This window comes from Streptomyces sp. NPDC001732 (assembly GCF_053596315.1).
On sequence record NZ_JBSFFY010000004.1, the window covers coordinates 56,478 to 112,295 of the forward strand.

54 protein-coding genes, 2 tRNA genes and 2 pseudogenes (2 of these 58 running past the window's edge) are annotated in these 55,818 nt (G+C 70.4%); 23 read left to right on the top strand and 35 right to left on the bottom strand.

The features are described from left to right. From ehuC to ACWCXX_RS06745, 6 genes are all read left to right on the top strand, one after another. Positions 1 to 313, top strand: the 3' end of a protein-coding gene (ehuC, locus tag ACWCXX_RS06720) for an ectoine/hydroxyectoine ABC transporter permease subunit EhuC (protein WP_451125024.1). The gene continues 428 nt to the left of window position 1, outside the view; the window shows 313 of its 741 coding nt (coding positions 429-741); its start codon lies off the left edge, out of view; the stop codon is at positions 311 to 313. Further along, a complete protein-coding gene (ehuD, locus tag ACWCXX_RS06725) occupies positions 310 to 951 on the top strand; it encodes an ectoine/hydroxyectoine ABC transporter permease subunit EhuD (protein ID WP_451125026.1) in 642 nt (213 codons plus the stop codon). Before ehuC ends, ehuD begins: the two co-directional genes overlap by 4 nt. Next, on the top strand, positions 941 to 1,795 hold the full coding sequence (gene ehuA / locus ACWCXX_RS06730) for an ectoine/hydroxyectoine ABC transporter ATP-binding protein EhuA (protein ID WP_451125028.1): 855 nt from the start codon (positions 941 to 943) through the stop codon (positions 1,793 to 1,795). The genes ehuD and ehuA overlap by 11 nt, the downstream gene beginning before the upstream one ends. A 166-nt stretch (positions 1,796 to 1,961) precedes the next feature. Continuing rightward, a complete protein-coding gene (locus tag ACWCXX_RS06735) occupies positions 1,962 to 2,720 on the top strand; it encodes an IclR family transcriptional regulator (RefSeq protein ID WP_451125030.1) in 759 nt (252 codons plus the stop codon). A gap of 87 nt (positions 2,721 to 2,807) precedes the next feature. Beyond that, positions 2,808 to 2,881, top strand: a tRNA-Lys gene (locus ACWCXX_RS06740). 129 nt (positions 2,882 to 3,010) lie between these two features. Then, complete coding sequence (locus ACWCXX_RS06745) at positions 3,011 to 4,531, top strand: MFS transporter (protein WP_451125032.1); 1,521 nt, start codon at positions 3,011 to 3,013, stop codon at positions 4,529 to 4,531. Positions 4,532 to 4,564: 33 nt separating this feature from the next. Here the strand turns inward: ACWCXX_RS06745 and ACWCXX_RS06750 are convergent, their stop codons facing one another. The 5 genes from ACWCXX_RS06750 to ACWCXX_RS06770 all read right to left on the bottom strand — a co-directional run bounded on the left by ACWCXX_RS06750 (position 4,565) and on the right by ACWCXX_RS06770 (position 12,588). Next, positions 4,565 to 5,506, bottom strand: coding sequence for a helix-turn-helix domain-containing protein (locus ACWCXX_RS06750; protein WP_451125034.1), 942 nt, complete (start codon positions 5,504 to 5,506; stop codon positions 4,565 to 4,567). A 61-nt stretch (positions 5,507 to 5,567) separates the two neighbouring features. Further along, entirely contained in the window at positions 5,568 to 8,186 is a 2,619-nt protein-coding gene (locus ACWCXX_RS06755; protein ID WP_451125036.1) for a S8 family serine peptidase, read from the bottom strand. A 275-nt stretch (positions 8,187 to 8,461) separates the two neighbouring features. After that, positions 8,462 to 9,052 (bottom strand): lytic polysaccharide monooxygenase auxiliary activity family 9 protein, encoded by a 591-nt coding sequence (locus tag ACWCXX_RS06760; RefSeq protein ID WP_451125038.1) that lies wholly within the window; start codon positions 9,050 to 9,052, stop codon positions 8,462 to 8,464. A 160-nt stretch (positions 9,053 to 9,212) separates the two neighbouring features. Further along, positions 9,213 to 10,826 (bottom strand): SPFH domain-containing protein, encoded by a 1,614-nt coding sequence (locus ACWCXX_RS06765; RefSeq protein WP_451125356.1) that lies wholly within the window; start codon positions 10,824 to 10,826, stop codon positions 9,213 to 9,215. Between the two features lie 376 nt (positions 10,827 to 11,202). Then, positions 11,203 to 12,588 carry a peptidoglycan-binding protein gene (locus ACWCXX_RS06770; RefSeq protein ID WP_451125040.1) on the bottom strand — a complete coding sequence of 462 codons (1,386 nt, stop codon included), beginning with the start codon at positions 12,586 to 12,588 and terminating at the stop codon, positions 11,203 to 11,205. Between the two features lie 184 nt (positions 12,589 to 12,772). Here ACWCXX_RS06770 and ACWCXX_RS06775 point away from each other — a divergent pair. Next, positions 12,773 to 12,846 (top strand) — tRNA-Lys (locus ACWCXX_RS06775). A 346-nt stretch (positions 12,847 to 13,192) separates the two neighbouring features. Here ACWCXX_RS06775 and ACWCXX_RS06780 read toward each other — a convergent pair. From ACWCXX_RS06780 to ACWCXX_RS06835, 12 genes are all read right to left on the bottom strand, one after another. Then, positions 13,193 to 14,053 carry a class F sortase gene (locus ACWCXX_RS06780; RefSeq protein ID WP_451125042.1) on the bottom strand — a complete coding sequence of 287 codons (861 nt, stop codon included), beginning with the start codon at positions 14,051 to 14,053 and terminating at the stop codon, positions 13,193 to 13,195. A gap of 2 nt (positions 14,054 to 14,055) precedes the next feature. Continuing rightward, on the bottom strand, positions 14,056 to 14,628 hold the full coding sequence (locus tag ACWCXX_RS06785) for a hypothetical protein (protein ID WP_451125044.1): 573 nt from the start codon (positions 14,626 to 14,628) through the stop codon (positions 14,056 to 14,058). A 103-nt stretch (positions 14,629 to 14,731) separates the two neighbouring features. Beyond that, a complete protein-coding gene (locus ACWCXX_RS06790; protein WP_451125046.1) occupies positions 14,732 to 15,520 on the bottom strand; it encodes an HAD-IIA family hydrolase in 789 nt (262 codons plus the stop codon). Between the two features lie 276 nt (positions 15,521 to 15,796). Continuing rightward, positions 15,797 to 16,858 (bottom strand): 2-aminoethylphosphonate ABC transporter substrate-binding protein, encoded by a 1,062-nt coding sequence (locus ACWCXX_RS06795; RefSeq protein ID WP_451125048.1) that lies wholly within the window; start codon positions 16,856 to 16,858, stop codon positions 15,797 to 15,799. Between the two features lie 120 nt (positions 16,859 to 16,978). Then, positions 16,979 to 17,776, bottom strand: coding sequence for an ABC transporter permease (locus ACWCXX_RS06800; protein ID WP_451125050.1), 798 nt, complete (start codon positions 17,774 to 17,776; stop codon positions 16,979 to 16,981). Further along, entirely contained in the window at positions 17,763 to 18,725 is a 963-nt protein-coding gene (locus ACWCXX_RS06805) for a 2-aminoethylphosphonate ABC transporter permease subunit (protein WP_451125052.1), read from the bottom strand. The genes ACWCXX_RS06800 and ACWCXX_RS06805 overlap by 14 nt, the downstream gene beginning before the upstream one ends. Continuing rightward, positions 18,718 to 19,818 (bottom strand): ABC transporter ATP-binding protein, encoded by a 1,101-nt coding sequence (locus ACWCXX_RS06810; RefSeq protein ID WP_451125054.1) that lies wholly within the window; start codon positions 19,816 to 19,818, stop codon positions 18,718 to 18,720. Before ACWCXX_RS06810 ends, ACWCXX_RS06805 begins: the two co-directional genes overlap by 8 nt. Continuing rightward, a complete protein-coding gene (locus ACWCXX_RS06815) occupies positions 19,815 to 20,543 on the bottom strand; it encodes a phosphonatase-like hydrolase (protein ID WP_451125056.1) in 729 nt (242 codons plus the stop codon). Before ACWCXX_RS06815 ends, ACWCXX_RS06810 begins: the two co-directional genes overlap by 4 nt. 5 nt (positions 20,544 to 20,548) lie before the next feature. Further along, positions 20,549 to 21,673, bottom strand: coding sequence for a TIGR03364 family FAD-dependent oxidoreductase (locus tag ACWCXX_RS06820; protein WP_451125058.1), 1,125 nt, complete (start codon positions 21,671 to 21,673; stop codon positions 20,549 to 20,551). A gap of 168 nt (positions 21,674 to 21,841) precedes the next feature. Further along, a complete protein-coding gene (locus ACWCXX_RS06825; protein WP_451125060.1) occupies positions 21,842 to 22,612 on the bottom strand; it encodes a GntR family transcriptional regulator in 771 nt (256 codons plus the stop codon). A gap of 186 nt (positions 22,613 to 22,798) precedes the next feature. Further along, positions 22,799 to 23,911 carry a hypothetical protein gene (locus ACWCXX_RS06830; protein WP_451125062.1) on the bottom strand — a complete coding sequence of 371 codons (1,113 nt, stop codon included), beginning with the start codon at positions 23,909 to 23,911 and terminating at the stop codon, positions 22,799 to 22,801. A 490-nt stretch (positions 23,912 to 24,401) separates the two neighbouring features. Further along, complete coding sequence (locus ACWCXX_RS06835) at positions 24,402 to 25,634, bottom strand: ROK family transcriptional regulator (RefSeq protein ID WP_451125064.1); 1,233 nt, start codon at positions 25,632 to 25,634, stop codon at positions 24,402 to 24,404. 72 nt (positions 25,635 to 25,706) lie between these two features. Here ACWCXX_RS06835 and ACWCXX_RS06840 point away from each other — a divergent pair, with 72 nt between their 5' ends. Further along, entirely contained in the window at positions 25,707 to 26,819 is a 1,113-nt protein-coding gene (locus tag ACWCXX_RS06840) for a Gfo/Idh/MocA family oxidoreductase (protein WP_451125066.1), read from the top strand. A gap of 60 nt (positions 26,820 to 26,879) precedes the next feature. Then, the gene (locus ACWCXX_RS06845) at positions 26,880 to 27,359 is read left to right on the top strand and encodes a heme-degrading domain-containing protein (protein WP_451125068.1); all 480 of its coding nucleotides are present in this window, start codon (positions 26,880 to 26,882) and stop codon (positions 27,357 to 27,359) included. A 237-nt stretch (positions 27,360 to 27,596) separates the two neighbouring features. On the opposite strand, the gene ACWCXX_RS06850 is transcribed toward ACWCXX_RS06845, so the two are convergent. The 6 genes from ACWCXX_RS06850 to ACWCXX_RS06875 all read right to left on the bottom strand — a co-directional run bounded on the left by ACWCXX_RS06850 (position 27,597) and on the right by ACWCXX_RS06875 (position 32,732). After that, on the bottom strand, positions 27,597 to 28,457 hold the full coding sequence (locus ACWCXX_RS06850) for a fumarylacetoacetate hydrolase family protein (RefSeq protein ID WP_451125070.1): 861 nt from the start codon (positions 28,455 to 28,457) through the stop codon (positions 27,597 to 27,599). Between the two features lie 203 nt (positions 28,458 to 28,660). Continuing rightward, on the bottom strand, positions 28,661 to 29,431 hold the full coding sequence (locus ACWCXX_RS06855; protein ID WP_451125072.1) for a YidC/Oxa1 family membrane protein insertase: 771 nt from the start codon (positions 29,429 to 29,431) through the stop codon (positions 28,661 to 28,663). 123 nt (positions 29,432 to 29,554) lie between these two features. Further along, positions 29,555 to 29,887, bottom strand: coding sequence for a DUF6412 domain-containing protein (locus ACWCXX_RS06860; protein ID WP_451125074.1), 333 nt, complete (start codon positions 29,885 to 29,887; stop codon positions 29,555 to 29,557). A gap of 215 nt (positions 29,888 to 30,102) precedes the next feature. Beyond that, entirely contained in the window at positions 30,103 to 31,713 is a 1,611-nt protein-coding gene (locus tag ACWCXX_RS06865) for a sodium:solute symporter family protein (protein ID WP_451125076.1), read from the bottom strand. Further along, the gene (locus ACWCXX_RS06870; protein ID WP_389102928.1) at positions 31,710 to 31,868 is read right to left on the bottom strand and encodes a DUF3311 domain-containing protein; all 159 of its coding nucleotides are present in this window, start codon (positions 31,866 to 31,868) and stop codon (positions 31,710 to 31,712) included. Before ACWCXX_RS06870 ends, ACWCXX_RS06865 begins: the two co-directional genes overlap by 4 nt. Before the next feature lie 87 nt (positions 31,869 to 31,955). After that, the gene (locus ACWCXX_RS06875) at positions 31,956 to 32,732 is read right to left on the bottom strand and encodes a class E sortase (RefSeq protein WP_451125078.1); all 777 of its coding nucleotides are present in this window, start codon (positions 32,730 to 32,732) and stop codon (positions 31,956 to 31,958) included. An 87-nt stretch (positions 32,733 to 32,819) separates the two neighbouring features. On the opposite strand from ACWCXX_RS06875, the gene ACWCXX_RS06880 reads away from it, so the two are divergent. From ACWCXX_RS06880 to ACWCXX_RS06895, 4 genes are all read left to right on the top strand, one after another. After that, the gene (locus ACWCXX_RS06880) at positions 32,820 to 33,821 is read left to right on the top strand and encodes an SEC-C metal-binding domain-containing protein (protein ID WP_451125080.1); all 1,002 of its coding nucleotides are present in this window, start codon (positions 32,820 to 32,822) and stop codon (positions 33,819 to 33,821) included. Between the two features lie 110 nt (positions 33,822 to 33,931). Then, positions 33,932 to 34,426, top strand: a complete 495-nt coding sequence (locus ACWCXX_RS06885; protein ID WP_451125082.1) for a GNAT family N-acetyltransferase — start codon at positions 33,932 to 33,934, stop codon at positions 34,424 to 34,426. 57 nt (positions 34,427 to 34,483) lie between these two features. Beyond that, the gene (locus ACWCXX_RS06890) at positions 34,484 to 35,503 is read left to right on the top strand and encodes a NaeI family type II restriction endonuclease (RefSeq protein ID WP_451125084.1); all 1,020 of its coding nucleotides are present in this window, start codon (positions 34,484 to 34,486) and stop codon (positions 35,501 to 35,503) included. Between the two features lie 22 nt (positions 35,504 to 35,525). Further along, the gene (locus tag ACWCXX_RS06895; protein ID WP_451125086.1) at positions 35,526 to 35,987 is read left to right on the top strand and encodes a very short patch repair endonuclease; all 462 of its coding nucleotides are present in this window, start codon (positions 35,526 to 35,528) and stop codon (positions 35,985 to 35,987) included. Here ACWCXX_RS06895 and ACWCXX_RS06900 read toward each other — a convergent pair. Continuing rightward, positions 35,919 to 37,055 carry a DNA cytosine methyltransferase gene (locus tag ACWCXX_RS06900; protein WP_451125088.1) on the bottom strand — a complete coding sequence of 379 codons (1,137 nt, stop codon included), beginning with the start codon at positions 37,053 to 37,055 and terminating at the stop codon, positions 35,919 to 35,921. The two genes, ACWCXX_RS06895 and ACWCXX_RS06900, sit on opposite strands and share 69 nt — an antisense overlap. Positions 37,056 to 37,215: 160 nt before the next feature. Here ACWCXX_RS06900 and ACWCXX_RS06905 point away from each other — a divergent pair, with 160 nt between their 5' ends. Beyond that, positions 37,216 to 37,968: an HNH endonuclease gene (locus ACWCXX_RS06905; RefSeq protein WP_451125089.1), complete on the top strand. Its 753-nt coding sequence runs from the start codon at positions 37,216 to 37,218 to the stop codon at positions 37,966 to 37,968. A gap of 31 nt (positions 37,969 to 37,999) precedes the next feature. Here ACWCXX_RS06905 and ACWCXX_RS06910 read toward each other — a convergent pair whose 3' ends face one another. Next, entirely contained in the window at positions 38,000 to 38,623 is a 624-nt protein-coding gene (locus ACWCXX_RS06910) for an ATP-binding protein (protein ID WP_451125091.1), read from the bottom strand. 214 nt (positions 38,624 to 38,837) lie between these two features. Here ACWCXX_RS06910 and ACWCXX_RS06915 point away from each other — a divergent pair, with 214 nt between their 5' ends. Continuing rightward, complete coding sequence (locus ACWCXX_RS06915; RefSeq protein ID WP_451125093.1) at positions 38,838 to 39,683, top strand: helix-turn-helix domain-containing protein; 846 nt, start codon at positions 38,838 to 38,840, stop codon at positions 39,681 to 39,683. After that, positions 39,683 to 39,895, top strand: a complete 213-nt coding sequence (locus ACWCXX_RS06920) for a DUF397 domain-containing protein (protein ID WP_451125095.1) — start codon at positions 39,683 to 39,685, stop codon at positions 39,893 to 39,895. The genes ACWCXX_RS06915 and ACWCXX_RS06920 overlap by 1 nt, the downstream gene beginning before the upstream one ends. 55 nt (positions 39,896 to 39,950) lie before the next feature. Here ACWCXX_RS06920 and ACWCXX_RS06925 read toward each other — a convergent pair. The 4 genes and pseudogenes from ACWCXX_RS06925 to ACWCXX_RS06940 all read right to left on the bottom strand — a co-directional run bounded on the left by ACWCXX_RS06925 (position 39,951) and on the right by ACWCXX_RS06940 (position 43,760). Beyond that, positions 39,951 to 40,801 (bottom strand): annotated as a pseudogene (locus ACWCXX_RS06925) (helix-turn-helix domain-containing protein). 17 nt (positions 40,802 to 40,818) lie between these two features. Continuing rightward, a pseudogene (locus tag ACWCXX_RS06930) lies at positions 40,819 to 41,571 on the bottom strand (DUF6879 family protein). A gap of 223 nt (positions 41,572 to 41,794) precedes the next feature. Then, positions 41,795 to 42,781, bottom strand: coding sequence for a hypothetical protein (locus ACWCXX_RS06935; RefSeq protein ID WP_451125097.1), 987 nt, complete (start codon positions 42,779 to 42,781; stop codon positions 41,795 to 41,797). 241 nt (positions 42,782 to 43,022) lie between these two features. Beyond that, entirely contained in the window at positions 43,023 to 43,760 is a 738-nt protein-coding gene (locus ACWCXX_RS06940; RefSeq protein ID WP_451125099.1) for an LPXTG cell wall anchor domain-containing protein, read from the bottom strand. A 298-nt stretch (positions 43,761 to 44,058) separates the two neighbouring features. On the opposite strand from ACWCXX_RS06940, the gene ACWCXX_RS06945 reads away from it, so the two are divergent. From ACWCXX_RS06945 to ACWCXX_RS06970, 6 genes are all read left to right on the top strand, one after another. Continuing rightward, positions 44,059 to 44,370: an ArsR/SmtB family transcription factor gene (locus tag ACWCXX_RS06945; RefSeq protein WP_451125101.1), complete on the top strand. Its 312-nt coding sequence runs from the start codon at positions 44,059 to 44,061 to the stop codon at positions 44,368 to 44,370. Positions 44,371 to 44,452: 82 nt separating this feature from the next. Then, on the top strand, positions 44,453 to 45,685 hold the full coding sequence (locus tag ACWCXX_RS06950) for an MFS transporter (protein WP_451125103.1): 1,233 nt from the start codon (positions 44,453 to 44,455) through the stop codon (positions 45,683 to 45,685). A 452-nt stretch (positions 45,686 to 46,137) separates the two neighbouring features. Beyond that, the gene (locus tag ACWCXX_RS06955) at positions 46,138 to 46,914 is read left to right on the top strand and encodes a 2OG-Fe dioxygenase family protein (RefSeq protein WP_451125105.1); all 777 of its coding nucleotides are present in this window, start codon (positions 46,138 to 46,140) and stop codon (positions 46,912 to 46,914) included. Between the two features lie 188 nt (positions 46,915 to 47,102). Continuing rightward, positions 47,103 to 48,167, top strand: coding sequence for a pyridoxal phosphate-dependent aminotransferase (locus tag ACWCXX_RS06960; protein WP_451125107.1), 1,065 nt, complete (start codon positions 47,103 to 47,105; stop codon positions 48,165 to 48,167). Between the two features lie 236 nt (positions 48,168 to 48,403). Further along, entirely contained in the window at positions 48,404 to 49,336 is a 933-nt protein-coding gene (locus ACWCXX_RS06965; protein ID WP_451125109.1) for a hypothetical protein, read from the top strand. A gap of 108 nt (positions 49,337 to 49,444) precedes the next feature. Further along, positions 49,445 to 49,921: a GNAT family N-acetyltransferase gene (locus tag ACWCXX_RS06970; RefSeq protein WP_451125111.1), complete on the top strand. Its 477-nt coding sequence runs from the start codon at positions 49,445 to 49,447 to the stop codon at positions 49,919 to 49,921. Positions 49,922 to 50,124: 203 nt separating this feature from the next. On the opposite strand, the gene cpt is transcribed toward ACWCXX_RS06970, so the two are convergent. The 5 genes from cpt to ACWCXX_RS06995 all read right to left on the bottom strand — a co-directional run bounded on the left by cpt (position 50,125) and on the right by ACWCXX_RS06995 (position 54,760). Further along, on the bottom strand, positions 50,125 to 50,658 hold the full coding sequence (gene cpt, locus ACWCXX_RS06975; protein WP_451125113.1) for a chloramphenicol phosphotransferase CPT: 534 nt from the start codon (positions 50,656 to 50,658) through the stop codon (positions 50,125 to 50,127). Between the two features lie 94 nt (positions 50,659 to 50,752). Continuing rightward, positions 50,753 to 51,577: an alpha/beta fold hydrolase gene (locus ACWCXX_RS06980; protein ID WP_451125115.1), complete on the bottom strand. Its 825-nt coding sequence runs from the start codon at positions 51,575 to 51,577 to the stop codon at positions 50,753 to 50,755. 128 nt (positions 51,578 to 51,705) lie between these two features. Next, positions 51,706 to 52,293, bottom strand: coding sequence for a hypothetical protein (locus ACWCXX_RS06985; protein WP_451125117.1), 588 nt, complete (start codon positions 52,291 to 52,293; stop codon positions 51,706 to 51,708). A gap of 221 nt (positions 52,294 to 52,514) precedes the next feature. Next, complete coding sequence (locus ACWCXX_RS06990; RefSeq protein WP_451125119.1) at positions 52,515 to 53,246, bottom strand: TetR/AcrR family transcriptional regulator; 732 nt, start codon at positions 53,244 to 53,246, stop codon at positions 52,515 to 52,517. Beyond that, a complete protein-coding gene (locus tag ACWCXX_RS06995; RefSeq protein WP_451125121.1) occupies positions 53,243 to 54,760 on the bottom strand; it encodes an MFS transporter in 1,518 nt (505 codons plus the stop codon). The genes ACWCXX_RS06990 and ACWCXX_RS06995 overlap by 4 nt, the downstream gene beginning before the upstream one ends. Positions 54,761 to 54,926: 166 nt before the next feature. Between ACWCXX_RS06995 and ACWCXX_RS07000 the strand changes: the two genes are divergently transcribed. Then, positions 54,927 to 55,229, top strand: coding sequence for a hypothetical protein (locus ACWCXX_RS07000; RefSeq protein ID WP_451125123.1), 303 nt, complete (start codon positions 54,927 to 54,929; stop codon positions 55,227 to 55,229). Positions 55,230 to 55,532: 303 nt separating this feature from the next. Here ACWCXX_RS07000 and ACWCXX_RS07005 read toward each other — a convergent pair whose 3' ends face one another. Continuing rightward, on the bottom strand, positions 55,533 to 55,818 hold the 3' end of the coding sequence (locus ACWCXX_RS07005) for a DUF445 domain-containing protein (protein WP_451125358.1). 1,151 nt of this gene lie beyond the right edge of the window; the window shows 286 of its 1,437 coding nt (coding positions 1,152-1,437); the start codon falls outside the window, past its right edge; it ends in the stop codon at positions 55,533 to 55,535.

Genomic DNA, 55,818 nt, shown 5'->3' on the forward strand with positions numbered 1-55,818 from the left:
GGTGCAGATGATCCCGTCCTTCACCAATCTGCTGATCCAGCTGCTGAAGTGCACCCCGCTGCTGTGGCTGATCTCCGCGGCCGATCTGATGACCGTGGTCCAGCAGCTGCGCGACCGCACCGGTGAGACGCTCACCGCGTACGTGACCCTGCTGGCCGTCTACTTCGTGCTGGCGTACGCCCTGACCCTGCTGATGAATCTGCTGGAACGCGGCGCCAAGCGGCGGCTCGGGCTGTCCACCGGGGCGGGCTCGCTGCTGCGCAGCCGCAGCGCCACCGAGGCCGTCGCCTCCGCTCCGGGAGGTGCCCGGTGAACGGTTTCGACTGGAACGCGGCCCGGGACGCCCTGCCGCTGCTGCTGGAGGGCTTCCGGGTCACCCTGCTCGCGACGGTGCTCGGCACGCTCGTCGCCGCGGTGCTCGGGCTGGCCGTCGCGGTCGCCGGACGGGCCCCGAGCAGGTTCGTGACGGTGCCGGTGCGGGCCGTGACGGAGTTCGTCAGGTCCACTCCGCTGCTCGTCCAACTGGTCGGCGCGGCGGCCCTGTTCACCTCGGTGGAGCCGCTGACGGTCGGCATCGTGGTGCTGGGCGTCCACTACGCCGCGTACACCTCCGAGGTGTACCGCGCCGGGATCGACAGCGTGCCGAAGGGCCAGTGGGAGGCCTGCCGGGCGCTCTCGATGGGTCCCCGGCGGACCTGGCAGGCCGTGATCCTGCCGCAGGCGGTGCGCAATGTGCTGCCCGCCCTCGGCAACTACGCGATCTCGATGTTCAAGGAGACCCCGTTCCTCGCCGTGATCACGGTGCAGGAAATGGTCTTCGAGGCCCGCAAGTACGGCGCCGACCACTTCGCGTACACCGAGGCGTTCACGCTCGCCGGCCTGGTCTTCCTGGTCGCGAGCTACCCCACCTCGCTGCTGATGAGAAAGCTGGAGAAGCGTCTTGGCCACTGAACCCCTCCCCCTGCGCAAGACAGCGGCCCCCGCGGACGCCGCGCCGGAGACCGTGTCGGCCGCCGCGCCGGAGACCGGCCGTCCGCTGGTCCGTTTCGACGACGTCGTGAAGCGGTACGGCGACCACGTCGTCCTCGACCGGCTGAACTTCTCGGTGCGGCGCGGCGAGCACGTCACCCTGATCGGCCCCAGCGGTTCGGGCAAGACCACCATCCTGCGGCTGCTGATGACGCTGGAGAAGGTCAGCGGCGGCGTGATCTGGGTGGACGGCTCCCCGCTGTCCCACGTCAGGGGGCCCGGCGGCTCGCTGAAACCGGCACCCGAGAAGCATCTGCGCGAGGCCCGGAAGAAGATCGGCATGGTCTTCCAGCAGTTCAACCTCTTCCCCAACATGAAGGTGCTGCAGAACATCACCGAAGCCCCGGTCAACGTGCTGGGCATGGACCGCGACGAGGCGGAGAGCCACGCCCGGGAGCTGCTCGACCTGGTGGGCCTGTCGGGGAAGGTGGACGCGCACCCCTCCCAGCTCTCCGGCGGCCAGCAGCAGCGGGTGGCGATCGCGCGCGCCCTGGCGATGCGGCCGGAGATCCTGCTGCTGGACGAGGTGACGTCGGCGCTCGACCCGGAGCTGGTGGCCGGGGTGCTGGAGCTGCTGAGCGAGATCGCCAGGAACACCGACATCACCATGCTCTGCGTGACCCACGAGATGAATTTCGCCCGGGACGTCTCGAAGACGGTGCTGATGTTCGATTCCGGGCGGGTGATCGAGTCCGGGCCGCCGGAAAAAATCTTCTCCGACCCGGAGCACGAACGCACGCGCGAGTTCCTCGACGCGGTGCTGTGACCTCGCTCTTTGTCGAACGCCAATGACTTCGGCACATGCCCTGCGAATGCGCCCCGGCCCATGGCGCCGGGGCGCCCCGTCGGCTCGTCAACAGCCGCCCCCGGAAGGACCCTTGGCGGTTATCGTGTGGACAGAGCTTGCGGTCACAACCTGGTAGGGGGAAACCGTGACGCCGATGCCCGAACCGACCACGCCGTTCCATTCGGTGCAGTACGCCCTCCGTGTCCTCGAAACGATCTCCGCGCACGACGACGGCGTACCGGCCGCCCGGATCTCGCGCGAGACGGGACTGCCCGCCGAACACCTCACTCCCCTGCTGCTGACCATGCGCCGCGAGGGCCACGTCGAGCAGATCACCGATGGCGCGTACGTCATCGGCTCCTCGCTGCTGCTCCTCGGTTCCGGCGCGGCCCGCAGGCAGGCCCTGGAGGCCAGGCTCCAGCGCACGCTGGCGCAGCTGCGCGACTCGGTCGGCGCGGCGGTCTACCTCAGCCGGTACGTCGACGGCGAGATCCGGGTCATGCAGTACGCCGACGGCCCGCTCACCCCCGCGGTCAACGAGTGGGTGGACTTCCGTTCCGCCGCGCACGCCTCGGCGGCCGGCAAGTGTCTGCTCGCGCAGCTCGACCACGACGGGCGCCGCGACCACATCTCCCGCTACCGGACGCCCAGGCTCACCTCGCGGACGATCACCAACGAGAAGGTCCTGTTCTCCAAGCTGGACAGCCAGCCGGCGACGGTCCCGGTGCTCGACCTCCAGGAGTACGCGATCGGCACGGTGTGCGCGGCGGTGCCACTGACGGCCGGATCGTCGGCGGGCTGCCTGGCACTCTCCCTGCCGATCGAGGACGCGCACCGGCTGCGCGCGGCGGCGGACACGCTGAACCGGCGGGCTGCGCCGGTACTGCTGTCGCTGGCACTCTGATCCGTACCCCTTTGCGGACTCTTGCACCGTTTTGCACACGGTGTCATCAGCACCCCTCCGGAGCAGGTATTATTTTCGAGTCAGCAGGCGCCGCTAGCTCAGTTGGTTAGAGCAGCTGACTCTTAATCAGCGGGTCCGGGGTTCGAGTCCCTGGCGGCGCACAGACAACGCACTGGGCGGTCCACGTACACACGTGGACCGCCCAGTGCGTTTTGCCGCCCATCGATCCATACGATCGTTTTACACAGACGTACTAGACAAGCGTTTTAAACGCTCGTACATTCCTTGGCATGACACACGCCACGCGCACCGCCTCCGAACCCGGTCACCTCGCCGGCCGCCGGGAATGGACCGCCTTCGTGGTCCTCCTGCTGCCCCTCCTCCTCGTCTCGATGGACGTCTCCGTCCTCTTCTTCGCGATTCCGGCCATCGACCGGGACCTCGCCCCCAGCGCCACCCAGCAGCTCTGGATCTTCGACGGGTACGCCTTCGCCCTGGCCGGACTGCTCATCACGATGGGATCGCTCGGCGACCGGATCGGCCGACGTCGGCTGCTGCTGCTCGGCGCGGTCGCGTTCAGCGCCGCGTCGGTGGCCGCGGCGTACGCCACCAGCCCCGGGATGCTGATCGCGGCCCGCGCCCTGCTCGGGGTCGGCGGGGCGACGCTGATGCCGTCGACCATGGGTCTCGTGCGGAACATGTTCCGCGACGAGCGGCAGCGCGGCCGGGCCATCGGGATCTGGTCGGGTGCCATGGCCGGCGGGATCGCGCTCGGCTCGGTGCTCAGCGGGGTCATGCTCCAGCACTTCTGGTGGGGCTCGGTCTTCCTGATCAACGTGCCCGCGATGGTGCTGCTGCTGGTCCTGGTGCCGGTGCTGGTGCCGGAGTACAAGGACCCCGCCCCGGGCCGGTTCGACTTCCTGAGCGTGCCGCTGTCGATGGGGGCCGTACTGCCCGTCGTCTACGGGATCAAGGAGACCGCCGCCCACGGGATCGGCCCGGAGAACACCCTGATCGCCGCCGCCGGGCTGCTCGTCGGGTGGATCTTCGTCCGCCGCCAGCGCACCCGCGGTGACGCGATGATCAGCCGGGACCTCTTCCGCGACGGCCGCTTCGCGGCCGGGATCGGACTCAATGCGCTGGCCGCCTTCGCGATGATGGGTTCCTCGTTCTTCACCACGCAGTACCTGCAGTCGGTGCTCGGCATGGGCACGCTGGAGGCCGCGCTGTGGAGCCTGGCCCCGTCGCTGGCGGTGGGCGCCGCGGCCCCGACGGCCACGGCGATCGCCCAGCGGACCGACCGCGGGCGGGTCGTCTGCGCCGGGTTCGTCATCGCCGCCGCGGGCTTCGCCCTCCTCGCCCTGACCGGTACGGACTCGCTGTGGCTGCTGCTCGTCGGCTGCGCCGTGATGAGCTGCGGCATCGTCACCGTGATGGCACTCGTCTCGGACCTGGCGCTGTCCACCGCCCCGCCCCGCAGGGCGAGTTCGGCGGCCTCGCTGCTGGAGACCGGCCAGGAGTTCGGCGGCGCGACGGGCATGGCCCTGCTGGGCGCGGTGGCCACCGCCGTCTACACCGCCGACATGCCCGCCGCCGCGCCGGAGAACGCCCGCAAGACGCTGGCGGGTGCGGTGGCCACCGGTGACGGCTCGCTGATCTCGATCGGCCGGGACGCCTTCGTGCACAGCATGCAGTACGCCTCGGTGGCGGGAGCCGCGCTGCTGCTGGTGGGCGCGGTGCTGGCCGCGGCCCTGCTGCGGCGGGGTGCCGCGGTGGCGGAGCGGGCCGAGCCGGTCGCGGTGGGCCGGTGACCGTCGCGGGACACGGCCGGGCCCGGTCCTGGATCAGGCCCAGCCGTGGTGCCGGGCGTACCACCCCAGCTGGATCCGGGTGGAGGCCCCGGCCCGTTGCATGAGCGCCTGGATGCGCCGCTGCACGGTGCGGGTCGACAGCTCCAACTGCCCGGCCACGGCCGTGTCGGTGAGTCCGGCGAGCAGCAGCCGGAGGATGCGGGTGTCCAGGCCGTCGATGCCGTGGAGCGGTTCGCCGTAGGGGCGCGCGTGTTCCCACAGGGAGTCGAAGAGCGCCCGTGCCAGGTTCACCGGGCCGCCGCGCAGGACGAGGCTGGGGTCGGCCCCGGCGTCCCCCGGGTACATGGGCAGCATGGCCACCTCGTTGTCGCAGACGATCAGCTTGAGGGGAATCTCCTCGGTCGTCCGCACCCGGATTCCGCGCCCGAGGGATTCGTCGATGTTGTCGGCCGCGCGCGGCTCGCTCAGGAAGCTCCGGTCGATGACGGCGCGGGCCCGCAGGCCGCGCGCCATCGCCGTCGACTCCTCGGTGGTCTCCTCGCCGACGACCCGGGCGTCCCCGGTGACGAGGACGTCTATGCTGCGCCGGGCGGAGAGCTGGAGCTGGACGTAGCGCCGGCTCACCGCGTCCCGCCCCGTCACGATCTCCAGCAGTTCGCGCTGGGCCCGGCCCATGGTGCCGGTCCGGTACGTCTCCACCAGTTCGGCGACGGCGAGTTCGGCGCGGTGCAGGCTCTCGCGGCGGGCGGCCAGTTCCGCGCCGAGCGCGAGGGCGGGCGGCGCGGACACGTAGCAGCCGTCCGGCCGGCGGCTGACCAGACCGCGGCCGGCCAGCGCGTCCAGGACGGGGGCGGTGTCCGTACCGGACACGGACACCGCCCGCGCGATCTCGGCCGCGGTGGCGGACTCCACCGCGACCAGGGCCTGGTAGACGGCCTCCTCCTGGGTCGTGAGCCCCAGCTCCGCCAGTCCCACAGCCGCCCCTTCCGGTCCGCGTTCAGCTGCCCGACGGACCGGATCCTCTCATTCCGCCCGGTCAGCGGACCAGGGTGACCTCCGGAGAGGTCCAGGTCTCCGTGCCCGGAGCCTGCCTCGCGTCGCCGAGGGCCTTGTCGAACACGAACCTCAGCCGGTAGCGGCCGGCGGGAGCGGGCGAGCCGTCGGCGAGGGCGGCCTCCCAGCCGAAGAATGCCTGCCCGGTTCCCGCACCGGAGTTGCGGGCCACCCAGCGTTCGTCGTACGGGGTGGCGACCACCTTGCCCCGGGCGTCCAGGACCTGGAGCCGCATCCGCTCGTGCAGCGGGAAACCGTGCGACAGCATGACCCAGGCCTTGTCGTTGCCCGTGGCGGTGTCCGTGAGGTCGACCGTGATGGGGAGGTTCTTGCCGAAGCTGAAGTAGCCGGGGCGCAGGGCCGGGTTGTCCAGGGTGGTGTTGACCTTGGTGAAGGAGGGGTTGATCGCGGAGACCGCGTCGAAGTCGCCCGCCACGCCGAGGTAGGGCACCCGGATCTCCGGGGTGCGGGCATCGGTCCGGGTGAACTCCACCCAGCCGCCGAACAGGGTGCCCTGCGCGACGCCCCCGGGCTGCCGGACGGCCACGGTGACCTCGCGCTCGCCGTGCGCGGGAACGGTGATCCGGTCCTGTCCCAGGACCTCGACCGACCCCGCGGCGTCCGTGGGCTGCCAGTCCGAGGTGTACGGCGGGGCCGCGGAGACGGCGGCGCTCGCGCCCACCCGGTAGGTCACGGGCCGGTCGGTGGGGTTGTGGACGGTCGCGGTGCGCACCTGCTGACGCCCCTCCAGGTCGCCGAGGGCGAACCGGGACGGGGTGGCGGTCGGCCGGTCGCCGGAGACCGCGGCCAGGGCTGCGACCGCGTCGACGCGTCCGGCGCCCTGCTGGGCGATCGGCTGGCGGCCGCGTTCCGGGTCGCCCGTCATGCCCAGCGGCGTGGCCGTGTTCTGCAGCGCGGCGCGTACGCCGTCGGAGCCGAGGCCGGGCCGCGCTTCGAGCAGCAGCGCGGCGACGCCCGCGACGTGCGGCGCGGCCATCGACGTACCGGACATCACGCCGTACCGGTCGAGGGCGCGCGGCAGGGCCGACAGGATGTGGCCGCCCGGGGCCGCGATGTCGGGCTTGAACTCCAGCTCGTTGCCCGGCCCCCAGGAGGAGCCGTGGTCCATCAGCCTCTGGGTGCCCGGGGCCAGCGGCGTTCCGTCGTACGCGCCCCAGGTGAGCCGGGTGTCGGCCGGGGCGGCGAGGATGCGCTCGGCGTCGCTGCCGCGGATGCCCACCAGCGGGATGCCGGCCGTGCCGCAGCACGTCGTGCCGGGGAAGTCGCCGGGTCGGGCGGGGTCGTAGTAGACGCCCCCGACGGCACCGGCGGCTTCGGCGTTGCGGGCGCGGTCCATCATGCGGCAGTACGGGTCGCCGCTCGGCTCGAAGAGCGCGATCCGCCCGGTGAGGCTGCCCTCGGGCAGCGGCTCGCAGCCGCCGGTCGTCGGTGTGATCGGGTGGTCGCCGGCCGACGGTGTGGCGGCGGCGCGGCCGACGGCCTCGTACGGCACGGGGGCCGGCGATCCGTCGTCGAGGGTGAAGGCCAGGTAGGGGTGGTGGGTGTTGTAGGTGCTGCCCACCGCTATCGCGCCGTCGGCGACCGCCGGGGCGCCCGCGTTGAAGGGGCCCGCGTATCCGTTGCCGTTGGCGACGACGGTGGGCACGCCGGAGTCGGCGAGGTTGGTGACCGCGAGGGACAGCACGCTGCTGCTGCGTTCGCCCTTCGCGCCCAGGCTCATGTTGACGACGTCCACGCCGTCCGCCGCGGCCCGGTCGAGCGCGGCGACGATGATGTCGTCGGTGGCCGGGTTCTTGGTGCCGAAGACCCGGTAGGAACGCAGGGTCGCGTCCGGGGCGACGCCCCGGATGTGCGTGTCGTCACCGGCGACGATCCCGGCGACATGGGTGCCGTGTCCGGCGGCGGGTGCGTCCGTGTCGTCGTACGGGTCGCCGTCCTCGTCCGCGAAGTCGTAGCCGCCCAGCACCTTGGCGTTGGGGAAGCCCCCGCCGCCGAGCGCCGGATGGTCGTACGCGACACCGCTGTCGATGATGCCGACGGTCACGCCCTTGCCGGTGTGCCCCTCGCGGTGCGCCTGCGGTACGCCGGTCAGATCGGTGACGGTGACGGTCTCGCGGCCCGTGGCGTCGGTGCCGGACGCCTTCGCGGCGCCGGACGCCCGCGCCAGGGCCTTCTCGACGACCTCCCGGGGCACGGACGCCGGGCGTTCCGGGGTCTCGTACACCTGCGGCTCGGCCACGGAGGCCACCCCGGGGAGGGTGCGCAGCCGCCCGGCCTGCGAGGCGGGGACCTCGACCGCGAGGCCGTTGACGACGTTGCGGTAGCGGCGGTGGACGGACAGCTCGATGCCCGCCTCCTTCGCGGCGTCGAGCAGGGCCTGCTGGGACCTGTCGACCGCGCCGCGCGCGGCCGTCCGGTCACGGGCCACGGACCGCTGTGCGGCGGGCGCGCTGTCGAGGGTGACGATGCGGGTGACCGCGCGCTCCGGCCCGGCGGCGACGGCCGCGTCGGCCGGGGCGCCCGGTAGGGAGAGCGCGAGCGTCAGAATGCCGGTCGTCGCGGCAAGGGCTGTTTTATACACGTTGGTTGATGAAACGCGGCCCCCCAGAGTGCGTCAACACGGGGCGTACGTCGTGATTCCGCCTTGGCGGTTTCTCGACACTCGCCCTGCCGAACGCGTCGGCCCGCGCTTCGAAGGACGTGCTGCGGCCGGTGCGGGCCCGTGGTCCGGGCCCGCACCGGCCGAGTCGGCGTGACGTCCGTCGTGCGGCGGTCACCGTTCGGAACGGGACGCCGGAACCGGAACGGGACGCCGGATTCAGAACCGGGCGTCGGAGTCGGAACCGGACGCCGGAGTCAGAACTGGACGTCGGAGCACGCGTAGAACGCGTTCGCCGTGTCGGCGATGTTCCAGACGCTCAGGATGATGTGCTTGCCGGTCTTCTGAGTGGGGATGGTGCCCTGCTGGGTCAGGGTCGCGGGCGGCTGCTTGCCGCCGTACGGCACCGTCATGAAGGGCTGCGACTCCAGGTCCGCCCTGGTGAGCGGCTTGGTGGGGTCCCAGCCGTCCTTGGTGATGTAGTAGCGGAAGTCGGTCGTGGCGTGGCGTGCGGTGAACTGCCAGCGGAAGCTGAAGCCCTGACCCGCCGTCACATTGGTGGCAGGCCAGTTGCCGCCGCGCGGGTCGTCGAGCTGGGCGAACTCCCCGTGGCCGCCGGAGCAGATCCGGCCGTCGGCCGGACCCGCCGCCGGGAAGCCCTTGGGCCCCTCGACGCTCTGCGGCTCCCACTGGATGTTGCCGCAGCCGGTCACCGTGCCGTTGGCACAGAGCTTCTGACGGCTGATGGGGTTGTCGGTGTAACCGTGGCTCCCGGCACTGCTCGTCGCGAGCATCGAGACGCCCGCCACCACCAGACCGACCACGGCCGCACTAGCCCTTTTACGCATTGCTGTCGCTCCTCGAGAACGTGGGGGAAAGTTCCATGAGCCCTGCTGCACGCGCGTTCTGCGGTCTAGACCAAGTCTTAGATTATTGACGGGATATGAACATGTCCAGACCAATGAGAGTCCGATTCCGCTTGGCCGCCCCAGAGGCCCCGCGGTCCCCTCAGGCCCCCTCCCCGCCGCTCCGTCCGGTGTAGAAGGCCACCGTCAAGTCCTTGACCAGGGCCTTCCGTTCGTAGTCGTCCAGCTCGACGATTCCCCGCGCGGTCAGTCGGTTGACGGTGTCGTCCACGGCGTCGACGACCGAAGTGAGCACGCTGTCACGGTGCTTGGCGTCGATGGCGGCGATCCGCCGTCGCTGCATGGCCGCGGCGACCTCCGGCGCGTACTCGATCCCGGTCGGCTGCGCCGAGTACACCTCGATGCCGACGGGTTCGCAGTCCGCCTTCAGCATCCGGGTCAGCGCGTCACCGACCGCCTCCGCGTTGCGCAGGGTGGGGGCGTCCTCGTGGAAGGCGTCGGCGGGCAGTTGCGAGAGGACCCGGGCCATCGCCGCCTCGACCTGCTCGCGCAGATACGTTTCATGGTCGGCGACCCCGAGCACCGCCTGGACGGTGTCCTTGATCCGCCACACCACGAGGACGACGACGCGCAGCGCCGTGCCGTTGGCGTCCACCGCGGGCAGCGCTTCGCTGCGCCAGTGCCGCAGGCGCACGTCGACCCGGCGACGCAGCAGCAGCGGGCTGATCCACATCAGTCCGGTGCGCCGCACGCTTCCCCGGTACTTGCCGAAGAGCGTCAGCACCCAGGCGTGGCCGACCCGTCCGCGGCTCAGGCCGCCGAGTGCGAAGAGCACCGCCGAGAGGAGGGCCGCGAGCGCCGCCCAGGCGCCCAGCCCGATCCCGTCGTACGGGCGCGGGTCGAGCCCGAACCGGGCGAGCGCGGCGGCGGGCAGGGCGCCGGCCCACCAGAGGACGGCGCCACTGCCTGCGGTTCCGAGCAGTGCGGCGAGCACCGCCACCCAGCCGGGCAGCGCGGGCCCCGGCCGTTCGGTGAGCCGTGGATCGCCGAGCGGCGCCGGCCGCGTCGAGGGCCGCACCTGCGGCCCCCTCGGCGAGGGCGGTCTGCGCACCCCGGCCGCCGACCGGTCGCCGCCGGTCCTCCGCCGCGCCGCCCCGCCGGGGAGCGCGGCGGCGTCGGCCCGCGCGGCGGCGTCGGCCCGCGCGGCGTCCTCGCGGAAGAGCAGGTGTACGGGGATGGTCGCGGTCCGCTCGGTGGCGATGACCGCGTGATGGCGGCCGGTTCCCCACAGTCCGTTGCCGGACCGCGCGGCCCCGTCGCCGCCGGACACGGGCAGGGAGTCGAAGACGGTGCCGGGCACGGTGCGGCGCCGGGGCGGGGCGGAGGAAGCCGCGGCGCCCTGATCGGGGACGGACACGTCCGGGACGGGACCGGATCCGCCCGCCCGCGCTCCCCCGGACGCCCCCGTCGCTCCGGCCGGGACCGACACCGAGGCCGAGGCCGCGCCGAACGCGGTGCCCACGCTCTCGCCCGGCACCAGGTCCAGCACGAGGTCGAGCACGGAGTCCGCCCCGACACCCGGAGCGGAACCCGGACCCTCGCCCTCGCCCGGGTCCGAGACCGAGACCGAGGCCGAGGCCGATGCAGGGTCCGAGGCCGAGGCAGGAGCCGGTACCGAAGCCGAAGCCGAGGCCGAAGCCGAGGCCGAGGCAGGAGCCGGTACCGAAGCCGAGGCCGGAGCCGAGACCGGAGCCAGGTCCGAGGCCGGGTCCGGGGCTGGAGCCGAAGCCGAGCCCGGTGCCGGAGCGGAAGCGAGGACCGGCGCCCGGTCGGGACCGCGATCCGCACCGCCATCACCCCCACCCGGCCCGGTGTTCCCGTCCCCGCCCGGCCCGGTGTTCCCCTCCCCACCCGGCCCGGTGTTCCCGTCCGCGCCGGACGCCGGGGCCGGCTCCCCGGACGGGCCGCCCGGGGAGTCCGCGCCCTCGTGCGGCACCGTCCGGCCGGAGCCCCACGCGTGGACCGGCCCCCGTCGCCGTTCCCGCTCCCCCTCCCGCCCCGTTCCGTTCTCCGGGTTCCCGGAGCTGTCCGACACCTTGGATCGCATTCCCACCTCCATCATGTCCGTCCTGTCACGCGAAGATTCGCCGCCAGGTCTCCGGGCCGGGATAGCCGTCGGCCTCCTTGCCCCGCCAGCCCTGAGCCCGCTGGAAGGCTTCGACATTGCGCCGGTCCGCCTCGGTCCACCGGGGTCCGGGGCCCGAGGCGTAGTGCTTGCCGTATCCCTTCTTCACCAACTGCTTGCCGAGCCTCTCGACATGGCTGTTGGACTGGCCGGGCCGGAAATAACTCCGCCCGGGGAACTTCGAACCCGGCTTCGAACTGTTCTGTCCGGTCCCCGTCCCGCTTCCGCCCCCGCCGGGGATGTCGTGGCCGGTCCCGGCGACCAGGAGCCGCCAAGTGGCGGGGCCGGGGATGCCGTCCGCCTCCTTGCCCTTCCAGCCCTGGGCCTTCTGGAACGCCTGGGTGGCGCGCCGGTCCGCCTCGCCCCAGCCGGGGCCGGGGCCGACCCCGTAGAAACGTTTGCCCCCGCGGTTCACGAGCATCCGGCCGAGCTCGGTGACGTACTTGTTGCTGGCGCCGGGGCCGAACATCTTGGCGCCGGGGAACCCCTGCGTCGAGGCGCTGCCACCGCTGCTCCCGCCGGCGAGGCCCTTGTAGCGATACGCGACGTAGCCGCCCGAGTGGTTCCAGTACGCCATGGGCGTCGTCCGCTTGCGGGTGTACGGCTTCGTCTGCTCGTACGCCGTGTAATGGGTGTGCGTGTAGTCGGTCCAGCCGCCGAAGATCGTGACGTGCGAGCCCTTGGAGGGGTCGGCCGGGTTGTGGAAGAGCAGGATGTCGCCGGGCTGGAGGTCCTCCCGCGCGATCCGCGTCCCGAACGCGGAGAGACTGCCGGTCCATTCGTTGCCCGGCAGGTTCCAGGCCATCGACACGAAGCCGGAGCAGTCCTGCCGGTAGCCGTCCGGCCAGTACTTCACCATGCTGTACGGGACCTGCGCGGACACCCACTTCTTCGCCCGGTTGATGATGTCGGCCCGGTTGGTGCTGCGCAGCTTGGGCGTGGTGGTCGTGGACGAGGGCGGGCCCGAGGCCCCGGCGCCGCGCAGCGGTCCGGGCCCGCCCTGCGGACTGTCCGGGCCCGGGTCGATCCAGGCGTCCGGGACGCCCTGGTCCGAGGAGACCGAGGGGTCCGTCAGGGCCGCCGGGTCGGGCCGGGCGGCACCGGCCCTCTCCACCGCCCGGTCGGTCTTCGCGTCCGCCGCCTCCGCCGCGCCGCTGCTCAGCACCACGCCGGCCGCGGTGACCAGCACCATCGCGCGACGGGCGCCATGGGCGGCCGGGTGGCCTCCGTCCCGCACGGGCAACGCACCGGCGGCAGCCCGCCGCTGTGCGGCGCATCCCGCACAGATGCAGTCGATGGCGGGCACGTACTCCTCGAAGGCCGGGACAGTCATGTGGTTCCCCTCCGCACTCGTCAAGATCCTTTGGCGCGTTCGCACGGGCGCCAGTGTCTCAACTCTCCTGACATATCGCATTTTGACTGATGGAAGAGAAAAAACGACCATCCGACAGGCCGGAGTGGTCGGGAAATGGTCAGGAGCACCCCTCGACTTCGGGTAGAGTTGTGCAGGTCAGCAGGCGCCGCTAGCTCAGTTGGTTAGAGCAGCTGACTCTTAATCAGCGGGTCCGGGGTTCGAGTCCCTGGCGGCGCACGCAGAGTCGAAACCCCCTCACCACGCGTGAGGGGGTTTCTTCATTTCCGCCGCCTTCCGCAGGTGACTCACAGCCAACTCGCAGGTGTCACACAGTCACCGTTCTGTTACCCAGTGACACGGAGATCATTCCCCCGCGCCTCCACGCACCCCCTCCGCGAGGACTCCCCGAAGCGCGCTCACAACCGGCAACCCGCTCTTCTCGCCCTTGGGATCGGAGCCCCGGCCGACCGCCCCGCTCAGGGGCATCGGCCCCAACCGGGCCGACTCGCCGGGCAGTCGGGGACCGCGGAGGGCGCGGAGCGCACCAGAGACGTGCGGCGCCAGGACATCGTTTGACGATGCGTCAGAAGTGTTCGGGGGAAGGGGAAGTAGATGCCGTACGGCCCCGGGGGCGGTCGCCCCGGCCTGTGTCGCTCCCGCCGGATTTCCCATTGGACTTCCCAGGGGTTTTCCCGCCGGTTTTCCCGTCGGGCTTCCCGGCGGTTTTCCCGTCGGGCTTTCCGGCGGATTTCCCGTCGGGCTTTCCGGCGGATTTCCCGTCGGGCTTCTCGCCGGTGAGATAGGCCGAGACGACCACGTTGGCGTCGTAGGAGCGGGACGCCCGGTCGTAGGTGCCGCCGCAGGTGATCAGCCGGAGTTCCGCCCGGCCGTCCTCGCGCGGGCCGTACGCCTTGGCGGCGTCGAAGCGTGCCCGGGTGAAGACCTGGACGTCGTCGACGGTGAATTCGGCGACGGTGCCGTCCGTGCCGGTGACCTCGACCTTGGCGCCGGGGCGGGTGGCGCTCAGCCCGTAGAAGACGGCCGGGTCGGTCTCGGTGTCGACGTGGCCGACGAGGAGGGCGGGGCCCTTCGCGCCGGGCCGGGCGCCGTCGCCGTACCAGCCGACGGTCTGGGGCGCGTCGAACGGGGGCGGTTCGATCGCACCGTCCTTGTCCAGGCCGCGGGCGATCACGGGTGCGTCGACGCCGATCGACGGGACCTCGACGCGTCGCGGGACCGCGCCCTCGACCGGCTCGTGCGGCGGGGGCAGCGCCACCCCGAGGGGGCGCCCCACCGCGGCGACGTCCCCGGTCGTCGGAGCGGAACCGGCGCCGGAGCCGTCGGTGATCCCGCGCCCCCAGAGCCACAGGCCCAGCAGCAGGACGGCCCAGGTCACTCCGGCGAGCAGTCTGCCGTGTCCGGCGGGGCGGTCCGGGGCGGACACGGTCAGTCCGTGGCCGGGCGGCGACGCCGACGGACGCTGCGCAGCGCGACGGCCACGGCCGTGACGGCGGCCAGGGCCAGGCCGGTCACCGTGTGCACGGTGCCGGGGCCTTCCTGCCGGGCCTCCCGTTCGGCGAGGACGGCGGCGCCGCCACCGCCCGCGCGCACCGGGGCCGCGGGGGTGGCCCGGCCCCGCTCGGTGACGGTTACCGTGCCGGTGGCCTCGGCGCTCTTGCCGTCCCCGCAGACGGCGCGGATGTCGTGGTCGCCCGGGGAGGCGTCCGAGCCGACCCGGGCCTCGGCGAACAGGTCCCCGTCCGCGGCGGGCGAGAAGCCCGCCGCGGAGACGAGGGCGTCGGACGTCCCCTCGGCCTTCCGGCCCTCGCAGCCCTCCAGCCGCAGGTCCACCTCGCCGCCGGGCCCGACGGTGGACGGGGTCACCGTGAGGGTGGCGCGGGAGCCCCGGCCCTTTTCGTGGCCGGGCCCCGGTTCCGAGTCGGCCAGTGCGGCGGGGGCCGGCACCAGGGTCGCCGCGACGATCGCGGCGGCACAGAACGTGAGGGGCGTGGAACGCATTGTGAACCTCCTCAGTGAAGGTTCACGCCTCCGGAGCCTTTTCGCATCCGCAGGGCCTGCTCGTCTCCCCTCCCCCGCGCCGCTCCTTCCCCGGCCCGGTGGCTCAGCCCTCGTCGACGAGGGCGACCAGGTCGGCGATCGAGTCGACGACCGTGGACGGCCGGAAGGGGTACTTGTCGATGTCGGCGACCGTGGTGAGGCCGGTGAGGACCAGGAAGGTCTGCATCCCCGCCTCCAGACCGGCCAGCACGTCGGTGTCCATCCGGTCGCCGATCATGGCGCTGGACTCGGAGTGGGCGCCGATCGCGTTGAGCCCGGTGCGCATCATCAGCGGGTTGGGCTTGCCCGCGAAGTACGGGGCCTTGCCGGTGGCCTTGGTGATGAGGGCGGCGACGGAGCCGGTGGCGGGCAGCGGGCCCTCGGCGGACGGGCCGGTCTCGTCGGGGTTGGTGCAGATGAAGCGGGCACCGCCATTGATCAGCCGGATCGCCTTGGTGAGCGCCTCGAAGCTGTACGTGCGGGTCTCGCCGAGGACCACGTAGTCCGGCTCGTGGTCGGTGAGGACGTAGCCGATGTCGTGCAGGGCGGTGGTGAGCCCGGCCTCGCCGATGACGTACGCCGTGCCGCCGGGCCGCTGGTCGTCCAGGAACTGGGCGGTGGCCAGGGCGGAGGTCCAGATGTTCGCCACGGGCACGTCCAGGCCCATGCGGCTCAGCCGGGCGTGCAGGTCGCGGGCGGTGTAGATGGAGTTGTTGGTGAGGACCAGGAAGGGCAGGCCCGAGTCACGCAACCGCTTGATGAAGGCGTCCGCGCCGGGAATCGGCGTGCCCTCGTGGATCAGGACTCCGTCCATGTCGGTGAGCCAGGACGAGATCGGCTTGCGCTCTGCCATGCGGGGGACTCCTGCCGTACGTCGTGTGCGGGGACGCCGGCGGCACCGCGCTGTGCAGCGCCGACGCCCTCGATTTTAGGCCGCCCCGGATGTGGCGTTTCCGGGCCGTCCGGGAGCGCCGCGGGCTGCCCCTCCGCCCCTGCCCCTGCGCCTCCCCTGCGGCAACGGTGGCCGCCGACGGACCGGACACGTTGCCCGTCCGTGATGATCCGTCGGCGGTCGTCGTCCCGCAGCACCCGCCCCGCGGAACCCGTCCGGCGGGCCCGCCCCGCGGGGTCAGCTGCCGGTGGCCGACTTCCAGGCGCCGACGTACGTGTCCAGGTTGGTGCCGATGTCCGACCAGTCCGGCTCGAAGATCTCCACGCCGTCCATCAGCTTGGCGAGCGCGATGGCGTTGGCGTCGGTGGGCGCGACGTCCTTGCGGGCGGAGAAGCCGCCGCCGACCGCGCTGACCTCCTTCTGGGCCTGCTCGGAGAGCATGAAGTCGAGCAGCTTCTTGCCGTTGGCGCTGTGCGGGGCCTTGTTCACCAGGCCTGCCGCGTACGGCAGCGCGAAGGTGGTGGGCTTGCCGCCCTGCTTCGCGGGGAACCAGATGCCGAGGTTCGGCATGTCCTTGGACTGCGCGAAGTTCATCTGGACATCGCCGTTGGCGGCGAGCAGTTCGCCCTTGTCCACCTTGGGCGCCAGCTTGCCCGTGGAGGCGGACGGGCCGACGTTGTTGGCCTGGAGCTTCTTCAGGTAGGCCATCGCCGGCTCCTTGCCGCCGAAGTCGTGCATGGCCTTGATGAGCACGGCCGTGCCGTCACCGGCGACCCCGGGCGTGGAGTACTGGATCTTGTTCTTGAACTTTCCGTCGAGCAGCTCCTCCCAGGTGGTGGGCGCCGACTTCAGTTCCTTCTTGTTGCAGATGAAGCCGAAGTAGTTGTTGACGACCGAGGTCCACTTGGAGTCGGACGCCTTGTCCGCGGCGTCGACGCCCTCGGAGCCGGCCGGGGTGTACGCCGTCAGCAGGCCCTTGCTGTCGGCCTGCTGGATGAAGGGCGGCAGGGTGACCAGCACGTCGGCCTGGGTGTTGGACTTCTCGCGGACGGCGCGCTGCACCATCTCGCCCGAGCCGCCCTCCACGTACTTGACCTTGATGCCGGTCTTCTTCTCGAAGTCCTTGAACACCTTGTCGTACCAGCCGTCGCCGTTCTCGCCCTTGAGGCCGTCGGCGCTGTAGACGGTGACGACCTTCTCGTCGGACGCGGCCGACGAGCCGCCGCAGGCGGAGAGCGTGGCGGCGAGGGCGAGGCAGCCGGTGACGGCGGCTACGGGCTTGAGGTGGTTCTTGCGCATGGCAGTCGTATCTCCTGGGTGTCGGCCGGAAGCCGGCCGGAGTCGTTACGGGGGTGGCGGCGGATCGACGGGTGGCGTGCCGGCCGGGGTGTGGCTGATCTGCGGGACCGTCAGGGGCCGTCAGCGGTACGAGGCCCTGGTGCGGATGCGGGAGACGCCGAGCAGCACGAGCAGCGTCGTTCCCATCAGGACCACGGCGACGGCCGCACCGGTGAAGAGCGAACCGCGGTCGGTGGCCGCGAAGATCTGCACCGGGAGCGGTGTCCAGTCCGGCGGGTAGAGCATCATCGTGGCGCTCAACTCGCCCATGGACAGCGCGAAGCAGAGTCCCGCCGCCGCCGTGAGGGACGGCAGCAGGAGCGGCAGCTTGACCCGCCACAGCACCCGGCCGGGACCGGCGCCGAGGCCGGCCGCCGCCTGCTCGTACATCGGGTCGAGGCGCAGTGTCGCCGCCGAAACCGACGAATAGGCGAACGCGGTGACAAGAATGGTGTGCGCCAGGATCACGATCCAGCGCGTCCCGTTCAGCAGCATCGGCGGCCTGCTGAACGCGACGAGCACGGCGAGGCCCACCACGACGGACGGCACGGCGACCGGCAGCATGAACAGCGCGTCGAGGAACCGCTTGCCGCGCCTGCGCATCGAGGCGGCGGCGAGCGCGGCCCAGGAGCCGATGGTGAGGGCGAGCAGGCTGGCGGCGACGGCGGTGACCAGGCTGGTGGTCAGGGCCTGGAGGGAGTCGCCGCCGGTCGCCGCCGCGTAGTGCTTCACGGTCGGCCCGGAGGGGAAGGCCCCGGACCAGTTGGTCGCGAACGACGCGGCGAGGACGACCAGCAGCGGCACCGCGAACAGCGGGACGAAGAGCACGAAGAACACGGCCCAGGTGGCCCATTTCCCCGTACGGCTATGCACCAACACGACGACTCACCATCCGGTACAGGCTGTAGAGGCCGACGGAGATCACGATGTTGACGACGGCGACGACGCAGGCCGAGGGGTAGTCGGACTCCAGGATCGCCTTGCTGTAGACGAGCATCGGCAGGGTCGTGACCCCCTTCGCGCCGGTGAACAGCACGATGCCGAACTCGTTGAGACACATCACGAGGACGAGGCTGCCGCCCGCGGCGAGCGCGGGGAGCGCCTCGGGGAGGATCACCTGCCGCACGATCCGGGCGGGCTTCGCGCCCAGCGAGGACGCCACCTCCAGTTGCGCGCTGTCGAGCTGCGAGAACGCGGCGAGCAGCGGGCGCATCACGAACGGGGTGAAGTAGGTGATCTCGGCGAGCAGGACGCCCCACGGGGTGGTGAGGAAGTCGAAGGGGCCGCTCGACGCCCCGGTGAGGTCCGTCCAGACGCCGTTGGCCATGCCGACATTGCCGTAGATGAACAGCAGGGCGAGCGTGATCAGGAACGACGGGAAGGAGAGGAAGACGTCGATGAACCTGGCGACCGCCCGGCAGCCGGGGAACGGCACGAAGGCGATGATCATGGCCAGGACGAAGCCGAGCACGAGGCAGCCGACCGTGGCACCGGCCGCCAGCCGGACGGTGGTCGTCAGGGCCGAGCGGAACGCCTCGGAGGCGAACACCTCGCCGTACGGGGCGAGCGAGGTGCCGCCCTCGTCCGGGGTGACGGACTGCTGGACGACGAGGGCCAGCGGGTGGAGGAAGACGAGGGCGAGCACGGCGACGGGCGGCAGCGCCCAGACGAAGCGGGGGACGCGGCGGGCCTCGCGGGCCGGGGGACGCGGGCCGGCCGCCGCCGGGGGCGTCGCCCCGGACGGGCCGGTCCCGCCCCTGTCGGTGCGCCTGCGCGGCGCCTTCGTCGCCGTGGCACCGGGTACGACGGAGTGGACGGTGCTAACCATTGGCCCCTCCCCCGGCTCCCGGCGCCGTGCCCGCGGGCAGCAGCACCGCGTCCTCGGCCGCGAAGTGCACGGTGACCCGGTCGCCGAGCGCCGGGGTCTCGCGCAGTTCGCGCAGGTCGGCCTTGACCCGGTGGCCGTTCACGTCGACGTACAGCCGGTGGGTGGAGCCGCGCCACTGGACCTCGGCGATGGTGCCGTCCAGGGCGTTGGGCCCGGCGCCGATCCCGACCAGGTGGGGCCGGACGCACAGGGTGGCGGTGGCTCCGCGGGCCGCTTCGCCGGTCGGTACGTCGAGCGCGTGCCCGGCGAAGTCGACGGTGTCGGTGCCGTCGGCGACGGTGACCGGCAGCAGGTTGGCGCTGCCGACGAACGAGGCGGTGAATTCCGTGCGCGGGCGGCGGTACAGGTCCTGCGGGGTGCCGCAGTCCTGGAGGCGCGCCTTGTCCATGACCGCGATCCGGTCGGCGAGGGTGAGCGCCTCCACCTGGTCGTGGGTGACGTACAGGATGGAGACGTCGGGCAACTCGCGGTGCAGCCTTGCCAGTTCGGCGAGCATTCCGGAGCGGAGCTGGGCGTCGAGCGCGGAGAGCGGTTCGTCGAGCAGCAGGACGCCGGGCCGGATGGCGAGTGCGCGGGCGATGGCGACGCGCTGCTGCTGGCCGCCGGAGAGTTCGCGCGGGTAGCGCTCGGCGTAGGCGGCCATGCCGACGAGTTCGAGTGCCTCGGCGACCCGGGCGGGGATCTCCGCCTTCGCGACCTTGTGGGACTTGAGCCCGAAGGCGACGTTGTCCCGGACCCGCATGTGCGGGAAGAGGGCGTACTGCTGGACGACCATGCCGATGCCGCGTCGGTGCGGCGGCAGCGCGGTCACGTCGCGGTCGCCCAGGTACACCCGGCCCGATGCGGGCCGGACGAATCCGGCGACGGCCCGCAGGGCGGTGGTCTTGCCGGACCCGGAGGGACCGAGCAGTGCCATGACTTCGCCGGGTTCGACGGTCAGGTCGAGCCGGTCGAGCACGGTGTTCCCGCCGTACACGACGCTGACCTGGTCGAACCTGATGCCGCTGCGAACGGCCCGGTCCCCGCCCGTCATGCCTCTGCCCGCGCGATCAGGTCAGGGAGTTCGGCGACCGAGCCGAGCACGTGCGTGGCGCCGTGCCGGGCCAGCTGGTCCTTGTCGTGGGCGCCGGTGAGCACCCCGGCCACGATCCCGGCCCCGGAGCGCACGCCGCTGAGCATGTCGTACGAGGTGTCGCCCGCGACCACGATCTGCCGGACGTCGTCGACGGCGCCGGTGCGCAGGAACGCGGCGAGGACCATGTCCGGGCAGGGGCGGCCGCGACCGCCCGCGTCGGCCGGGCAGAGGGTCAGGGCGACCAGGTCCTGCCAGCCGAGCGCGGCCAGGATGGCGTCCTGGGTGGTGCGGGCGAAGCCGGTGGTCAGGACCACGGTCCGGCCCTCGCCCTTGAGCCGCTCGATGGCCTCGCGGGCGCCGGGGACCGGGGCGATGCGGCCGCCGTCGACGAGTTCGCCGTACGCCTCCTCGAAGGCGGTGTTGGCCTGCTGGGCCCGGTCCTCGTCGCCGAAGAGGTGACGGAAGACGGAGATCTTCGACTCGCCCATGGTGGCGCGCACGTAGTCGAGCTTCTCGGCGTGGTCGGCGGAGCCGGGCCGCACGCCGAGGCGTTCGGCCGCGACGGAGAACGCCTGCTCGACGAGGCCCCCGTCGGCGACGGTGGTGCCGGCCATGTCGAGGACGATCAGGTTCAGCTTCCCGGTGTTCGGGTTCTCGGTGTTCGGGTTCTCGGTGTTGCTCAACTTCTTCACCAGCCCAGTTCGTCGGCGGTCGTTTCGGCGATGGCGGGCGAGCAGGTCATGCCCCGGCCGCCCGGCCCGGTGACCAGCCAGACGCCGTCCCGCACCTGCTGGCGGTGGACGACCCGGCTGGTGTCGGCGCACTGGGCGTAGACCCCGGCCCAGCGGCGACGGATCCTCGGCAGCGGGCGGCCGAGGAAGGACTCGACGACTCCGGTGAGGTGCTCGTACGGCTCCTCGACGGTGTCGAAGGAGAAGGGGTGCTCGTACTCGTGGGTGTCGCCGATGGTCAGTCCGCCGTCGCGGCGCTGCACCATCAGCAGCTGCATGCCGTGCGCCGCCGCGGTGGGGGCCTGCGCCTGCTCGGCGTCGAGGGTGTCGAGCGCCTCGCTCCGGTACGCCGGGTAGTAGCGGAAGCTGTCCGCGTCGGCGACGGAGGTGGTGAGCGGCTCGCCGAGCGGGTCGGTCTGCATCATCTGGAGCCGGACGCGGCGCACTGGGAGGTCGGGGCCGGCCAGTTCGCGGACGAGGCCGCTGAGCCAGGCGCCGGTCGCCAGGATCACGGCGTCGCCGGTGTGCGCGTCGCCGTGGTCGTCGCGGACGGAGGCGGTGCCCACCACCTCACGGACCTCGCGCCCACCGAGGAACGTGTACCGGCCGGACTTCAACAGCTCCTTCTTCAGGGCCAGTTGGGCGGTGCGCGGTTCGACCGCCGCGTCCCGCTCGCACCACAGGGCGGCGGTGAACCCACCGCGCAGCGCGGGGTTGATCGCGCGTGCCTCGTCGGCCGTGAGCAGCTTGTAGCCGCGCGCCGCCGCGTCGGGCCGGGCGACGGCCGCCTCGGCGACCGCGATCTCCAGCCCGGTACGGAGCGGGGTGAGCGAACCGCAGGCCCGGAAGCCGAGGTCCGGGACCCGTGCCCCGATGCCCTCCCACAGCTCACGGGCGCGCAGCGCCGTCTCCAGTTCCTCGCCGCCGGCCCGGCCGCTGACCCATATCTGTCCGAAATTGCGGAGCGATGCCCCGCGCGCCTCGCTCTCGCGCTCGATCTGTACGACCTCGTGGCCGCGGTTCACTGCGTGCCAGGCGTGCATGGTTCCCACCACGCCGGCTCCTACGACGATGACTCTCACGACGGCCACGCTCCTCGGGGCCGGTGACCCGGACTGATCCGTACGGCAACGGGATGGTGAACCGGACCCCAAAGTTGGCCTAGACCCGTTACCTTCTCGTTATCAAGGCGGGGCGGCCGGACGGACGGGGCTTTCCACCACCGCCCGCCGGGACGCCCGCGAAAGCGCTCAGTTGCCGTCCTGCGCACCCAGGTGCGCGCTGAAGGAGAACCTGTCGCCCCGGAAGAGGGTCCGCACGCGTTCCAGCGGCTTCCCGTCCGTGTCGCGCGAGATGCGGTGCATCAGCAGCATGGGCAGCGCGGGCGGGGTACCGATGAGCAGCGCCTCGCGCGGCGTGGCGAGCACGGTCTCGATCCGCTCGTCGGCGTCCCCGAAGGGAATCCCGAGCCGGTCGCGGAGATAGGCGTAGAAGGACGAGTCGGGGTCGAAGTCCCGGTCCAGGTCCGGTACGCGGGCGACGGAGACGTACGTGCTCTCCAGCCCGACCCGGTCGTCGTCGGCGAGCAGCACCCGCTCCAGGTGCCAGACCGGCTCCCCGCGCACCACCCCGATGTCGGCGGCGAGCGCCTCGGGGCAGGAAAACCGCTCCAGCCCGATGAGGCGACGGCCCGGCGTACGGCCTTGGCGGCGCACGCCCTCCGTGTAACTCGCCAGCGAGAGCGGCTGTTCGAGCTTGGGCCCCGCGACGACCGTGCCGCGCCCCTGACGGGCGAGCCGTCCCTCCAGCAGGAGTTCGCGCAGCGCCTGGCGCACCGTCTCGCGCGAGACCTCGTAGCGCTCGGCGAGGTCGCGTTCGGTGGGCAGCATGCCGCCCTCGCCCAACTCCCCTATGAGCGTGGATACATGAGCCTTCACGGCGTAGTACTTGGGGATGCGGCCGTGCTCCGGGATGCCGGAACGGATGGGTGCGCCAGGTGTCTGGTCGTGCGGGTAGTCCACGGCGCGATGGTGGCAGACGGACATGAACGGCGGTGAACGTCCAGGGGCGGGACGGTGAGTTTCCGGAGTACGGGAGCGGGTCGGCGGGGGCGGGTTGCCGGGGGTGGGGTGCCGGGGTCGGCAGCGCTCGCGCCCACCCGGCAGGTCACGGAGCGGCCAGGGGTGGTGCGGTCAGGGACAGGGCGGTCAGGGGCGGCGCGGGCGGCGGGTCCGGATCACCACGGCCCCGGCGCCGATCAGCAGCCCGGCGACGGTGAAACCGGACAGCGGGGCGAGGACGGGGCCGGTCTCGGCCAGTTCCGGCAGACCGTTCCCCGTCGGGGGCCGGCCGGGCGCGAAGGGGCGCGGGGCGTCGGCGGTGGCGTCGGGCCACGTCCCGTCCGTCCCGTCCGTTCCGTCCGCCCCTCCGGTGTCGTCGAGGTCGCCGCTGTCGCTGTCGTCGACGACGGTGAAGAAGTAGTCGTCGGACTCGCCGACCCAGGCCCCGTCGTCCCCGTCCGACCCGCTGGCCGCACCGCTCGCCGCGTGCTGCCGCTGGACGATCGCGGCGTTGGCGGTGATCCGCCCGGGGCGGGTGTCGGAGGTGAAGGCCATCCGGACCTGGACGGTGACGGTGTGACCGGCGGGGACGGTGAAGCCGTCGAAGTCGTCGCCGTCGCCCCCGAAGACGCCGATGTGCTCGTCCCGGTCGGTGGTCTCCCAGGTGACGCGGTGCTCCGTGCCGGGCCGGTCCTGCTCGGAGAACTTCAGCTGGATCTGGTCGGAGGTCAGCCTCCGGTCCTCGTCGATGAGGACGAGCACGGGGTGGATGGCCCGGCACGACTCGGTGGTGGTGTTGGTCAGGTCCAGGAACCAGGTTCCGTAACCGCCGCCGGACGCGTAGGTGTCCGGGCCTCCGTGGATACGGGTACGGATCGGGAACTCGTTCGCCGCCGGATCACCGCAGGCGGGCTGCTGATCGGCGGCGGTGGCGTCCGGCGCCGAGACCGGGGTGGCCGAGGAGGCGGCGGACGCGCCGGACGTGCCGCCCAGGACGACGGCCGGAACGACGCTCGCCGCGGCCAGCCCGAGCGCGAGCCCGTGCCGGGTGCGCCCGGGTGCCGGCGGGGAGGTGGGAGGACGTGCCGGGGTGCCGAACACGGAGATGGACGCGGCGGAGGTCAGGGGGACGGACGTGGGGCTCGTCGTGGGGATGGAGGCGGGGACGACGGCGGGGACGGCGGGGTTGGCGGCGGGGACGGGCCCGGGGGTGGAGGTGGCCCGGGAGGGCGCGCCGGAGGGGGTCGGTGCGGGGGGCATGTGGGGATCACCTTCACTGCTCGCTGTGCGGTCGGCCGGGGCGTCCGCGGAGTGCCGCCGTGCGCCCGGGGGCGGGGCCCTGGGCATCCGGCGCACACGGCCGGAAGGCACCGGGACGCCCCGGCGGAAGGCCCCCGCCCCTCAGGGCCTGGCAGGGGAGAGCCGCTCGGGCGTTCCGGCGACACCGCGGGCATGCGGGCCGGGCGCCACGGACCGGGCCCCACGGGCGGGACGGGACATCGCGGACACCCACTGGGCCCGTACGCCGGAGTTCACCGGTTCTGGCATCGCGACGCTGCCACGCACGCGCGAGGCGAGCACCTCCGACATGCCGCGGTGCCGCCCGGTCGGCTGTCCTGATCCGCCCGATCGGCCCAGCCGGCGGCGCGCCGACCCCGTTCCTCTCCCGACTCATGCATCTCTCGCACCTCGACCGCCCCAATCACCCACTCCACCCCATGGGTCACACCCGTCACACCTGTCACACCTGTCACACCCGGTTCGCCGCTCGGGCCCCGCCCGTCGCAACCGCCCCCACGACCCCCTCCGCACCACCCATTCGGCCGAACAGCGGGGCCAGGATCAGTTGGGCGGCCCCCTCCGCGACCGGCCGGTCCCCTCCCCCGGCGGCGGTGACCGGCACCGCCGCGTCGGTGCCGCCCCGCCGGGCGCGCTCGTCGATCACGGCGCGCACGCCCCGTACGTACGTGTCGGGATCGGCCGCGACGGTACGGCCGCCGAGCACCACCCGGTCGATGTCGAGGAGCCCGACGAGGTTGGCGGCGCCGGTCCCCAGCACCCGGGCCGCCTCCGCGACATCGCCGCGGGCGACGGCGGCGAGGCAGAGTGCCTCGATGCAGCCGCGCCCCCCGCAGCCGCACTCCGGCCCGTCCAGCCGGATCGTCTGGTGCCCGAACTCACCGGCCCCGGTGCGGGCCCCGCGGTGCAGCTCCCCGCCGAGGAACAGCCCGGCGCCGAGCCCGGTCCCCAGATGCAGGTACGCGAAGTCGCCACCGCCCACCGCGTCACCGCCCACCGGGTCATCGCCGCCGCCCACCGTCCGCAGGGCGAGCCCGAGGGTGGCGGCGTTGGTGTCCTTGTCCACGACGACGGGCAGCCCGGTCCGTACGGCGAGCGCGTCCCGCAGCGGATACCCGTCCCACTGCGGGAACCCGGTGACGCGGTGCAGCACCCCGCTCCGGTGGTCCAGCGGCCCCGGCACCGCCGCACCGACCCCGAGCACCGGCCGGCTCCCCCGCACCCCTTCCGCACCGCCCCCCGCACCCGCACCCACGCACTCGTCCGCGCCCCGTATCGCCGCGACCGCGTCCGCCGCAGCCGTGAGCACCTCGTCCGCCGGGGCGCCGAGGTCCAGTGGGGCGGTACGGCTCGCGACGACCGTGCCGGACAGGTCGACGAGCACCGCCGTCAGTTCGTCGCGGTCCAGGTGCAGGCCGACCGCGTGCCCGGCGTCCGGCACCAGGCGCAGCACGGTCCGCGGCTTGCCCCCGGTGGAGGCCCGCCGGCCCGCCTCGGCGGCCAGGCCCTCGGCCCGCAGCCGGGCCGTGATCTTGCTGACGGCCTGCGGCGTGAGCCCCGTGCGCTCGGCGAGTTCGAGCCTGCTGATGCCGTCCTCGCCCGCCACCCGCAGCAGGTCCAGCACGAGCGCGGCGTTGTGACCGCGCAGCGTCGGCAGGTTCGCGCCGCTGTTACTCCTGTGCACCGTCCCTCCTGTTCACGGCCCCATTGTCACCGTCGCTTGCACTTCGGCAACAGCGTTGCTTAAGTGACGGGCATGACTGGCACCGCGACTCACCGGACCTCCGAGCCGTCCGGGACCCCTCTGCGCGTCGGACTCGTCGGTTACGGCCTGGCGGGGTCCGTCTTCCACGCCCCGCTGATCGCCGCGACCGACGGGCTCGTCCTCGACACGGTCGTCACCGCGAACGAGGAGCGGCGGGACCGGGCACGCGCCGAGTTCCCCGACGTGGCGTTCGTCGCGTCGCCGCAGGAGCTGTGGGAACGTGCGGACGGCCTCGACCTGGTCGTGATCGCCTCGCCGAACAGGACCCACGTCCCGATCGCGACCACCGCGCTCGAAGCCGGTCTGCCCGTCGTCGTGGACAAGCCGATCGCCGGCACGGCGGCCGAGGCGCGCGAACTCGCGGCCCTGGCCGAGGAGCGCGGGCTGCTGCTCTCGGTCTTCCAGAACCGCCGCTGGGACAACGACTTCCTCACCCTCTCCCGGCTGATCGCGGACGGTGCACTGGGCGACGTGCAGCGCTTCGAATCCCGCTTCGAGCGGTGGCGGCCACGGCCGAAGGGCGGCTGGCGCGAGTCGGGCGACCCGCAGGAGATCGGCGGGCTGCTGTACGACCTGGGGAGCCATGTCGTCGATCAGGCGCTCGTGCTGTTCGGACCGGCGGTGCGGGTGTACGCGGAGTCCGACGTGCGCCGCCCCGGTGCCGCCGCGGACGACGACACGTTCGTCGCGATCACCCATGCGAACGGGGTCCGCTCGCATCTGTACGTCAGTGCCACGGCGGCGCAGCTCGGCCCGCGCTTCCGGGTACTGGGCAGGTCCGCCGGCTATGTGAAGTACGGCCTCGACCCGCAGGAGGCCGCCCTGCGGGCGGGCGCGCGCCCGACAGCGGACCGGCCGTGGGGCGAGGAGCCCGAGGAGCTGTGGGGCCGGCTCGGCGCGGGCGAGTCCCCGCTGACGGGCGGCGGCACCCCGGTCCGTACCCTGCCGGGCGACTATCCGGCGTACTACGCGGCGGTCGCCGACGCACTGCGTGGAAAGGGTGAGAATCCAGTGACCGCCTTCCAGGCCGCGACGGCCCTTGATGTCCTGGAGGCGGCCCGCCGCTCGGCCCGCGAGGGCGTGACCGTGTCCCTGCCCGTCTGACCGCTTCCCCCACCAACCCCACCCCACCCCACCCCGCCTCCGCCCCGAGGAGCAGCCCGTATGAGCCCCACCGCTCCGACCATCTCCGAGCTCATCGCGCAGGAACGCCGACTGACGCTGCCGCACTTCGGCTACGACGACGCGTACGCGCTCGGCGACCTGCTCGTCTCGATGGCCCGGCAACGGCACGCGCCGGTCGCGATCGACATCCGCCGCGGCCCGCAGCAGCTGTTCCATGCCGCGCTGCCGGGTTCGAGCGCGGACAACGACGCCTGGATCGACCGCAAGCGCAGGGTCGTGGAACGGTACGGCGAGAGCTCGTACCTGGTCGGTACCCGGTTCCGGGCGAAGGGGACGACGTTCGACGACTCCTCGCGCCTGGACCCGGACGTCTACGCCGCGCACGGCGGTTCGTTCCCCATCGCCGTCGAGGGCGCGGGCGTCATCGGTTCGGTGACGGTCTCGGGCCTGCCCCAGGCGGAGGACCACGCCCTGGTGGTCGAGGCGCTGGAGCGGTTCGCGGCGACGCTCGGCGGGTGACGCGGAGGAGGGGTGGGGTGCCGCTCGCCCGGCGCCCCACCCCTCCGATCTTTACGCCTCTTCACGCCCTCATGGGCTCCGGGCGAAGGCGGTCACCCACAGTGAGCCGGGGCGGCCGGGGATCCGAGGGTGCCCGGGGATCCGAGGGCGTCCAGGGCGTCCGGACAGAGGGCCCGAGGTCGTCCGAGGCATCCGGGGCGCGTGCGGGGCGTCCGGGAGGCCGCCCCGCGCCGTCGGCTACGCGTCCTTGAGTTCCTGCCGCTGCCGCCCCAGCCCCGCGATCTCCAGCTCCACGACGTCCCCGGCCCGCAGGTACGGCTTGGGCTCGGGCCGGCCCAGGGCGACCCCGGCCGGGGTGCCGGTGTTGATCACGTCGCCCGGGTAGAGCGTCATGAAGTGGCTCAGGTAACGGACCACCTCGCCCACCGGGAAGATCTGGTCGGCCGTCGTGCCGTCCTGCTTCAGCTCGCCGTTCACCCAGAGCCGCAGCGACAGCGCCTGCGGGTCGGCGATCTCGTCCACGGTCACCAGCCACGGCCCCAGCGGGTTGAACGTCTCGCAGTTCTTGCCCTTGTCCCAGGTGCCGCCGCGCTCGATCTGGAACTCGCGCTCGGAGACGTCGTGCGACGTCGCGTACCCGGCGACGTGCGCGAGCCCCTCCTCGGCGGACTCCAGGTAGCGGGCGGTGCGCCCGATGACGACCGCGAGCTCGACCTCCCAGTCGGTCTTGACGCTGCCGCGCGGCACCAGGACCGTGTCGTCGGGCCCGACGACGGTGTCCGGCGCCTTGAAGAACAGGATCGGCTCGGCCGGAATCTCCGCGCCGGTCTCGGTGGCGTGGTCGTGGTAGTTCAGCCCGATGCACACGATCTTGCCGATCCGGGCGAGCGGCGGCCCTACCCGCAGCCCGTCGGCGTCGAGCACGGGCAGTTCGCCGGGCACGGCCGCGGCGGCCCGTACCCGGGCGAGCGCGGACGCGTCGGCGAGCAGCGCGCCGTCGATGTCGGCGACGATTCCCGACAGGTCACGCAGGGTTCCGTCCTCGTCCAGCAGCGCAGGTCGTTCCGCGCCCGCCGTACCCACACGAAGCAGCTTCAACGGTCTTTCTCCCCTTGGTCGAGATCGGGCCCGTCGGATGGGTGGCGGCCATCGCAGGCTTGTCCGATCGTCCAAGACATCCGATCACCCTGCAAGACCCTGTTCACAACCTGGACCAGCACCCCGTCCGAACCGCCTGCCCGGACCACTCGGACCACCCGTCCCGGCCGTGCCGCCTGTGCCGTTCCGACCGTGCCGCCCGCTCACCCGGCGGTGACCGCGGCGGCCCCGGCGGCCGGCATGTCCCGGTACAGGAAGACCCGTTCGACCGCGGTCCAGGTGGTGCTCGTGACGACGTACAGCGCGGCGGCGAGCGGTACGAAGGCCACGGTGAAGAGCGTGAAGAAGGACATCAGCGGCATCAGCTTCGTCATCGCGCCCATGCCCGGGACCGGCTGCCCGTCGGGGCCGGTGGCCGGGGTGACGGGGTTCGCGGCCAGCTGCCGCTTCGTACGCCGGAAGTTGAACGTGGCCACGGCGACGACGACCGCGAACAGGCCGAGGTAGACCAGTCCCTGCTCGCCGAACGGCCCGCCGTGCGCGAGCGCGTCGTGCCAGCGCTCGCCGAGCGGGGCGCCGAAGAGCTGGTGGCCGAGCAGTTCGTTGGGCTCGTCGCCGATCGTCCTGCTGGAGAAGAGGTGGTAGAGGAGGAAGAAGGCGGGCATCTGCAGCAGGCTGGGCAGGCAGCCGGAGAGCGGCGAGACCTTCTCCTCCCGGTGCAGTTCCATGAGTGCCTGCTGCATGCGCTCGGGGTTCTTGCCGTGCTTCTTGCGCAGCTCGGCGATCTGCGGCTGGAGCCTGGTGCGGGCCTTCTGCCCGCGCGCCGCGGCCCGCGACAGGGGGTGGACGGCGAGCCGTACGAGCGCGGTGAACAGCACGATGGCGGCGGCTGCGGACGCGGTCTGGAACAGCGGGTCCAGCGCGTCGGCCAACGCGCCGACCAGGGAGGCGAATGAGGACATGAAGACGGACATGGGTGAGCCCTCCGAGGGTCTCGTCGTGCCGGGGGAAGTACGTGATCGGCATGACGGACCGCGGGGAGCACCTATGACCGTCGGTGGATGCGCGCCTCGGCATCCACCGGCGTGAACGAGCCCCTACGCGGCCGCCGGAAGGGCGCGGCCGGGGGCTCGGGGGCGTCTGCGCCCCTTGGCGTCCGGGTCTCGTTGCGGCAGGAACGCGGTGCGTCTCTCCCGGTCCCGGATGGCGGTACGGACCCGGGTGCGGGGCACCGGGGCGGCACAGCGGGCGCTGATGAGCGAGGCGACGGCGAGCGCGGAACCGGCCGCGGCGGTGGCGGCGAGAGCGACCGCGGCGGAGAGGCTGCCGCCCTCGGCGAGCAGGATCTCGGTGACGAGGAAGAGCAGCAGTGCGGCGGGGCGGAGCAGGCGGGCGAGACCGTCGCGCAGACGGTTCGTGTCCCCGGTCATCGGTCCCTCCTCTCCTCGTCCCGTTCACACATGTGTGTGCTTACGCGCGTGCGTTCGGCTCTCCAGCCGTTATACACGATGGGTCCGACAGTGCCATCCGCCTTCGGGCACCGTCCCGCCCCACCCGCCGTCCGCCCCGGACACGTCAGCGCCCCGTCCCCGCCCCTGTCCCCGGACACGTCAGCGCCCCGTCCCCGCCCCTGTCCCCGGACACGTCAGCGCTCCGTACCCAACCCTGTCCCGGGTCCCGTACCTGCCCCTGCCCCGGGTCCCGGCCCTGGTCCCGGCCCCGCCCCCGCCCGGACACCGCCGCCGGGTTCCGCGTCCTGCGCCGCGGGCCGGATCTCGTCCCGGGCCAGCACCTCGTCGTCCGGCCGGTCGTCGCGCTCGCGCGGCCCCGCGTACGTCACGGCGAGCGCGACGGCGAGGTTGGCGCCCAGCGCCACGATGCCCGCGTTCACCCCCCACACCGGGTCGTTCTCCGTGAACACGAACCCGCACACCGCCCCCACGCCGACGACCAGCCCGCTCATCACCCCGAGCAGGGTCAGTCGCCGCCACACCAACCCCAGCAACACCATGGGGAGCAGTTGCGCCATGCCCTCGTACGAGATGAGGGAGAGCCGCACCAGGGTGTTCGGCGCGGTGTACGTGAGCAGCAGCGCCAGGCTCCCCGCGACCACGACCACCACCTGTGCGGCGCCCTTCTGCCGCCGCTCCCACCGGGGTACGAGCGAGAGCACGCTGCGTCCCCACATCGTGCCGATGACCAGCATGAAGACCGCCATCGGCACGATCGAGGAGAGCGCCGCGGCCACCCCGACGACACCGACGGTCCAGGCCGGCAGCGAGTCCACGACCAGCTTGAAGAGCGCCAGGTTGGACTCCGCCCCGACGAGCCCCGGCACGACGAAGAGGGCCGCCATGCCGAGCAGCATCGGTACGAAGAGCAGCACGTTGTAGGCGGGCAGCAGCATCGCGTTGCGGCGCAGCACATCGGCGTTCTTCGCCCCGAGGTAACCGGCCACGGTCGTCGGGAAGATCACCACGGTGAGGGAGTTGAGGAACGAGGTGGTGACGAACCACGCCTGTCCGAGCCCGCTGTCCCCGTGTCCGGGGAAGGTCAGCCACTCGCTCTTCTCCGCGACGAGCCGGTCGAGGAAGGGCCCGTACCCGTCGAAGTAGTGCATCGGCACGTAGACGACGAGGAAACCGAGCGTGGCGATCACGAGGACGTCCTTGAGCACCGACACCCACGCGCTGCCGCGCAGCCCGCTCACCACGACGAAGCCGGTGGTGACGGCGAAGGCGATGAAGTACGCCTGGTTCAGGCCGATGGCACCGTAGGAGATGGTCGAGACGACCACGCCCATGCCGGTGATCTGGAGCTGGATGTACGGCAGCAGGAAGACGGTCGCGAGCACCGCGACGAGCGCACCGAGCCAGGGCCGGCCGAAGCGGTGCGCCACCATGTCGGTGATCCCGACGAGCCCGTGCCTGCGCGCGTACGCCCACAGCATCGGTCCGACGACGTAGCCGATGGCGTACCCGCAGGACATGTACGCCACCACGTAGAGGACCGGCGCCCCGTAGTTGTAGCCCCATCCCGCGGCGCCCAGGTAGCTGAAGCTGGTGTAGCCCTCGCCGGCCATCAGCACCCAGATGAAGACGGTTCCCAGGCTGCGCCCGCCCACCGACCACTCGGCGAGACCTCCGCCCTCCCCGTTCCCGTTCCCCTTGCGCCGCCCGCGCGTGGCGAGCAGGCCGAGGGCGACGGTGACGACCATGAAGACCCCGAAGACGGAGGTCGCGACCGCGGCGTTCACCGGCGGTCCCCCCGCCGGGTCAGCCATACGGCGACGGGGGTCAGCAGGGTCGCCCCGAGCAGCCACACGAAGAGGAACGGCAGCCCGAGAACCACCGGGTGGACCCGGTTCACGAGCGGCAGCGCTCCCAGGTAGAGCACGTAAGGGACCAGCAACCACAACAACTGCGGACGTCGTCTGAGCACGTCAGGGAACCTTAGTGCGACCCGGCCGGCTCGTTTGGACACTTCCGGACACTCGGGTCATCGCATCCGGACATCCGTGAGCCTTCCCCACACGACGAGCCGGTACCGGGAGGTGAATTCGGGCGTGCAGGTGGTGAGCGTCACATAGCTGCCGGCCGTGTCGTACCCGGCGGACGGCTTCACGTCGCTGCGCGGCACCGCCGCGATGACCCCGCTGTCGCGGGCGCTGGTCCGGGCGAGGGTCCGGTCGACGGTGTACGTGTAGACGGCGTCCCGGGTCTCGATGCCGATCCGGTCCCCGCGCCGCAGCCGGTTGATGTACCTGAAGGGCTCGCCGTGCGTGTTGCGGTGTCCGGCGAGCGCGAAGTTCCCGGGCCGTCCGGGCTGCGCGGTGCCGGGGTAGTGCCCGACGTACCCCTTGTCGAGGACGCCCCGCTTGCCGACTCCCTGGGCCACGGGGGCGGCGAGCCCGAGCCGGGGAATGCGGATGACGGCGTACGCCCGGTACCCGCGAGGCACGGACGCGGCCCGCTCCCCGGACGAACGCCCGCCGCTCCCACGGCCCGCTTCTCCCCCTCCTTCTTCCTCCCCCTCCCCCGGTTCGCCCTCCGCGCCCCCGTGCCTCTCGTCCGCCCACTGCCTCTGGAGGGCCCGCACCTGGTCCTCGGCTCCGGCACGGGCCTGCCGGTTCGTCCACCACATCTGATGGACGACGAGCAGCAACAGGACGACACCGAGGGTCACCACCACCTCGGCAGCCGTCCAGAGCCCGCGCGCGACGGCCCTGCGCCCCCACGGGTTCCGCTGCACCACGACCGGTATCCGCTCCCGCACGGGCCGCACGATAAGCCCATCACCCGTAACTCTCCAGGGCCGGAACGCCCCTCCGCCCAGGAGCCGTACAGCAGTACGGTGTGATTCATGCGCCCCGACACGCCTGCCGACCACACCACCGAAGCCGAGCGCCTGCTGCGCACCGCGGCGCGGTATCCCGAGGACCGTGAGCCGCTGCTCCTCCGCGCCGCGGCCCATCTGGAACTCGCCGGCGACCGCGCCCGCGCGACCACCCTCTACGGCGAACTGCTCGGCTCCCCCGACCTGGACCACCCCCACCTGGTCAAGGCCCTGAACGCGGCCAATCTGTGGGAGTACGGCCACGAGGCCGAGGCCCGCGCGATCATCGAGGGCATCCGCGCCGCGGCTCCGCTCGACCCCGCCGCCTGGGAGATCGCGGCCGGAACCCTCGAAACCCACGACGAGCTCGAAGCGGCCCACGACTACTTCTCGGCCGCGCTGGCCCTGCTCCTCACACCGGACGAGGAGGTCCCGTACGCCACCCGGTCGCTGCTGTTCGGCCGGCACCGGGTACGCCGGCTGATGGGCGCCGACCACGACGCGTGGGACGCGCTGGCCGACACCGTCCACACGGCCGCCGTCCCGCTGGACGAGCTCCACGACCCCAAGCGCCTGTGGTCGCTGGGCTCCTCGGACCCGGGCGAGCTCCGCGCCGAGATCACCCGCCTGCGCGCCGAACTGGGCGCGTACCGCACGGCGTTGTCCCGCCCGTTCCCGGTGGCGGTGCTGCACTGGCCGGCCGCCGAGCTCGACGAACTCCTCACCGCGTACCCGGAACTGCGCGACGAGTACCCCTCCCACCCCGAGCACCTGGCCCGCCTGGAGGCCGCCCTCCGGGACCTCCACGAGGCGGGCACCCCCAACCTCGGCATCGTGACCGGCACGGTCCCCTCGTACGAGGCGTTCGCCGCCTCCGAGGCCGCGTCCCCCACCGCCCCCGAACTCCTCCCCCAGTACGCCACCACCCTCGCCGCCCGTGGCCGCGCGATCCCCTGGCCCCCGGCCCGCAACGCCCCTTGCTGGTGCGGCTCGAACCGTGCCTACCGGGAGTGTCACGGAGCCGGGTGAGAACCAGCCGTACGGAGCCGGTCCCCTGCCCGGCCGCGCCGGTGGGGCAGGGGCCTCCCCCGCCCGACAAAACACAGGCCCCGCGGCCCCGTGATCCGTATGGTTCTGCCATGCCGGAACTCCAACGCCTCCGCCCCGACCACGCCCCCGCCCTGCTCGCGTTCGAGCTGGAGAACCGCGCGTTCTTCGCGGCGTCGGTACCGGACCGCGGCGACGACTACTTCACCCACTTCGACGCCCTGCACGCCGCCCGGCTCGCCGAACAGGCCGAGGGCGTCTGCCACTTCCACCTCCTCGTGGACGCCGACGGCGAAGTACTCGGCCGGTTCAACCTGGTCGACGTCGCGAACGGCACCGCGGACCTGGGCTTCCGCATGGCCGAAAAAGCCACCAACCGCGGCCTGGCCACAGCCACCGTCCGCCACCTCTGCACCCTGGCCGCCACGGAATACAACCTCACCACCCTCCGCGCAGCAGCCGCCCTCGACAACACGGCCTCCCGCACGGTCCTGACCCGCACGGGCTTCGTCCCCACGGGGGAAGAGGTCTGGCTGAGCGACCGGCCGGGGCTCTGTTACGTGCGGAGCATCGCGGGTGGCGTCTGACGGGACCCTTACTTCAAACTCCTCACCCAACACCCTGGAACACAGACGAGGTTTCCCTTGCTTCCTTTCTTTTCTGAAGACCATTCCGCCGCAAAAAACATGGCCTCAGTACCAGACTCAGCCGACGACATTGAACTTATCGCTGTGCGAGAGCACCTTCTGAAGCTGGATCCCACAGGAGCACGGTTTAGCACCGTTCTCCGAAACACCATCGATCAGCTACTCGACGGAGAGCACACTGGCAGGTTTGACTGGAACGACCTGCACAAGACAGAAAAAACGCACGCCGGAACCCTGGTCGAGATCAACCTTCTGCGCGAGTTCGGCTTCAAAAGCGGAAATGATATGGATTACCTCATCGAGGGGATTGAGGTTGACTGTAAATTCTCGCAGAAAATTTATCAGTGGATGATTCCGCCGGAGGCTCTCGGGGAAATCTGCCTCGTGGTCTGGGCGGATGACCACAAGAGCCAGTGGTGCGCAGGCTTGCTTCGCGCAGATCACAAGAAACTCACCACCAGCGGCAAAGTAACCAAGAAGGGAAATCGGGATGGAAAATTCCGACTGACCAAGGAGAACCATTCACTGGTGCAGTGGATATGGAAAGACGAGAAGCTCGAAGAGAACCTTCTACTGCATATCGGTCCAGAGCTTCTTCAGCCCATCCTGTCTGCCGGGTCATCCTCCCGCCGGAGCCCGGGACAGGCAAAGGTGTCCGAGTTGTTCCGGAGGGTTCAGCGCCGACGCATCAACAGGACAGTCGTGCGCACCCTTGCGCAGCAGAAGGACTACATGAAGCGAGTCCGCTATAACGGCGGCGCGCGGGCCGCACTCCGGGGAGAGGGAATCCTTATCTTCGGCGACTACCCGAATCATCAGGCCGCCGCCGCGCAGCTAGAATTGCCAGTGCCCCAGGAGGGAGAATTCGTCAGCGCACGAGTCGTCGAGGCTAAGCCTCTGCACGGCAACCGAGCTCGCACACTCATGGATGGCCGCTACTGGGTGGTTGCCAGTCCGGATGACGAAGTACAGGAAGCACCCCTTCTTCCCGAAACCAGGAAGAAAGCATCTAAATAAGTAATTTGGAAAGGAAGCCAAGGTGGATACCGAAGAACCCTGGGTTCCGCCAGCAGGTTCCTGGGCCTCATCTGCAGGACGGCGCCGAAACATGCAGGCGATCCGGAGCCGTGACACAAAACCAGAACGGCTGATCCGCCAACTGGTCCACGCGCAGGGGCTTCGCTACCGAGTCGGAGCGAAGCCCCTGCCTAACCTCCGTCGAACAGCAGACATGGTCTTCCGTCCCGTGAAGGTTGCCGTATTCATTGACGGTTGTTACTGGCACGGCTGCCCTGAGCACTATGTCCCACCCAAGACCAACCCTGGGTATTGGTCTGACAAAGTAGCGCGAAACATGGCCCGCGACCGCGACACAAACCAACGCCTAGCCGATGCGGGATGGACTGTTCTCCGCTTCTGGGAACATGAACCGTCAAGGGCGTGCGCCGACCAGATCATCCTCGCTGTGAGTAGACTCCGCCGCCAAGGAAACACCGACTGAATCATCCTCCATCTGCGCTCGGTACGCTTCAAGCGCCTTCATGATCTGAAGTCCAACCGCCTTAGCGACAGGGGGAGGGAAGGCGTTTCCAACTTGCCGGTATGCCGCAGTTTTACGCCCCATGAACTCCCACTGCTTTTCATCCGGTTCCGGATTGAAACCCTGGATCATCGCCGCCTGGCGAACGGTTAGCATGGGCCCATTTTCCGTTCCTGTACCGAGATCCCGGGCAGGATTTTTCGTCTTCCCTGTTTCCTTGTCCGGCTCATCGGCTACGCCCAGCCCACAGACTCCGAGATCGGCCCATGCCCTCTTCGCCCGCGTCGGTCCAAGGTCGGCACCACCATGCTTCTTGGAACCGCCAACAAGAGTCGGGGCGATACCGGCCTTCGCCTTATCGAACCAGTCATCAAAAGCCTTCCCCTTCAGCCCTCGCTCCTTCATCGAAGCCGAAAGGAGTTCACCGACTGAAAGCGCAGGCTCTTGATCGGCAGGGGGCAGGTACCAGCCATCCACGTTAAAGCGCTTCCAGTACTCCGGCTTCAAGGCTACGAGAATGCTCCTCGGCCGCAGCTGCGAGACACCGAAGTCGCCGGCCTGCAGCTCTCGCCAGTCACACTCGTACCCCAGGTCCCTGAGATCCTTCATAATCTCTTCGCGATAGCTATCGAACTTCGACTGCATCAGCCCGCGAACATTTTCGATCATGATGGCCGGAGGATCCAGCTGCCCGGCCAGATCGATCATCGTCGGGAAGAGATCCCTTTCATCCTCACGACCGAGCTGCTTACCCGCCAGAGAAAATGGCGGGCAGGGCACGCCCCCGGCGAGCAAATCGATTTTGACCTTGCTCTTGAGGGTCCGGGCAGCTCCGCTCTTAACGTAGTCGCGGAGATCACCTTCATGAACTTCCCACAGCGGGCGATTGTGACGGAGCGTATCGCACGCGTTCTTGTCCATCTCAATCAGAAGCGCATGCTCAAACCCGGCACGCTCCAGACCAAGCGCCTGCCCTCCCGCCCCAGCGCAGATCTCTACCGAGGTGAACTTCCTCTCAGTGCTGGTCATGCACCCTCCTTACGAACTTGCATGGCGAACACTCTTTGCGTTCCGCCCTTACAGAGGGTGACAGACCCCACTGACATCGCGACCGTCCTCCAGTGTGCGGCACGAGTCGGCCTTCCTCGGACAGCCTCGCGCCACGGCGAACACCCATACGATATTGCCCATGCGTAGCCCTGCCTGGACCTGGGACGAGTTGCTGCTGATCTGCTCGCGCGTCGTGAACAACGACTGGCGCCAGCTCAGGACGTATCAGCAGCCCACACACGATCTCGCTGAGCTTCTCCGCTCTCTGCCTCTCCACAGGGACGCGACACGCGACGTACCCGAATTCCGGTCGGCCGCCAGCATCAGCCGCAAGAGCGCAGATCTGATCACGAGCCGCCCCGACCACTCCGGGCCCGCCACCAAGGGCGGTCGGCTCACCAGGCTCGTCGCCGAAGCGTTCGTGGAGCACGAGGCGGAGATGCTGCTCGCAGCCCAGGCCATCGAGGACGGGGTCGCGTCCGGTGAGCTCATCCGCATCCCTGAGCAGCCTGACGAGTTGGACGACGACGGGGCCCCTGTCGCCGAAGGACGGCTCCTGGTCCGCTGGGCCACCTTTCGCGAGCGGAGCCCCGCACTGCGTAAACGCAAGATTGAGCAAGCACGCAAACTCGGGCAGCCCCTCCAGTGCTCTGTGTGCGATTTCCGCTTTGAGCAGGTGTACGGCGCTCTGGGTGAGGGCTATATCGAAGTGCATCATGTCCTCCCTCTCCACCTGTCAGGCCCGCGCGAGACCAGATTGGAGGATCTTGCCTTTCTTTGTGCGAACTGTCACAGAATGTGTCACAGAAGCCACCGCGGCACGGTATGGCGCACCCCGGCAGCCCTGCGAGCTGAAATCGAGAATGTTGCCGGAGCAGACAAGACTGTGTAGCCGCCAGCGCTCCGTTCATGCGCTGCAGCGATCACGCCGCGTCCGCCTCGAAGTGCATCTGCGCCCGGTCCAGCAGGCTGTCGGGGTCGCCGCCTTGGGCGGTGACCCAGTGCAGTAGGTCCACGATGAGATTGGTGGCGGATTCCTCAAGGAACTGAACGGAACGACTCGGCAGCAGAGGCGGCCCACCAACATCGCGCCGGTATTCACTCAGGACTGTCTCGGCCCGCCGCACCCGGCCGCAATGCACCCCTAGACCAGCAGGCAGTTCACACCAGACGGACTTTCCCGTCGCTGTCAGCAGCGTTCCCCAGTCGGCAGTCATACCGACCAGCAGGTGCAGCCCCCTGCCGCACTCGTCATCACAGGCCGCTGAGCCAAGCACCGGCACACGGTAGCTTTTGTCATGAAGCTCGATCCGCAGCCGGTCCTCCACCACTTCCAGGACCAAGGTAGCGGCGGTCCCCTTTCCCACATGCTTGATTACGTTGGTCGCCAGCTCGCTCACCACAAGCTCGGCTTCTTCGGCCACAGCCGACAAGCGCCACTCCGCGAGCTGCCCTCTGACGCCTCTCCGCAGGTCCCGGACCGCTGCGGGTTCAGCCTCGAACGGCAGAACGCTGCGGAATCGCGAGTTGTTGTCGTGTCCGGACATGCACTCTCCTTCCGGCGCCACCCCAGCCTTACACCTGGCGTATCCATACGGCTGCGCTGAGTGGTCAGATCTGCGAGTATGCCAGCGAGAACTTCCTTCATGAAACTTCTCACGAGAATCGATCGGGTGAATCCCGGCATTGACAACTCACGTCGGTCATAGCCTTGTTGGCGCCGGAGAGCCCCAGCGGAAGCAGAACGGAAGGCCACCCTCCATGTCCGTCAGGACCACGACACGACGTCGGCAACTCGGCGCGATGATGCGCAAACTGCGCGCACGGAAGGGCATGACACTGGAGGAAGCCGGTCGGCTCGTTGGCATCTCGAAGGCCACTGTCAGCCGCTATGAAACCCAGGAAGGCCCCGTCAAGTGGCCCATCGCCGACGCGCTCTGCCGGCAGTACAACGCATCCGACGCGGAGCGGAACGCTGTGGTCGCCCTGGCGAAGGACGCGAAGCAACAGGGCTGGTGGGGACCGTACACCGACTCGATCCCCGCTGACATGAATCTTCTGCTGACGCTCGAAGACGAGGCTGTGCGTGAGGACCACTTCTCCAGCACTTACGTCCCTGGCCTTTTGCAGACACGCTCCTACAGCACAGCGATTCAAGGTGCCAGCGAGATGCGGCTGGCCCCCGATGAGATCCAGCATCTCGTGGACATCCGCATGAAGCGGCAAGAGATCCTGAGCCGACCGAAGCCACCTCACCTCTGGGCGATTCTCGACGAGTCAGTGATCCGTCGCGTAGTCGGATCTCCCGAAAGCATGCGCGATCAGCTGGGACACCTACTGGAAGCCAACAGTTCGCAGCACATCACTCTGCAGATCCTGCCGTTCTCCAAGGGCGCGCATGGCGCGGCCTTGGGAAGTTTCGTCATCCTCGGCGGGGCCGAAGCGAGTCTGGACGTCGTGTACGTCGATCTGCACGTCGGCCCGCTCTTCATGGAAACGGACGAAGAACTCGACCGATACAGACTTGCGTTCGACTACCTGCGTGCACAAGCGTTGGACATGGCCGCGTCGTCGGCCATGATCGAGCGCGTCCGCAAGGAGATGTAATGCTTCCAGTGCCCCACTCCCCTAGGCTCCTCCACTGGTTCAAGTCGTCGTACAGCGGAGCTAGCACGACTGAGTGCGTCGAGACCGCCCATTTTCCCCAGGCCACCGCGGTTCGCGACTCGAAGGCACCCGACGGTCCGGTGCTGATGTTCGGCAGCGAGTCGTGGGCCGGGTTCCTCACTGCGATACGGCATCAACAGATCGACGCGTGACAGGCCGGTCTCCGGCAAGGGTGGCGTCCGATCCGGTCAAGCGTGCTGCCGACCGTTAGCGGACATCGACCCTCCGGTGCACCTGAGCGATCACGTGTTGGGCCTCGGTTCCGAACACAGCGGACTTGCTCAAAGCCTGCCACACGCGCTGGTACGTGGCGATGGTGTCCGCGTCTTCGAACCACAGCTCGGCGTGCCAGTCCTCGGTGACCACGAGGCGGTTGTCGAAGCTCCAGAAGCCATGGCCGGAGGGACCTTCGCCAGTGCGTGAAGGGGGACGATTCCGAGGTGGATGGTCTCCATGCCGATGGTGTCGGCCAGGCGGTCCAGCTGGGCGGCGAGGACACGAGGAGGGCAGATCAAGGTGTGCAGCGCGGCTTCCCCCATCAGGACGTGGAGCTTCTTGCCCGGACGGTACAGCCACTCCTGCCGTTTCATCCGGGAGCGGACGGCTTCCTCGGTGTCCCGGGCGGAGTTCTGGAGTTCTGCGTATCTGAGGAAGACATGGCGCGCGTAGTCGGCCGTCTGGAGCAGGCCCGACACCATGGTCGGCTTCCACTCGTGGATGGTCGAGGATCCAGCGACCAGTTCGTTCCAGGTGTCCTGTACCGGGCGGTGGCCGGACGCGAGTTGTCTGCGCCACGACCGTTCATGGGACTCGAACCCCCTTAGCCTGGCCTGCAGTTCGTCGTACGCATCCGGGTGGCCGACAGCGACCGCCCACAACCGCAGGTCCTCGGGGGCTGCTGTCTGACGGCCGTTTTCCAGCTTGCTGACCTTGGACTGCACCCATCCGGGACGTGCAGCCAGCTGTGAACCGGTGAGCCGCCCTCCTGGGCCCGTAACGCGGAGCTCCCGGAGCCTGGCGCCCAGAGCTGCACGTGCCTTCTGGTAATCCGTACTCACCGGTTCAGCGCATGCCTTCAGTCGAGTCGTTCGATGCTGGCCGCGAACACCTCGTGCGGGCCTGCGTGATGCCATGCCGCGTCGCGGGCCAAACAGCAGCGCACCACTTCTGCTGGCTCCGTGATGATTTCAACGTCCACGAGTTGGTCGTCGAGGTCGAAGTTCAACCGCGCTACGAGTCGCGAGTCGAAGATCCAGAAGGCATCCCCTGGCAAGCCGAGCTGTGCTGCTTCAGCCTTTCGCAGGTTTCTGATGTCTTCGCCGATGGCGGTGTTCCGCTTCGCGTTGGCAAGGGGGTAGAGCTGACCAGACGTCGGCGAATCGTCGACGATGCGGACTCGCTCAACCCGTTTGCCCTGCTCGGTCTGGGCTCGGATCATGGCGCAGTACGGGTCTTCGAGATCCCACTGGGCGCTACCATTCTCTTTGAACTGCCGGTAGGTTTACGTGACTTCATCGCTGGCGTAGCGCCGTCGGGTCTCCAGTCGCCACGCCGTGTGCTTGAACGTCCTGAAGAGGTTCTCGAACTCGTTCAGGTCGATGATCCTCGCTGCGCGGGTGGCGTCCCTCGGCGCGTAGTCGACCAGGAGCTCACGCGGCACGATGACAGCTACTTCGCCTTCCGACAGGTGCTGTAGCTGAGCCACATCCTCGGGATCGCTGAGCGGGGGTCCGTGAATGATGACTTCCCGGCTGTCGAGATCCTCGTGAAGTGACGGACATCCTGTGCCACCGCTGCCCGTACCGTTGAACCACAGCCTGCGTGCCATTTCGGCCTGCCTCTCGCACAGAACCTCTCTCCGGATCAAAGGTTCTCCGCCGCTGCCTGGGGATGTCGATGCGCGGCCGACGCTGGCACGAGAATATTCGAGAATACCGACTCCGCGAGCGTCGATGTGGAGTGCATGCGGTCCACCGGGCTCAGCGGGCGCAAAAGCTTTCGGCGTGTCCGCACATCGTTCGCCGTGGTTGTGCGGTGAGGCAGGCGGGGTGTCAGCCACTGCTCGGCAGGGCCGCCGAAGTGTTCTTGATGCGGGCGAGACGTTCTCGCCAGGGGATGTGAACGGGCTGCTCGGAGGCCGGGGTGGTGCGGGTTACGGAGCGGCGGCGGCAGGGGGCGCATTCGGTTTCGTCGGCCAGGGGGCGGAAGACGTGTTTCTCACCCGGACCCTCGCATTCGAGTAGTTCACGGACGGGCGAGGGCTCGTGGGGCCGGAGTGTGACTTGGGGCTCGGGAAGTTTCTGGATGAGGCGGTGGCGGAGGAAGCCGACCGCCGAGCGCACACCGCTCGCCGGACGTTCGGCGAGCAGGGCGTGGCGCAGGTCCGCCTCACTCAGGCCGCGTTCCAGCCACTTGACCGCCGCCGGGACCAAGTTGCGGGCTTCGCGCACGCCGAGGTGCAGCTCACGGTGGGAGTGGCGCAAGGAGAGCAGGAGGCGCTCGGCACGGGCCGACAGCGCGGGGTCCGTCGCCGAGCCCTTCGGCTCCGCTTCGGAGGGTGGGTGGGGAGTGGTCTCATCACTGTGGTCTTCTACCGGTTCATAGCCACCGACCGTCCGAGCCGCCGGTTCACCGACCGCCGGAAAGGGCGCACTCGGTGGCGGGGTGGTGGGCGAAGCGGCGGGTGGAGTAACGGACGGGGCCGTGAGTTCGGTTCCCCGCAAGGAGGCTGCTTGCTCGCTCGTCAGGGGAACGTTCGCGACCAGCCGCTCGGTGGCCCAGCGCCCCCTGTCGGCCTGGCTCCGCCACTCATGCACGAAACCGTGCTCGATCAGTTGCTGCTTTACCTTCTGGTAGGCGCGGCCCTTGATTCCCAGCTTCCGGGCGATCTCACTCATGGACCTGTTCAAGGCTCCCTCGGGAAGCCCCTGGACGTACAGCACGAGAATCTTCGCGTCGCTGTTCAGATACGAATGGCGGACGACGTCGTGCGACGCCAGCGTGAAGCGCGCAGAGGGCGCGATAGCATGACGAAACATTTCCGGTGGCCTCTTTCCACTGGCGGTGTAGGCCCTCGGTTTGGTGTTGGCGCACCGCCGAGGGTCGCCCTATGCCCCCACGGGAACACAGAGCGTGATTACACCGTCACCGTACCCCACCCCCTCCATCTCCCGCCACGAGCGCGGAACTTCGCGCCGCCGGCCGCACATGACGCTGCCCCCGTACTCCGTCGTGGAGTGCGGGGGCAGCGGGGGCAGGCAGCCTGGGTGGTGGGGCTTGTCAGTGCTGCTGGGCCTTGCGGCGGCGGAGGGCCAGGTAGGCGCCTGCTGCGACGAGGGCGGCGGCAGCTGCGGAGAGCAGGCCGACCGGGGCGCCCGTGCCGGTCTCGGCGAGGTCGCCGTTGGCGGGGGCGGCCGGCGAGGAGGTGGAGGCCTGCGGGGTGGTGACGGCGCCCTCGGAGGCAGACGCCGTGGGCGCCTCGCTCGGCCCCGCGGGGCCGGACGGGGAGGAGGACGGGGAAGAGGGCGAGGAGGACGGGGTGGCGGGGGTCGACTCGCTGGCGGAGGGCGACGGCTTGCCGCCACCCGGCTTGCCGCCACCGGGCTTCTCCTCGCCACAGTCGGTCCAGAAGACCTTGTGCTTGGCCCGGCCGTGCTCGCCGTCGAAGTTCCAGAACAGCTTGTAGTGACCGTCGGGCAGGGACTGGTCCGGCGTACGGCCGTGCCCTTCGGCGTCGAGCTCCAGGGAGCCGGACTTCACGATTTCACCCTTGACGGCGGCGGTCGGGGCCCACGCCTCGATGCGCCACTCGACGTTCTGGCCACCGTCGAACCCGAAGGCGTCGAGGTAGAAGGTGCACACGTGCGGCTCGTTCTTACGGAGCTCTTCACCGGTCTTGGCATCGTGAATCTTCACGGTGCCGTTGTCGCCGGGAGGGGTGGCATGGGCGGCAGGGGCAAGCAGCATCGCCGCAGCGGCGGCAGCTGTGAGCGTGCCTGCGGAAGCAAGTGGGCGCATAGACATTCCAACAGGTGGGAGATGGGCTTCCGTGGGGGGCGCCTCAGCCTCCTTCGGCCTCATGGGGCCGTCAAGGTGCATCGATGCACCTATGTCACTCAATCCGCCATTTGTCCCGTCAGCCCCTTATAACGATTGGGGGCGGGGGAGTTCGGGGCAGCCGGCACGGGCTTTTCCCGTCACTCACCGCCCACACCCCGTCACCCACCGGCCCGCCGAGCCTTCGGCCGCACGATTTGACTTGCCACTACATATCGCGAAAGCTAGATACATCTTGCCGGAGAGGATGAGGTGGACGATGGATCCCCTGGCCGTGCACAAGGCGCTCGCCAACCCCGCTCGCCTGCAGTTCATGCAGTGGCTGAAGGAGCCGGAGAAGCACTTCGACGAGGAGCCCTACCGACAGCAGGGACTCGGCTTCCACATCGGCGTCTGCGTCGGCGACATCCAGAAGCAATCCGGGCTGGCCCAGTCGGTGGTCTCCGGCTACCTCCAGACGCTGAAGGACGCCGGGCTGCTCGCCTCGGAACGCATCGGCAAGTGGACGTACTACCGGCGCAACGAGCCGGCGATCGCCGAGTTCGCAGCACACGTCCGCGACGAGCTGTAGGCCGCACCGGCACCCATCTACCCCAACCCCCGTCTAAACATATCTATTTTTCCAGATTTGACGAAAGGTATCGTTCGTTCCGATGCGAAAGGCCTCCCTCACCGTTCTCGTGCTCGCCCTGGGCGTGTTCGGGATCATCACCACCGAGATGGGCATGGTCGGCGTGCTCCCCCGGGTCTCGGCCGAACTCGGCGTCACCCCGTCCGCCGCCGGCTGGCTGGTCGGAGTCTTCGCCCTGGTCATCGCGGTGTCCGGGCCGTTCACCACGCTGCTCACCTCCGGCATCGACCGCAAGAAGGTGCTCGCCACGGCGATCGCGGTGTTCGCCGTGTCCAACGCCGTCTACGCGCTCACCACGCAGTACGAGGTGATGCTCGCCTTCCGTATCGTTCCCGCGCTCTTCCACCCCGTGTTCTTCGCCGTCGCGCTCGCGACCGCGGGCCGGGCGGTGCCCGCCGAGGACGCGACGCGGGCAACGACGACCGTATTCGCCGGGGTCACCATCGGTTTCGCGTTCGGTGTGCCACTGACCTCGTACCTCGCCGAGCACCTGTCGCTGGCGTCGGCGTTCTGGTTCGGCGCGCTCGTCAACCTGGTCGCTTTCCTCGGCATCCTGCGCTTCGTCCCGCCCATGCCTGTCGGTCCCGGCCGACGGCTCTCCTACGGGGCCCAGTTGGGCATTCTGAAGCGGCCTCGCATGTGGCTGACCATCGTGTCCGTCGTTCTCGTCTTCGCCGCGATGTTCTCCGTCTACGGCTACTTCGCCGAGTTCCTGGGCCGGGTCACGCACATGGACGGCACCTGGGTCAGCGCCATGCTGATGGCGTTCGGCATCGTGATGGTCCTCGGGAACTTCGCCTTCGGCGGTCTGCTGCGACGCGGCCTCGTCCGTACCGTCGTCGCCTACCCGGTGCTGTGCCTGCTGGTGTACGTACTGCTGTACGTCGTCGGCTCGCTGTTCACGCCGATGGTCGCGGCGGTACTGATCTGGGGAGCCGTGCACTCGGGCGGACTCGTCGTGAGCCAAAGCTGGCTGGGACGGGACGCAGGCGACGCGCCCGAATTCGGCAACAGTCTCTTCATCTCATTCTCGAACCTGGGCATCACCGCGGGCACCGCGGTCGGTGGCTGGGTCATGACCAACTGGGGGACCCGCCAACTCACCTTCGCTGGAGCCGGGTTCGCGGTGGCCGCACTGGTCGCCATCGCCTTGCGGCTGGGACTGGAACGCCGTCGGGGACATGAACGGGGCCCGGTGTCCACCGGCAACGGCAGCGATGACGCGCGGGCGACTGGGGAGGAGGTGCGTGCCTGAAGCGGCCGGGCGGGGCGGGAACGACCGGGAGGAATACCGGGCAGGTCTCACGCCCCGCTCTACAATTCGGTGCACGACGGCGTCACGACGTCCTCAGCCGACAGGCGGATTCCCTCCTACGATGTGAGGCTGTTTTGCCGGAATGCGAATTCTGCAGAATCGGTGCAAGAGAAGCCCCGGCGGAGTCGGTCTACGAAGATGCCGAGAACCTGGCCTTCTTTCCGCACGCCTCCGTGGGGTCGCAAGCGGGTGCTCTTGCCTCCTGGCCGGCAAGTCGGGCTGGAGCCTACCCATAGGCGCCCCCGCAATGAACGCGGAAGATCACGATCCGCTCCAGCGGTACGGCAACGGCCGGGCGCAGGGCGGGGATTGGCTCCCTTCCGGCCGGGGCATGTCCCTCGGGGGCCCAGTGCCCGGAAAACTCGACAGTGGCACACGGGAGGGGCTTCGACGTGCGGGATCATCAGGAACCGTCGCTGACGGTCAACGGTTTCCAACGGTTCTCACTGGCGAAGGAGTTCGGGCCCGAGTTCGTCGACACCTGGCTCAAGGAATTGCAGAAGGAGTTCGCCGACCTACCGCCGGACCCGTACGGAAGTCCCCTGCTGCACCGCTATCGTCGGCACTCCTGCGCGGTGCTCCTTCCCTGGGAGAAGAAGCTGCACTGGGTACCCAAGACCGACGACGCCCGTCTGGGTGAGGTCACCCACTACTTCCAGGGCGGGTACAACCCGGAGCACAAGGGGATGGACCGGTATTTTCCCGCGATCTCCGCGCGGGGAGAGGCCAACCCCCTCCTGGAACGCATCGTCCTGTTCGACTTCGCCCAGACCTGGTGGAGCGAACGGGAACAGAACCTCCCCATGCACGTGGGCGTGCACTTCATCAAACTGTCCGTCGAGGAAGCCGACGGAACGGCCGTGTCGTCACCGAACTTCCTGCATCAGGACGGCGAGCCGTTCCACTTCGCCCACCTCATCCGCAAACGGAACGCCATCGGCGGTACGAACTACGTCGCGGACGTGGCGTGCGCGGGTTCCGGGCCCGATGAAGTACCTCCCGAGTCGCTGAAGGCGACCTTCGATCTGGAGGAACCTCTGGAGTCCTACGGCATCCACGACGAGCGGGTCAGTCACCACGTCGATCCCATTCGCCGAGGCAATGACTCCTGCCCGGGTGAACGTGCGGTGGTGCTGGTCGACATCACACCTATGGTCAAAGCGGTCTGAGGTCTCAACAGGGCCGGAAGGAAGGCTCTGCCAGCCCCTACACCGGTCTGCCCAACACCGTACTGACGCCCGCCCACGGCTGGTACACCGCCGAGAGCGTGTACAGGCGGGCGGACACATGGATCGGCACGATCGAGAGCGCGCTGGCGGGCCGACTGGTCCACCGCATCGTCTGACTGGGGGATGGAATGAGTGTTTCGCCTGCGGAACTGCTGCGGCTGCACCGTGAGCTGGACAGCACATCGCGTACGAACAGGTCCGGCCGTTTTCTGTCCGGCTGGCAGACCACCCACCCGTACGCGGGCCGGTATCTCGACGGCACCCAGGTGGTGGCGCAGGACCCTGGAGCGCTCCAAAGCTACAACTTTCTTTCCGATTCGAGGCCGTTGGCCGATGCCATCACCGAGTTCCACGCCAAAGCGGATGGTGTGAGGTACGGGCGGGACGCCGTCTACGTGTCCAGTGGTTCGAGCCCACTGTTGCTGGGCTTCTTCCTCGCCCTGAAGGAGATGGGGGTGGAGGAGGTCTGCCACGTGCCTCCCGTCTACTACTCCTGCTACTACTTCTGCGATTCCCTCGGTCTTCCCGTGCGCCAGGTGAGCACCGATCTCCTGCACGACGAGGCCGCCGATCTCGACCTGCCGGAACACAGGTCCGCCCTCGTGCTCTGCGACCCGATCTGGGTCTTCGGCACCACGGTTCACGAGCGGCAGATCGAGCAGATCGCGCGGTGGCAGCGCCGCACAGGGTCAGTGGTGCTGGTCGACGGGACGTTCCAGTACGCGCGTTGGGACCGTTCCTCCCGTGCCGAGCCGACGTCCCGGCTCGAACCTGATCTCACGTTCCGCCTCGTGTGCCCGACCAAGAGCCTGGCCGTGCACGGAACACGGTTCGCCTATCTGCTGCTGCCTCCGGAGTTCCGGGAGTCGATCCGCTACGCGTGTGCCAACATCACCGGAGCGACCGGTGCGGCCAATGAGCACTTCGCCCGCCGAATCATGGAAGTGCTCGACTCCGAGGAGTCGAACGACGCACTGGTCCACCACATCCAGGCGGAGCGGGAGCGGTTGCTCGTCAGTGGCGTCATACGTACGGAAGCCACCCGGCCGGAGGCCGGCTACTACACCTTCGCCGTCCTGGACGACGCTTCGATGAAGGAAGCCATCGTCATGGACCAGCGGTTCTTCGGCCTCGACGGCTTTGACGACCACGTGCGCGTGAATCTGCTCTACCCGGGCTGGACACAACCCTGAGACCGGTTGCACAAGCTCCGTCACGCCGTGGCGCGGTACCAGGAATGCGGCCGAACGAGTGGGTCATTCGTCGACTTCGGGGCGCGGTGCCCGGGGGTTCGGGAGACTGTCGGTCAGTGCCGACGGTGCCGATCGAACAGTTCGCATCGAAGGGGTGATTTCCGGCCACAACACAACACCCCTTACCCTGCGGTACATCGATCACCAACGGTCGGCCGGGACAGAAGGGCGACAACATGACCTCAGAGACCAGCACACTGGTCACCATCGATGCGACAACTACCCTGCTGGAGGCGGAACTTCCCCGCCTTGAGCAGCACCAGCAGGCTCTGGAGAAGGAACTTTCCGCCGTCACCGGACGGTTGGAGTCGGTGCGGACCGCGCTGACGGCGCTGCGTGCGCTTTCGGCCGCTCCGGTCCCGGTTCCTGTCGTGGACGACAGTGCCGACGCGGAGCCGGAGGCGGTGGAAGCGGCGGCGGAAGCGGGTGAGTCCGAGGCCGTCGAGGCCGGGGCGGCGAGTGTTCCCGCTGCCAGGATTCCGCAGCAGGCGCAGGGCTCCGCCGAAGCCGCCGTTCAGACGGAAGCTCCCCAGGAGCCGGTGGAGGCCGCGCAGGAGTCGACGGAGGCCACGGCCGTACAGGAGTCGGCGGAAGCCGCGCCCGCCCCCGCGCGCCGCCGTGCGCGCAAGGCGCCTGCCGCGCCCAAGGGCCGCAAGCGGGCCCCCGCCAAGCCGAAGGCCGAGGGCGGCCGGGCCGCGAAGAAGGCCGTCGCCGACAAGCCCGCCGAGGGCGACAAGGGCGCCGAGGCCACGGCTTCCGCCGCGCCCGCCAAGGCGGCCAGGAGCACGAAGTCTGCTGCCGCACCGGCCGAGAAGGCGACCAAGGCCGCCCGGCCCGCGAAGGCCAAGGCCACGGCTACGGCCAAGGCCACGAAGAAGGCGGCTGCCGCACCGGCCGGTGACGACAGCGGCAGCCTCACCGAGCTGGTCATGAAGGTACTGGCCGCGTCCGGCGACTCCGCCGTCCGCGCCCGTGACGTCACGGAGGCCCTGGGGCGCGAGCTCACCCCCAACGGCATCAACACCGTGCGCAGCACCCTCGACCGGCTCGTCGCCACCTCCCGGGCCCACCGCGCCGGCCGGGGCCTCTACCAGGCACCCGCCAACTGACGCGTGGAAAAAGGGTGATTCGCCGGGCGCCGGCGCCGTCGAACCAACGGCGCCGACGCCCGGCAAACCTGTTGGATACGGCAGGGTGCCGGTCTGTAGGTTGCGGTCATGTCTTCATCACTCCGCCTCGAAAAGATCACTGCGGACAACGTCGAGGCCGCCTGCGCGCTGAAAGTACGGCCCGATCAGGAAGGACTGGTGAAGCCGGTTGCCTGGTCGCTGGCCCAGGCCTATGCGACCCCCGACATCGCCTGGCCCCGACTGATCGTCGACGGTGAGCGGATCGTCGGTTTCGTGATGGCCTTCCTCGACGTCCGGTTCCACCCGGACGACCCCGAGGACAAACCGCGTTCCGGGCTGTGGCGGCTGAACATCGCCGCCGACCAGCAGGGGCGCGGATACGGGCGTTTCGCCGTGGAGGCGGTGTGCGAGGAGATCCGGCGGCGGGGGCAGACGCGGGCGACCGTGACCTGGGTTCCCGGCGCGCACGGGCCCGAGGGGTTCTACTTCGGGCTCGGGTTCCGGCTGACCGGTGAGACGAGCGGGGACCAGGTCGTGGGTGAACTGGAGCTCGGCGACGCGTAGTCGCTCACCCGTTCACCGGCCGGTCCGGCCGGTGAACGGGTGGGTGAGTGCGGACGGGTGAGTGTGGGTGAGTAAGCGAACGTGCGTGTGGGGGCATTTCGGTGGGGGTTTGTCGTGGCCAAAAATGATCATTGGGTGGTGTTCTCCGGCCGCAGGTCGTACGGGCGGGCCGGTCGCACCACGTGGCCTCCCACCGTGCGGACTCACACCACGTGGGCGGCGATGATCCGCGCGCACTCCATGGACTCCTGCCGCGTCGTGTCCACCTCCAGGTCGTAGGTCACGCCCCGGTGCACCAGGTCCGCCTGCAAGGCCGCCATGCCGGGGACCCGGTCGCCCCGCGCGGTCTCACGGCCCGCTGCGACGGCGGCATCGCACCGGACGCCGACCCACAACACCCGCAGTTCGCCGAGTGCCTGCTGCCAGCGTCGCTGGGACTCGGCGCCGCCGAGGAAGACCTCGTCGACGACGATCCCCGCCCCCGCGCGCGCCATCGCTGCGACGCCCTCGATCCACGCCGCCTCCAGCTCACGGAACCCGGAGCCGACGGCCACTTTGCCGTCGGGGGCGAACTCGATGCCCGTGTCCGACGTACGCATGGACATGGGCATCGCGTCCACCAGTGTGTCCACGCCGAGGGAAAGCCACCGGTCCGGCAACACCGCCTGCAGACACCGGGCGATCCCGGTCTTCCCCGAACTGGAACCGCCGTTGAGCACGATCATGCGCGTCTTCATCGGATCACACTAAAGCGTGAACCCACCGCTCCGGGGGGTGACGGCCGCCCTCTCCCCGTGCGCTCCTCGTCCTCTTCCCGCCCCTCGGTCGTTCTCAGGCCGCCAGTGCCTTGCGCAGGGTCTCGGCGAACCCCTCCGGGTCCGCCAGGAAACCGGCGTGGTCGCCCGGGAACTCGGCCGGCCGCGTGCCGAGCAGTTCCGCCAGCACGAGGGACGTCCGGTATGTGATCAGGCCCTCCGAGGCGACGCCGACCCCGACGACGACCCGGGTGGGTGCGGCCGTCAGCGCGGGGACGTCGGGCACGTAGCCGGCGGTGGCCCGCAGGTCGTGGCCGAAGAAGCGGTCGCCGTTGGCGACCTCCTGCGCCGAGGGCTCGACGTGCGGGCCGACGGGGGCGGCCTGGCAGCTCTCGTCGTCGAAGCCCGCTCCGGTCATGAACTTCATCCATGCCGCGCCCTGGCCCTCCCGGTGGTAGGTCTCGATGATGTCCTCGGTCATGGCGCGGTGTTCGGCCGCGTCGGGAAGGATCTCCATGACGGGCGGCTCGTGTGCGACGAGCGTCCGTACCCGGTCCGGGTGGCGGGTGACGAGCGCCAGCCCGGTCACCGCGCCGCCGCTGCTGCCGAACACGTCGGCCGATCCGGCCCCGAGCGCGTCCAGGATCGCCGCCACGTCGTCCGCCCGCCGGTCGACCGTGGTGTCCTCGTCGGGGTCGTCGAGGGCGCTGCCCGAGATGCCTCTCGGGTCGTGGGTGACGACGGTGTGGTCGCTCGCGAGCGCGTCGGCCAGCGACGCGAAGGCCGCGGCCTCCATGGGCGACCCCATGAGCAGCAGGAGCGGTCCCGAGCCGCGCACTTCGTAGTGCAGGTGTGCGCCGGGTACGCGGAGGGTGTGGGTGGCGGTCGTGCCGGTGGCCATGTCGGTGGTCCTTCCTCGGTCGGCGGCCCGCGGTCGTGGTGCCGTTGTACTGCGGTGCCGTTGTGATGACAGAGGTATGACTCCGGCCGCCGGGAGAACTCATCGTTCGGCCGGGCGACGCGACGGGGTCAGCGGTAGTCCTCCAGGTGGCCCTGCATCCAGGTGTTGATGCGGTCCCGGGTGCCGATCAGTTCGGAGCGGTGCTTCTCCAGGTTGTCCGTGGAGGTGTCGCCGTTCAGCGTCGTGCGCAGGGCGCCGATCCGGGCGATCGGCTCCTTGAAGTGGCCGGTGCCCCGGGGGTCCGCCTTCATGGCCTTGTCCAGGCGGGCCAGTTCGTCGTGGACCCGGCCCAGGAAGTAGGCGCAGTTCGGCGATCCCGGGGTGCAGTTGTCGTTCAGCGTGGCCTGGAGGCCGGCGAAGGCGTCGCGTACGGCCTCCGGGCGGTTGCGGGCGTCCTCGGCAGCCTCGGCCGCTTCCGCTTCCGCGTCGGCCGCGTCCTCCGCGCTCTGCTCCGCCTCGGCTTCATCGGCGGCCCGGGAAGCGGCTGCGGCGTTCACGGACGGTGCCACGTAGGGGACGTCATCGCCCGGCCCCCGCGAGGTGTCGGCACTGGAGCAGCCGACCAGGAGTGCGCCGAGAACCGCCCCTGCTGCTCCTGCCGCCGTGGTTCTCGCGGCGCCGCGGATACGGATGGAGCAGATGGAACGGATAGACATGAGGCCCCCCTCGTCCGGTTGGGCCAGACCATACCTGCCGGGCCCCGGGGCGAGGCGGCCCGACGGCCCCGTAGGCGTGCGGACACAGGGTCGCCCGGCCTTGCGGGCATACGGCCGCCCAGCCCTGCGGCCCCGCCGGTTACGCCGTGCACCCAGCCCTGCGATCCCGCGCCCACGCCGGTCGCCCAGCCCCGCGGCCCCGCCGGTCGCGCGGCCCCGTGTCACCCCGTGATCAGGGACTGGAGCGCGGGCGCGTACAGGTCCGCGATGTGTTCGGGGGTGGCGTCCGCGCCGGCACCGTCGCGGTGGAGGCCGAGGGTGGCGCCGAGGCCGAGGAGGTGACCGGCGATCAACTCGGCGCGCAGGGCGCGTTCGGGGCCGGTGAGGCGGGCGGTCAGGGCGGCGGTGACCTGTTCGTGGAAGCGGTCGCGCAGCAGGGAGCGTTCGTCGCGGTTGCCGAGCGAGAAGACGACGCGCAGCAGCGGGTCGGTCTGCGTCTCCCGGCGGCGGCGCACCAGGGTCACCACCATGTGGCGGCCCAGGGTGTCGAGCGGTGCGTCGAAGAGTTCCGCGGCGGCGGGGCCGAAGTCGGCGACGGTGTTGAAGAGTTCGTCCTTGCGGCCGAAGTGCTTGACGACGAGGGAGGGGCTCACTCCCGCGTCGGCGGCTATCCCCCGGATGGTGACCTCGGCGTACGGGCGCTGTGTGAACGCCCGGCGGGCGGCGCGCAGGATCGCGTCCCGGCCGGTGCCCGGATCGACGGGCGAGGCGGACGGGGCAGACGAGGCGGCCACCCGGCCCGGTGCCGCGGTCGACGAGTCGGCAGGCGTACCGTCCGGAGCCGGGGCCGACGAGTCGGCAGACGCCCGCGCCTGGGACGCAGCCGGTGCCGCGGTCGACGACTCGGCAGACGCCCGCGCCGGGGCCGGTACGGTGGCCTGGCCGCTGGTCATGTGCTCTCCTGGGTCGGTACCTTCCGCGCCCCGTTCTCCGGCTCGCCCGGAGCACCGCGGTTCCCTTCGACCGTACCCGCCACGGCCACCCGGCTGCCCGGCAGGAACAGGGTGACCAGCAGTGCCACGAGTGCCGCGCCCGACGCGACCAGGAAGACCAGCTGGTACGCGTGGAGGGTCGGGGCCGTCCCGCCGCCCACCCGGAACGTGAGGTTGGTCAGGACGGCGGCCACCGTCGCGCTGCAGAGCGCCTGCCCGATCGACCTCATCAGCGTGTTGAGCCCGTTGGCCGCGGCCGTCTCGCTCACCGGGACACCGCGCATGACCAGCGCGGGCAGCGCCGAGTACGCGATGGCCGTGCCCGAGGCGACGACCGTGGCACCGGCGATGATCAACCAGAGGCTGTGGCTGGTGAAGCAGCGCACCACGTAACCGGCCGCCATCACCCCGGCCGCCAGCGCCAGGGCGGCCTTCGGGCCGTACTTCGCGGAGATCCTCGCCGAGACCGGTGAGAGCACCACCATCATCACGCCGCCCGGCAGCAGACAGAGCCCGCTGACCACGAGCGAGGCGCCGAGACCGTAGCCCGTCTCCTTCGGTTCCTGCACCATCTGCGCGGTGACCAGGGAGTTCGCGTAGAAGGCGAAGCCGATCAGGAGGGCCGCGACATGGGTGAGCAGGACGGCCGGCCGGGCCGAGACCCGCAGGTCGACCATGGGCGTCGGGACGCGCAGCTCGCACCTGCCCCAGACCGGCGCCACGACGACGGCGAGCACCAGCAGGCCCACCGTCCGGGCCGACGTCCAGCCCCAGTCGGCGCCCTGGGTGACCGCCAGCAGCAGACAGACCAGGACCCCGGAAAGGCCCAGCGCACCGACGGCGTCGAAGCGGCCACGGGTGCGGAGCGAGGACTCCGGTACGAAGCACAGCACCAGCACGACGTCGAGGACGCCGATCGCCCCGGAGACCCAGAACATCGTGTGCCAGTCGAAGTGCTCGACGACGAGGGCCGCGACCGGCAGCCCGACCGCCGCGCCGATGCCGAGCGTCGAGCTCATCAGGGCCACGGCGGACAGCACCCGGGCGGGCGGGAGTTCGTCGCGCAGGATGCTGATGCCCAGGGGTACGACAGCGAGCGCCGCGCCCTGGAGCGCGCGGCCGGTGATCAGCACCCCGATGTGGGAGCTGATCGCACACAGCACCGAGCCCACCACCAGCACCAGGAGCGAGGCGACGAGCACCCGCCGCTTGCCGTACATGTCGCCGACCCGGCCCAGGACGGGCGTGAAGACGGCACCGGTGAGGAGCGTGACGGTGACCAGCCAGCTCGCGGCAGCCGGGGTCGCGCCCGTGAGAGCCGGGATGTACGGGAGCAGCGGGACGACGATCGTCTGCATGACCGCGACCACGACGCCGCAGAACGCCAGCACGCCGACGGCGAAACGGGGGTGCGGGGCCTCGTCGGCGGCGGTCGGGTCGGCGGTGGCGGCAGTGGCGGATATGTCCGCGGGCATGGCTCTCCGTACGTCTTCGGTCGCCTTCGGCGGGGTGCACACGTGTTCACCCCCAGGGTAAACGCCTGTGCACCCCCTCTGCGACCGTTTGCCCGGACGGCGCGTTAGCCTCGGAGGCCCGGACTCGGGTCCGGACCACACGGACGAGAAGGCGAAGGTGGCGACGATGGCGAAGGTTCCGGCAGCGGCGGTGGCGGCGAGCGGGCTGATCGGCGGGTACGCCGTCGCGCGGTGGACCAAGAAACGGCCGCTGGGCGGGGTGGCCCTCGCCGCCGCAGGCACCGCCGCCGCCTACGAGTGGAACCGGCAGGCGGGGCCGCGCGCTGCCGTCGGACTGACCACGGCGTACGTCGCCGCGTTCGCCGGTTCGCATCCGCTGGCCAAGAAGGTCGGCGCCTGGCCCGCCGTCTTCACCGTGGCGGGTGGCATGGCCGCCGCGTCGTGGGCGGTCACCCGCCGGGCACACTGAACCGCGTACGCAATACGCGACCGGGCGCGCTGGGCCTCGTACACAACCGGGTGTGCTGAGCCACGTACGCCACCGGGTGCACCGAGCCACGTGTACGCGAAAGGGCCGCGCGTGGCCGCCGGTCTCCCGGCGCCCGCTGTCTCCGCCCTCCGCCGCCTCCGCCCGAACCGCGTGCAGCACGGGAGACACGGCAGACACAGCAGACACGGGAGAGGGGCGGAGGCCCTCCGGCTCCCGCCCCTCTCCCGCACCCAGGCGCACGGACACGCATGCGCGCACGCGTGCATGCGCCCCCGGCTGCCCCTACGCCCCCAGCACCCGGGTCACCGTGTAGATCAGCAGCCCCGCCAGGGCGCCCACCACCGTGCCGTTGATCCGGATGAACTGCAGGTCGCGGCCGATGTGGGCCTCGATCTTCTTCGACGTCTGGTCCGCGTCCCAGCTCGCGACCGTGTCGCTGATCAGCGATGTGATCTCCGCGCGGTACGTCGTGACGACATAGACCGCCGCGTCCTCCAGCCAGCCGTCCAGCTTCGACTGGAGCCGGTCGTCCGTCGCCAGCCGTGCCCCCAGCCCCATCAGTGAGGCC

Bases quoted from the DNA above. Each gene is read 5' to 3' on its own strand.
- ACWCXX_RS06745 (WP_451125032.1), top strand. From the start codon at position 3,011: ATGACACACGCCACGCGCACCGCCTCCGAACCCGGTCACCTCGCCGGC.
- ACWCXX_RS06760 (WP_451125038.1), bottom strand. From the start codon at position 9,052: ATGCGTAAAAGGGCTAGTGCGGCCGTGGTCGGTCTGGTGGTGGCGGGC.
- ACWCXX_RS06770 (WP_451125040.1), bottom strand. From the start codon at position 12,588: ATGACTGTCCCGGCCTTCGAGGAGTACGTGCCCGCCATCGACTGCATC.
- ACWCXX_RS06785 (WP_451125044.1), bottom strand. From the start codon at position 14,628: ATGCGTTCCACGCCCCTCACGTTCTGTGCCGCCGCGATCGTCGCGGCG.
- ACWCXX_RS06790 (WP_451125046.1), bottom strand. From the start codon at position 15,520: ATGGCAGAGCGCAAGCCGATCTCGTCCTGGCTCACCGACATGGACGGA.
- ACWCXX_RS06795 (WP_451125048.1), bottom strand. From the start codon at position 16,858: ATGCGCAAGAACCACCTCAAGCCCGTAGCCGCCGTCACCGGCTGCCTC.
- ACWCXX_RS06805 (WP_451125052.1), bottom strand. From the start codon at position 18,725: ATGGTTAGCACCGTCCACTCCGTCGTACCCGGTGCCACGGCGACGAAG.
- ACWCXX_RS06810 (WP_451125054.1), bottom strand. From the start codon at position 19,818: ATGACGGGCGGGGACCGGGCCGTTCGCAGCGGCATCAGGTTCGACCAG.
- ACWCXX_RS06830 (WP_451125062.1), bottom strand. From the start codon at position 23,911: ATGCCCCCCGCACCGACCCCCTCCGGCGCGCCCTCCCGGGCCACCTCC.
- ACWCXX_RS06840 (WP_451125066.1), top strand. From the start codon at position 25,707: ATGACTGGCACCGCGACTCACCGGACCTCCGAGCCGTCCGGGACCCCT.
- ACWCXX_RS06845 (WP_451125068.1), top strand. From the start codon at position 26,880: ATGAGCCCCACCGCTCCGACCATCTCCGAGCTCATCGCGCAGGAACGC.
- ACWCXX_RS06855 (WP_451125072.1), bottom strand. From the start codon at position 29,431: ATGTCCGTCTTCATGTCCTCATTCGCCTCCCTGGTCGGCGCGTTGGCC.
- ACWCXX_RS06860 (WP_451125074.1), bottom strand. From the start codon at position 29,887: ATGACCGGGGACACGAACCGTCTGCGCGACGGTCTCGCCCGCCTGCTC.
- ACWCXX_RS06880 (WP_451125080.1), top strand. From the start codon at position 32,820: ATGCGCCCCGACACGCCTGCCGACCACACCACCGAAGCCGAGCGCCTG.
- ACWCXX_RS06885 (WP_451125082.1), top strand. From the start codon at position 33,932: ATGCCGGAACTCCAACGCCTCCGCCCCGACCACGCCCCCGCCCTGCTC.
- ACWCXX_RS06900 (WP_451125088.1), bottom strand. From the start codon at position 37,055: ATGACCAGCACTGAGAGGAAGTTCACCTCGGTAGAGATCTGCGCTGGG.
- ACWCXX_RS06905 (WP_451125089.1), top strand. From the start codon at position 37,216: ATGCGTAGCCCTGCCTGGACCTGGGACGAGTTGCTGCTGATCTGCTCG.
- ACWCXX_RS06910 (WP_451125091.1), bottom strand. From the start codon at position 38,623: ATGTCCGGACACGACAACAACTCGCGATTCCGCAGCGTTCTGCCGTTC.
- ACWCXX_RS06915 (WP_451125093.1), top strand. From the start codon at position 38,838: ATGTCCGTCAGGACCACGACACGACGTCGGCAACTCGGCGCGATGATG.
- ACWCXX_RS06920 (WP_451125095.1), top strand. From the start codon at position 39,683: ATGCTTCCAGTGCCCCACTCCCCTAGGCTCCTCCACTGGTTCAAGTCG.
- ACWCXX_RS06935 (WP_451125097.1), bottom strand. From the start codon at position 42,781: ATGTTTCGTCATGCTATCGCGCCCTCTGCGCGCTTCACGCTGGCGTCG.
- ACWCXX_RS06940 (WP_451125099.1), bottom strand. From the start codon at position 43,760: ATGCGCCCACTTGCTTCCGCAGGCACGCTCACAGCTGCCGCCGCTGCG.
- ACWCXX_RS06945 (WP_451125101.1), top strand. From the start codon at position 44,059: ATGGATCCCCTGGCCGTGCACAAGGCGCTCGCCAACCCCGCTCGCCTG.
- ACWCXX_RS06950 (WP_451125103.1), top strand. From the start codon at position 44,453: ATGCGAAAGGCCTCCCTCACCGTTCTCGTGCTCGCCCTGGGCGTGTTC.
- ACWCXX_RS06960 (WP_451125107.1), top strand. From the start codon at position 47,103: ATGAGTGTTTCGCCTGCGGAACTGCTGCGGCTGCACCGTGAGCTGGAC.
- ACWCXX_RS06965 (WP_451125109.1), top strand. From the start codon at position 48,404: ATGACCTCAGAGACCAGCACACTGGTCACCATCGATGCGACAACTACC.
- ACWCXX_RS06970 (WP_451125111.1), top strand. From the start codon at position 49,445: ATGTCTTCATCACTCCGCCTCGAAAAGATCACTGCGGACAACGTCGAG.
- cpt (WP_451125113.1), bottom strand. From the start codon at position 50,658: ATGAAGACGCGCATGATCGTGCTCAACGGCGGTTCCAGTTCGGGGAAG.
- ACWCXX_RS06980 (WP_451125115.1), bottom strand. From the start codon at position 51,577: ATGGCCACCGGCACGACCGCCACCCACACCCTCCGCGTACCCGGCGCA.
- ACWCXX_RS06985 (WP_451125117.1), bottom strand. From the start codon at position 52,293: ATGTCTATCCGTTCCATCTGCTCCATCCGTATCCGCGGCGCCGCGAGA.
- ACWCXX_RS06990 (WP_451125119.1), bottom strand. From the start codon at position 53,246: ATGACCAGCGGCCAGGCCACCGTACCGGCCCCGGCGCGGGCGTCTGCC.
- ACWCXX_RS06995 (WP_451125121.1), bottom strand. From the start codon at position 54,760: ATGCCCGCGGACATATCCGCCACTGCCGCCACCGCCGACCCGACCGCC.
- ACWCXX_RS07000 (WP_451125123.1), top strand. From the start codon at position 54,927: ATGGCGAAGGTTCCGGCAGCGGCGGTGGCGGCGAGCGGGCTGATCGGC.